This window comes from Micromonospora sp. NPDC047738, assembly GCF_040642675.1.
In the GTDB taxonomy this organism is placed as follows: Bacteria; Actinomycetota; Actinomycetes; order Mycobacteriales; family Micromonosporaceae; genus Micromonospora.
Genome location: NZ_JBEYSO010000021.1, coordinates 57,672 through 114,483, shown reverse-complemented (window position 1 = coordinate 114,483; position 56,812 = coordinate 57,672). Strand labels below are relative to the sequence as shown.

At 73.8% G+C, this 56,812-nt stretch carries 51 protein-coding genes and 1 riboswitch (2 of these 52 only partly in view); of the genes, 9 read left to right on the top strand and 42 right to left on the bottom strand.

What is annotated here, in order from left to right:
* The 8 genes from ABZ783_RS27015 to ABZ783_RS26980 form a co-directional block, all read right to left on the bottom strand.
* Positions 1–768 carry the 5' portion of a thiopeptide-type bacteriocin biosynthesis protein gene (locus ABZ783_RS27015; protein ID WP_357442727.1) on the bottom strand. It extends 282 nt beyond the left edge of the window, so only the first 768 of its 1,050 coding nucleotides appear in the window; the start codon lies at positions 766–768; its stop codon lies beyond the left edge, outside the window.
* Positions 765–3,545, bottom strand: coding sequence for a lantibiotic dehydratase (locus ABZ783_RS27010; RefSeq protein WP_357442725.1), 2,781 nt, complete (start codon positions 3,543–3,545; stop codon positions 765–767). The genes ABZ783_RS27015 and ABZ783_RS27010 overlap by 4 nt, the downstream gene beginning before the upstream one ends.
* A 38-nt stretch (positions 3,546–3,583) precedes the next feature.
* Positions 3,584–5,233: a nitroreductase family protein gene (locus tag ABZ783_RS27005; protein ID WP_357442723.1), complete on the bottom strand. Its 1,650-nt coding sequence runs from the start codon at positions 5,231–5,233 to the stop codon at positions 3,584–3,586.
* 10 nt (positions 5,234–5,243) lie between these two features.
* Entirely contained in the window at positions 5,244–7,208 is a 1,965-nt protein-coding gene (locus ABZ783_RS27000) for a TOMM precursor leader peptide-binding protein (protein ID WP_357442721.1), read from the bottom strand.
* A gap of 101 nt (positions 7,209–7,309) precedes the next feature.
* The gene (locus ABZ783_RS26995) at positions 7,310–7,495 is read right to left on the bottom strand and encodes a thiazolylpeptide-type bacteriocin (protein ID WP_046564718.1); all 186 of its coding nucleotides are present in this window, start codon (positions 7,493–7,495) and stop codon (positions 7,310–7,312) included.
* A gap of 76 nt (positions 7,496–7,571) precedes the next feature.
* Positions 7,572–7,790 (bottom strand): thiazolylpeptide-type bacteriocin, encoded by a 219-nt coding sequence (locus tag ABZ783_RS26990; RefSeq protein ID WP_241825274.1) that lies wholly within the window; start codon positions 7,788–7,790, stop codon positions 7,572–7,574.
* Positions 7,791–7,975: 185 nt separating this feature from the next.
* The gene (locus tag ABZ783_RS26985) at positions 7,976–8,158 is read right to left on the bottom strand and encodes a hypothetical protein (protein WP_046564715.1); all 183 of its coding nucleotides are present in this window, start codon (positions 8,156–8,158) and stop codon (positions 7,976–7,978) included.
* 54 nt (positions 8,159–8,212) lie between these two features.
* The gene (locus ABZ783_RS26980) at positions 8,213–10,312 is read right to left on the bottom strand and encodes a TOMM precursor leader peptide-binding protein (protein ID WP_357442719.1); all 2,100 of its coding nucleotides are present in this window, start codon (positions 10,310–10,312) and stop codon (positions 8,213–8,215) included.
* Positions 10,313–10,836: 524 nt separating this feature from the next.
* Here ABZ783_RS26980 and ABZ783_RS26975 point away from each other — a divergent pair.
* From ABZ783_RS26975 to ABZ783_RS26965, 3 genes are read left to right on the top strand one after another with little or no spacing between them, the layout of a single operon-like run.
* Positions 10,837–11,757, top strand: a complete 921-nt coding sequence (locus ABZ783_RS26975; RefSeq protein WP_357442717.1) for an ABC transporter ATP-binding protein — start codon at positions 10,837–10,839, stop codon at positions 11,755–11,757.
* Entirely contained in the window at positions 11,754–12,596 is an 843-nt protein-coding gene (locus ABZ783_RS26970; protein WP_357442715.1) for an ABC transporter permease subunit, read from the top strand. The genes ABZ783_RS26975 and ABZ783_RS26970 overlap by 4 nt, the downstream gene beginning before the upstream one ends.
* A 22-nt stretch (positions 12,597–12,618) precedes the next feature.
* Complete coding sequence (locus tag ABZ783_RS26965; RefSeq protein ID WP_187413612.1) at positions 12,619–12,852, top strand: hypothetical protein; 234 nt, start codon at positions 12,619–12,621, stop codon at positions 12,850–12,852.
* A gap of 139 nt (positions 12,853–12,991) precedes the next feature.
* Here the strand turns inward: ABZ783_RS26965 and pheT are convergent, their stop codons facing one another.
* The 10 genes from pheT to ABZ783_RS26915 all read right to left on the bottom strand — a co-directional run bounded on the left by pheT (position 12,992) and on the right by ABZ783_RS26915 (position 22,165).
* Complete coding sequence (gene pheT, locus ABZ783_RS26960) at positions 12,992–15,574, bottom strand: phenylalanine--tRNA ligase subunit beta (RefSeq protein WP_357442712.1); 2,583 nt, start codon at positions 15,572–15,574, stop codon at positions 12,992–12,994.
* A gap of 37 nt (positions 15,575–15,611) precedes the next feature.
* Complete coding sequence (gene pheS, locus ABZ783_RS26955; RefSeq protein ID WP_357442710.1) at positions 15,612–16,691, bottom strand: phenylalanine--tRNA ligase subunit alpha; 1,080 nt, start codon at positions 16,689–16,691, stop codon at positions 15,612–15,614.
* Positions 16,692–16,861: 170 nt separating this feature from the next.
* On the bottom strand, positions 16,862–17,746 hold the full coding sequence (locus ABZ783_RS26950; RefSeq protein WP_357442708.1) for an RNA methyltransferase: 885 nt from the start codon (positions 17,744–17,746) through the stop codon (positions 16,862–16,864).
* A gap of 32 nt (positions 17,747–17,778) precedes the next feature.
* Positions 17,779–18,171: a 50S ribosomal protein L20 gene (gene rplT, locus ABZ783_RS26945; RefSeq protein ID WP_030335718.1), complete on the bottom strand. Its 393-nt coding sequence runs from the start codon at positions 18,169–18,171 to the stop codon at positions 17,779–17,781.
* A gap of 32 nt (positions 18,172–18,203) precedes the next feature.
* Complete coding sequence (gene rpmI / locus ABZ783_RS26940; protein WP_073835294.1) at positions 18,204–18,398, bottom strand: 50S ribosomal protein L35; 195 nt, start codon at positions 18,396–18,398, stop codon at positions 18,204–18,206.
* 19 nt (positions 18,399–18,417) lie between these two features.
* Positions 18,418–19,053, bottom strand: a complete 636-nt coding sequence (gene infC, locus ABZ783_RS26935; RefSeq protein ID WP_073835293.1) for a translation initiation factor IF-3 — start codon at positions 19,051–19,053, stop codon at positions 18,418–18,420.
* A gap of 449 nt (positions 19,054–19,502) precedes the next feature.
* On the bottom strand, positions 19,503–19,967 hold the full coding sequence (locus tag ABZ783_RS26930) for a PH domain-containing protein (protein WP_357442705.1): 465 nt from the start codon (positions 19,965–19,967) through the stop codon (positions 19,503–19,505).
* Between the two features lie 64 nt (positions 19,968–20,031).
* A complete protein-coding gene (locus ABZ783_RS26925; protein ID WP_357442703.1) occupies positions 20,032–21,003 on the bottom strand; it encodes a DMT family transporter in 972 nt (323 codons plus the stop codon).
* Entirely contained in the window at positions 20,991–21,836 is an 846-nt protein-coding gene (hisG, locus tag ABZ783_RS26920) for an ATP phosphoribosyltransferase (protein WP_357442701.1), read from the bottom strand. Before hisG ends, ABZ783_RS26925 begins: the two co-directional genes overlap by 13 nt.
* 47 nt (positions 21,837–21,883) lie before the next feature.
* Complete coding sequence (locus ABZ783_RS26915) at positions 21,884–22,165, bottom strand: phosphoribosyl-ATP diphosphatase (protein ID WP_357442788.1); 282 nt, start codon at positions 22,163–22,165, stop codon at positions 21,884–21,886.
* A 139-nt stretch (positions 22,166–22,304) separates the two neighbouring features.
* Between ABZ783_RS26915 and ABZ783_RS26910 the strand changes: the two genes are divergently transcribed.
* From ABZ783_RS26910 to ABZ783_RS26890, 5 genes are all read left to right on the top strand, one after another.
* Entirely contained in the window at positions 22,305–23,183 is an 879-nt protein-coding gene (locus ABZ783_RS26910; protein WP_357442699.1) for an ABC transporter substrate-binding protein, read from the top strand.
* Positions 23,180–24,025: an ABC transporter permease subunit gene (locus tag ABZ783_RS26905; protein ID WP_073835288.1), complete on the top strand. Its 846-nt coding sequence runs from the start codon at positions 23,180–23,182 to the stop codon at positions 24,023–24,025. Before ABZ783_RS26910 ends, ABZ783_RS26905 begins: the two co-directional genes overlap by 4 nt.
* A gap of 1 nt (position 24,026) precedes the next feature.
* On the top strand, positions 24,027–24,770 hold the full coding sequence (locus ABZ783_RS26900; RefSeq protein WP_357442697.1) for an amino acid ABC transporter ATP-binding protein: 744 nt from the start codon (positions 24,027–24,029) through the stop codon (positions 24,768–24,770).
* 99 nt (positions 24,771–24,869) lie between these two features.
* The gene (locus ABZ783_RS26895; RefSeq protein ID WP_357442695.1) at positions 24,870–25,529 is read left to right on the top strand and encodes a helix-turn-helix domain-containing protein; all 660 of its coding nucleotides are present in this window, start codon (positions 24,870–24,872) and stop codon (positions 25,527–25,529) included.
* Positions 25,526–26,851 (top strand): MFS transporter, encoded by a 1,326-nt coding sequence (locus tag ABZ783_RS26890; protein WP_357442693.1) that lies wholly within the window; start codon positions 25,526–25,528, stop codon positions 26,849–26,851. The genes ABZ783_RS26895 and ABZ783_RS26890 overlap by 4 nt, the downstream gene beginning before the upstream one ends.
* 101 nt (positions 26,852–26,952) lie before the next feature.
* Here the strand turns inward: ABZ783_RS26890 and ribH are convergent, their stop codons facing one another.
* The 7 genes from ribH to rpe form a co-directional block, all read right to left on the bottom strand.
* Entirely contained in the window at positions 26,953–27,453 is a 501-nt protein-coding gene (ribH, locus tag ABZ783_RS26885) for a 6,7-dimethyl-8-ribityllumazine synthase (RefSeq protein WP_357442691.1), read from the bottom strand.
* Positions 27,454–27,455: 2 nt separating this feature from the next.
* Entirely contained in the window at positions 27,456–28,721 is a 1,266-nt protein-coding gene (locus tag ABZ783_RS26880; protein WP_357442689.1) for a bifunctional 3,4-dihydroxy-2-butanone-4-phosphate synthase/GTP cyclohydrolase II, read from the bottom strand.
* Complete coding sequence (pnuC, locus tag ABZ783_RS26875) at positions 28,718–29,413, bottom strand: nicotinamide riboside transporter PnuC (protein ID WP_357442687.1); 696 nt, start codon at positions 29,411–29,413, stop codon at positions 28,718–28,720. The genes ABZ783_RS26880 and pnuC overlap by 4 nt, the downstream gene beginning before the upstream one ends.
* Entirely contained in the window at positions 29,413–30,030 is a 618-nt protein-coding gene (locus ABZ783_RS26870) for a riboflavin synthase (RefSeq protein ID WP_357442685.1), read from the bottom strand. The genes pnuC and ABZ783_RS26870 overlap by 1 nt, the downstream gene beginning before the upstream one ends.
* Positions 30,031–31,092, bottom strand: coding sequence for a bifunctional diaminohydroxyphosphoribosylaminopyrimidine deaminase/5-amino-6-(5-phosphoribosylamino)uracil reductase RibD (ribD, locus tag ABZ783_RS26865; protein WP_357442683.1), 1,062 nt, complete (start codon positions 31,090–31,092; stop codon positions 30,031–30,033). It abuts the gene before it with no gap.
* A gap of 164 nt (positions 31,093–31,256) precedes the next feature.
* Positions 31,257–31,428: riboswitch (FMN riboswitch) on the bottom strand.
* Positions 31,429–31,509: 81 nt separating this feature from the next.
* A complete protein-coding gene (locus ABZ783_RS26860) occupies positions 31,510–32,574 on the bottom strand; it encodes a response regulator (protein WP_357442681.1) in 1,065 nt (354 codons plus the stop codon).
* Positions 32,468–33,148, bottom strand: a complete 681-nt coding sequence (gene rpe / locus ABZ783_RS26855; RefSeq protein WP_357442679.1) for a ribulose-phosphate 3-epimerase — start codon at positions 33,146–33,148, stop codon at positions 32,468–32,470. Before rpe ends, ABZ783_RS26860 begins: the two co-directional genes overlap by 107 nt.
* A 336-nt stretch (positions 33,149–33,484) precedes the next feature.
* Here rpe and ABZ783_RS26850 point away from each other — a divergent pair, with 336 nt between their 5' ends.
* The gene (locus ABZ783_RS26850; protein ID WP_357442677.1) at positions 33,485–34,375 is read left to right on the top strand and encodes a septum formation family protein; all 891 of its coding nucleotides are present in this window, start codon (positions 33,485–33,487) and stop codon (positions 34,373–34,375) included.
* A gap of 49 nt (positions 34,376–34,424) precedes the next feature.
* Here the strand turns inward: ABZ783_RS26850 and ABZ783_RS26845 are convergent, their stop codons facing one another.
* From ABZ783_RS26845 to ABZ783_RS26765, 17 genes are all read right to left on the bottom strand, one after another.
* The gene (locus tag ABZ783_RS26845) at positions 34,425–36,176 is read right to left on the bottom strand and encodes a M28 family metallopeptidase (RefSeq protein WP_357442675.1); all 1,752 of its coding nucleotides are present in this window, start codon (positions 36,174–36,176) and stop codon (positions 34,425–34,427) included.
* 551 nt (positions 36,177–36,727) lie between these two features.
* Complete coding sequence (locus ABZ783_RS26840) at positions 36,728–38,074, bottom strand: transcription antitermination factor NusB (protein WP_357442786.1); 1,347 nt, start codon at positions 38,072–38,074, stop codon at positions 36,728–36,730.
* A 329-nt stretch (positions 38,075–38,403) separates the two neighbouring features.
* Entirely contained in the window at positions 38,404–39,330 is a 927-nt protein-coding gene (gene fmt / locus ABZ783_RS26835) for a methionyl-tRNA formyltransferase (protein ID WP_357442673.1), read from the bottom strand.
* Positions 39,331–39,334: 4 nt separating this feature from the next.
* Positions 39,335–39,895 (bottom strand): peptide deformylase, encoded by a 561-nt coding sequence (gene def / locus ABZ783_RS26830; RefSeq protein WP_073835274.1) that lies wholly within the window; start codon positions 39,893–39,895, stop codon positions 39,335–39,337.
* Between the two features lie 188 nt (positions 39,896–40,083).
* Positions 40,084–41,067, bottom strand: a complete 984-nt coding sequence (locus tag ABZ783_RS26825; RefSeq protein WP_357442671.1) for an AAA family ATPase — start codon at positions 41,065–41,067, stop codon at positions 40,084–40,086.
* Positions 41,068–41,415: 348 nt separating this feature from the next.
* Positions 41,416–43,548 (bottom strand): primosomal protein N', encoded by a 2,133-nt coding sequence (locus ABZ783_RS26820; RefSeq protein ID WP_357442669.1) that lies wholly within the window; start codon positions 43,546–43,548, stop codon positions 41,416–41,418.
* Between the two features lie 59 nt (positions 43,549–43,607).
* A complete protein-coding gene (gene metK / locus ABZ783_RS26815; protein WP_357442667.1) occupies positions 43,608–44,813 on the bottom strand; it encodes a methionine adenosyltransferase in 1,206 nt (401 codons plus the stop codon).
* 85 nt (positions 44,814–44,898) lie between these two features.
* Positions 44,899–46,107: a bifunctional phosphopantothenoylcysteine decarboxylase/phosphopantothenate--cysteine ligase CoaBC gene (coaBC, locus tag ABZ783_RS26810; protein WP_357442665.1), complete on the bottom strand. Its 1,209-nt coding sequence runs from the start codon at positions 46,105–46,107 to the stop codon at positions 44,899–44,901.
* A gap of 15 nt (positions 46,108–46,122) precedes the next feature.
* Positions 46,123–46,389 (bottom strand): DNA-directed RNA polymerase subunit omega, encoded by a 267-nt coding sequence (gene rpoZ, locus ABZ783_RS26805; protein ID WP_013285517.1) that lies wholly within the window; start codon positions 46,387–46,389, stop codon positions 46,123–46,125.
* A gap of 46 nt (positions 46,390–46,435) precedes the next feature.
* On the bottom strand, positions 46,436–46,969 hold the full coding sequence (locus tag ABZ783_RS26800) for a guanylate kinase (RefSeq protein WP_357442663.1): 534 nt from the start codon (positions 46,967–46,969) through the stop codon (positions 46,436–46,438).
* Between the two features lie 26 nt (positions 46,970–46,995).
* Positions 46,996–47,313, bottom strand: coding sequence for an integration host factor, actinobacterial type (gene mihF / locus ABZ783_RS26795; RefSeq protein ID WP_357442661.1), 318 nt, complete (start codon positions 47,311–47,313; stop codon positions 46,996–46,998).
* 179 nt (positions 47,314–47,492) lie between these two features.
* Positions 47,493–48,329, bottom strand: a complete 837-nt coding sequence (pyrF, locus tag ABZ783_RS26790) for an orotidine-5'-phosphate decarboxylase (protein WP_357442659.1) — start codon at positions 48,327–48,329, stop codon at positions 47,493–47,495.
* Between the two features lie 192 nt (positions 48,330–48,521).
* Positions 48,522–49,796: an adenosylmethionine--8-amino-7-oxononanoate transaminase gene (locus ABZ783_RS26785; protein ID WP_357442657.1), complete on the bottom strand. Its 1,275-nt coding sequence runs from the start codon at positions 49,794–49,796 to the stop codon at positions 48,522–48,524.
* A 73-nt stretch (positions 49,797–49,869) separates the two neighbouring features.
* On the bottom strand, positions 49,870–50,907 hold the full coding sequence (locus tag ABZ783_RS26780) for a quinone-dependent dihydroorotate dehydrogenase (RefSeq protein WP_357442655.1): 1,038 nt from the start codon (positions 50,905–50,907) through the stop codon (positions 49,870–49,872).
* 103 nt (positions 50,908–51,010) lie between these two features.
* Entirely contained in the window at positions 51,011–54,430 is a 3,420-nt protein-coding gene (carB, locus tag ABZ783_RS26775; RefSeq protein WP_357442653.1) for a carbamoyl-phosphate synthase large subunit, read from the bottom strand.
* Positions 54,423–55,631 carry a glutamine-hydrolyzing carbamoyl-phosphate synthase small subunit gene (gene carA / locus ABZ783_RS26770; RefSeq protein WP_357442651.1) on the bottom strand — a complete coding sequence of 403 codons (1,209 nt, stop codon included), beginning with the start codon at positions 55,629–55,631 and terminating at the stop codon, positions 54,423–54,425. Before carA ends, carB begins: the two co-directional genes overlap by 8 nt.
* A 55-nt stretch (positions 55,632–55,686) precedes the next feature.
* A protein-coding gene (locus ABZ783_RS26765) for a dihydroorotase (protein WP_357442649.1) crosses the window boundary here: on the bottom strand, positions 55,687–56,812 show its 3' portion. It continues 206 nt past the right edge of the window; 1,126 of the gene's 1,332 nt are visible here — the last part of the coding sequence; the start codon falls outside the window, past its right edge; its stop codon occupies positions 55,687–55,689.

Here is a 56,812-nt window from a genome sequence, read left to right as displayed (position 1 = left end):
GGCCCCGTCCCGGGCGGCCGCGCGGATCTGCGCCAGGCGCCCGCGCAACGCGACGTCCATCCGCTGGTAGCTGGTGTCGAAGCTGGCGTGGTACTCGTCGCTCGGCTCGGAGTAGGAGACCTCCCAGAACCGGCGGTACTCGTCGAGGAAGTCGGCGATGCGCCGGTCGTCGGCGAGGAACACCGCGCACATCATCATGCTCAGCTGGGCGGAGAGCCCGAGCAGCACCGGACGGACGTGCACGTTGGTGGTGGCCAGCAGGTCCAGCACCACGTCGCTGGAGTGTTCGAAGTGCCACTCGGCGAGTTCGATCCCGGCCGGTCCGCCGTAGCGGCCGTACTCCCGCTCGTACGCGATGTGGTGGTAGCTGTTGTTCGCCCGCATCGGCATCACGCCGTCCGGCCCGTACTCCTCGTCCCACCGTTGCCGGCCGTACTCGGCGAGGAACATCTGCTTGTACAGGTCGCCAAGCCCCTCGCTGTCCACCTCGTAGAGGGCGGGACGGCGGCGTAGGAACGCCTCGATCGCCTCGTCCACCCGCGCCCGGACCACCGCCGGGTCGACGCCCGGCGCCGGCAGCACCCGCAGCCGCACGTGCGGCCCCTCCATCCAGTACTTGATGAAGAAGTACCGGCTGATCAGCCCCTCGGCCCGTAGCTCGTCCACCAGCGGGCGGACGCCCTCGACGAGCATCGGGTTGGCGTTGCTGGCGTAGAAGACGTGGACGCTGAGCCAGCCGTGCTCCACCGGGGAGGGGAAGTGGGTCATCGGTCCACCTTTCCGGCGCGGACGCCGTTGAGTTCCACCGTCAGTTCGGTGACGTGGCTGCCACCGGGGCCGCGGAGCACCTGCTCGTCGCGGTCCGGCAACATCTCGGTGAGCACCAGGCGGCTGCCCGCCCCCCGTCCGGTCGCCTCCAGCAACTGCAGGCAGAAGTGGCTGTCGAAGTCGACGTAGAGCGGCTTGTGGTCCGGCCGGCCGCCCGGCTGCGCCCCGGGCTGGCCGTCGTCACCGGCGGCCGGGGTGAGCCGGGTGCCCTCCGGCGTGGCGAAGACCCGCCGGGGCAGGCCGTTGTCGCGCCGCCACCGCTGCCAGCGCAGGAACCAGTCGGCGTCGCTCTGCTCCGGGGTACGCGCCGGCGGCAGGTGGTCCGGGTGCAGCTTCCACATCCGCCGTTGCAGCACCAGGTCGCCGTGCACGATGCGCGGGTACCCGGCGATGCCGCGACCGGGCAGCGGCACGGTGGTGCCGGCCCACAGGTCCGGCTGGGCCATGCCCAGGTAGGCGAAGGTGAGCAGCACCTGCTGCACCTCGGGCAGCGCCATCGGCAGCAGGAAGCCCAGGTAGACCGGGATGACCTCGGCGTCGAGCCGGCGCGAGCGCAGCAGCAGCCGGTCGGCGACCGGGTCGTGTTCGACGCTGAGGTCGTCCATGTGGATCTGCTCGCCGGCCGGCCGGAAGCTGATCTCCCCGGGGCAGACCAGCTCGTACGGGGTGACCGCCGGGTGCAGGTTCAGGTTGGTGGCGTCGTACCCGCCCTTCAGCTCGGCGAGCACCGCGCCCGGCGGCTGCAGCCGGGCCAGCTCGGCGCGGAGCGTGCCGGCGAGGTCCTGGTCGGCGAAGAGGTGGGCGAACCGGGAGAACAGCAGCGTCATGCCGGAGTAGATCCGGTTGACCACCACCCGGTGCCGGTCGCCCTGGTCGGCGAGCTGGAGGAAGAACGACCGGGGGTCGAGCGTGCCGAGCGTCTCCGGCACCATGGCGGCGACGTCCGCCATGAAGTCGTCGTCCAGCCGCAGCTCCTCGGCGCCGGCCGGCAACCGGTCGTACGCCTCGTTCACCCGCCGGGCCACCTCGATCCGGGCGTCGTCCAGCGCGGTGATCTCCTCCTGCCGGAACCAGTTCTCCTGCCGCACGTACGCGTTGTCGGCGTCGAACGCCCGGCGGCGCATCATCCGGCCGGAGTAGTGCTCGAAGAAGTCCTGCTGGAACTCGTGGGCGAAGGTGAGCAGGTCGTCGCAGCGGCCACCGGCCCCGTAGCGGGCCCGGAAGAAGCCCTTCGTGGCCAGCCGACGCGGCAGGTTGATGTCGAACACCGGCATGATCCGGGCCAGCGCCCGCAGGCCGGGCAGGACGTCCCGCTCCCAGCGGCCCCGGTCGGCCGTGACCGGCACCCGGGTGCGCAGGGTCGCATCCTCGTACACCAGGGTCCGGGGGGCCGGGACGTCGGCGCGGCCGAGATCCGCGTGGGCCGCGACCAGCTCCCGCCGGATGTCGGCGAGCACCCGGCGGCGGCCGGCCACGTCCTGGTCGGGATAGCCGGCGGCGAGCCGGTTGACGGTGCCGACCCGCTCGGCGAGCCGGTCCGCCCAGTCGCGGCCGATCTCCCGCAGTGCCCGCCGGTAGCCCTCGACCGGGTCGTCGGCGTGGATGTCCAGGTGCAGGTTCGGCACCACCAGCAGGCCCACCCGCAGCAGGTGGTGCAGGTACTGCGCGATCTCCGCGGCGGGGCGGTCGGCGGTGGCCAGTTCGGCGACCAGGTCGGCCATCCGCCGGGCCCGGCCGCCGTCGAGCGCGGCCAGGATGTCGTGCAGCACCCGGCCGGTGGGCAGCACGAACAGCGACTCGTGGATCGACTCCAGGGTGATCGCGGCCTCGCCGTCCTCCGAACTGGTCCGCCGCCGGCGCAGGTAACGCAGCCGGCCACGCTCGATGCGCCAGCCGGTGGTGAGGGCGACCGGCAGGTCCGCTCGCAGCCCCTCGTCGGCGAGCACGATGGCCGACAACCGGCCCAGCGCGGCCAGGTTCAGCCGGGCCACGCCCCGCTTCGTCTCCTCGCTCCGCTCGATCATCGGCACGGCGTCGAGCAGCGCGCCGGCGCCCGAGCCGAAGGTGCCGACGTTGACCGTGGTCAGCCGGCTGAACGGGCTGGTCTTGGCGGTGGTGCGCAGCGCGTACTCCAGCAGCGACCGTTCCACCCGCCGGGCCCGCTTGCCGAGCCGGCCCGGTCCGGCGAGGTACGCGGGCAGGTACTGGTCCAGCGAGGGGGACGCGAGCAGGATGCCGCCGCGCAGGTCGGGATCCTCGGCCAGCTCGTGCAGCACGGCCCGGCGTTCCGCCAGCTCACCGTCCAGCAGCGCCGCGCCGTCGGCCAACTCCCGCCGGTACGCGGCGAAGGTCTCCAGCCAGCCGACCAGCATCCGGTGCGTGTCCCCGCCGAGCGGACCGGCCGGCCAGGCCCCGGGGTCGGCGGGAGCGGGCCGGCGGAGGTTCCAGACGTCCCGGCGCAGCCGGATCAGCCGCCGCCGCAGCTGGTCGTCGTCCAGGTTGCGGGCCACCGCCTCCTGCAGCGCGTCGGCCAGCGGCGGCCCGGTCGCCCGCAGCCGGTCCTCCAGGTCCAGGACGCGGCGGGCCCAGGCGGCGCTGCGGTCGAAGGCGAGCCGGTCGGCGACCTCCAGCGGCAGGCCGGCGGTGCGGAGCATGAACACCTCCGGCATCCGCCAGGACAGCTCGGTGACCGCTGGCGCGGGCAGGGAAACGGTCACGGGTCTCTCCTTCGTCGACGTCTTCGCGAGGCGGGTGGTCACAGCCGGTACATCAGGTCGGCGGTGGCGTCCGGATGCCGCCCGAGCAGCAGGAACAACACGGTCCGTTCGTCGGTCCCGGTCAGGCCGAGGGCCTCGTCCATGGCGACGTTGTCGAAGCCCAGCACCGCGCCGCAGCCCAGGCGCTGGGCCGTGGCCGCGCAGTACGCCCGCTGGGCGACGGCGCCGATCTCGGCGTTGAGGATGCGGTAGCCGCGCGGGCCGACGGCGTCGAGCACCGCGTCCAGCCGGCCGGCGATCGCCAGCACCGCCCCGACCTGCCCCATCGTGTAGTTGGTGAGGAAGTACTGCTGCTGCAGGAAGGCGGACATCCCACCGTCGGGCTCGGGCGCGGCGGGCAGCAGCACGTGCCGCCGGGAGCAGTAGGCGTAGGTACCGGCGTCGAGGCCATCGACGTGGTTCGCGAAGACCCAGAGGCGGGTGAGGGCCGGCGCGTCCGCGGGCAGCCCGGCGTCGGCCGGGTGGTGCCGGCCCGCGGTGGCGAAGGCGAGGGTGGTGCCGAGTTCGGCAGCGGTCAGCTCGGGCGGCCGGCGGAACCGGCCGAAGCTGCTGGACCGGGTAGCCAGCACCGTCGACAGGGGACGCGCCAGCCGGGCCAGCTCCGGCGCGGGCAGGGCCCGCGGTTCGCCGGGCAGTTCGCGGGGCGCGGCGTCCGCCAGGGCGTCCGGGGCCGGGGTGGCCGGGGCCGCCGCCGCCCGGTGCACCTCGGTCACGGCCGGGAACTCCCGCAACCGGCGGGACCGCTCGAACGCCGGGTACCGGACCCGGGGCTGCGCCGGCCGCTCCCCGGTGGGTCCGCTTCCGCCCTCACGACCGCCGTCGGGGGCGGTGTCGGCGCCGGCGTCCGGGGCAGCGCCGGCCCAGTTCAGGGGTACGACCGCGAAGGCGCTCTCCCGGTCGCTGTCGAAGCCGAGCAGCCGGTCCACCGGCGCCGGATCGAAGCCGAGCAGCCGGGGCAGCGGCACGCCGAGCCCGCGCGCGAGCAGGTCCCAGGAGCCCAGCAGGGCACCGAGGTCCTGGGTGACCACGTGGTAGCAGAAGCTGTTGTACTTGAATGAGTTCTTCCAGAACCGGATGCTCGCCACCAGGAAGCTGTCCACACCGCCCGCCGGATCGCCGACGGCGGCGCGGACCGTGCCGCTGACGTCGCCGAGCAGCAGCCGCTCCAGCACGTGCTGGCCGGTGCCGTAGTGGTAGACCCCCGGCAGCAGCGGCGCGGAGGGCCCGGCGACCAGGAAGAGCTCCACCGGGTACATGCCCCCGCCGGAGGCGGTGCCCCGCCCCCAGACGGCGTGCTCGAAGTGCGCCCGCTTGGCCAGGTCCTGGTTCCAGTTCACGGTCAGCCGCCGGTCGAGCACCCCGTACGACAGGCGCAGCAGCGTGGCCAGGCGGTCCAGCGTCCAGCCCCCGGGCGGCGGCAGGTGCTCCCCGGTGAACAGGTCGCGCAGGGTGGGCAGGTCGGGCAGCGCCACCGGCAGCGGCACCCGGGGGGCGTCGGGGTAGCTGGTGTGCCGGGAGGGCTGGTCGGCCCAGTCCACCTCGTAGTTGAGCGGTTCCATCGGGACCCGGGCCCGGCGGAACACCGCCTGCGCGTACTCCCGGACGACCTCGAGGGCCTCCTGCTGCATGTCGGTGCTCCTACGGGAAGGGGTGCGGGTGGGGGTTGCGGCCGGTGGCACCGAGCCGGTCGGGTCCGTGCGTGCCCCGGGCCAGGTGGCGCTCCAGCCGGTCGCTCCAGAGCACCCGCTGCCGCTGCCAACCGAAGTCGATGGGGACCAGGGCGGGCGCCACCACGGCCATCGTGTGCACCCCGGCGACCTCCTGCTCCGGGCAGGTCTGGTCGACCGCGACGACGTCGCCGCCGAGCCCGGCGATCAGCCCGGTGAGGTACTCCATGTCGGCCCGCAGGTCGTCGTGGTTCGGCCGGGCCGCCAGCCAGTCGCCGTACAGCTCGCTCATCGACCGCAGTGGCGGGTCGTCGAAGAGGAACGCGGCGTGGCGGGTCATCTCCGGCAGCCCGTAGAGCAGGGCGTGGTGGCTCAGCTCGGTGACCTTGGTGTAGTCCCGGGTCATCTCGCGCAGCTCCGGCTCGCTGGCGGCGACCCGTTCGTCGAAGCCGGGCACGTAGGAGGCGGTCTCGCAGACCGCGGCGCGGACCGCGTCGTCCGGGTCGAGGCTGGCGCCGGCGGCGAAGCAGAGCTGACCGAGCCCGTCGCCGCGCTTGACCGCGACCGCGGTGACCACCGGGACGGGCAGGTCCGCGCGGGTGTCGAAGAGCCGGATGTCGTAGCCGAGCAGGTCCACCCGGTCGAGCATGAAGTGCACCCGCTCGTCCCGGCAGGTGCTCGGGTCGATCTCGGCCAGCCGGGCCGAGCCGTACCAGGCGAGCAGGAAGGCGTCCCGTTCGATGAGTTCGAGCATGCCGTGCAGCAGCGCCTCCTCGGGGCAGCTGCCGCTGGCGCAGCCGTTGGAGCACTCCTGGACGAACTTGCGGTGGTCGGTGCGGCGGTCCAGGTAGTAGACGAGCTGCTCGGGCACGAGCCGGGGGGTGCGGTCGCGCAGCGAGTAACCCCAGACCCAGGGCATCGGCGCATCCGGCGAGTACGGGGCGTAGTAGAGCCCATGCCCGTGGTAGAACGCCGGGTGATAGCCCAGACCGCCCGGGTCGAGGGCGTCCGGGGCCAGGTTGGCGTAGCTGTCGACGACCGTGGTCCGCCGCGCCCGGGGGAACTGGCCGGCATACCGCTCCAGCCCCTCCAGCAGGGCGTACGTCTCGCTGCTGCCGTAGCTGTTGGCGTGCCCGCTCCACCACATCTCGTGCAGGTCGTAGCGGCTGCGGATCCGGAAGTAGCCGGTCACCGGCGCGGTGGCGGTGGCGTTGTACGCGCGCAGGGCGCTGCCGCCCAGCGCCCCGGCGACCGGGTTCGCCAGCGCGGCGACCGGGAGGTCCAGCTCGCCGGCCGACCGCAGCCGGTACGCGGACGGGTCCGGCTTGGGCCGGCTGGTGAGCGGGATGACCGCGGCTTCCGCGGTGTCCGGGCGGACGGTCGCGCAGGCCGGGCACTCGGAGTCGGCCAGCACCTCGACGACGGTGGTCTCCAGGGTGTCCATCCGCAGCTGCCGCAGGCGTCCGACGCCGGGCCGGTCGCCCTGGGGGCGGCAGGCGTCCAGCAGGAGCTGCCACAGCGCGTCGACCGCGAACGGCGTCAGGTGGGGCAGCGGGGCCACGGTGCCGACCCGGGCCTGGTGCTCCAGGGCGTGCCGTTCGTCGCGAACCCGGATGGCCTGCCAGCGCCGCTGCACGCAGAGCGGGCACGGGCCGGGCTGGGCGCCCGCCGCGTCGTCGGTGTCCGTCCAGCGTGGCCCGACCAGCGCGGTCGCGCCGTGCAGCCAGATCGGCACCACGTCGCCGGTCAGGCCCTCGCCGCCGTCGGCGTAGGCGTCGGTCAGGCCGAGGGCGGCGATCCGCACGGTGATCCCGTCGAGTGCGGCGGGGCGGGCGGGCTGCCGCGCCTGGTCCTGGCGTCGCTCGTGGAACGCCTCGCCGAGCTGCTTGAGGCTGCTGTCCCACCCGGTGGAGGTGGTCCGGACATCGACGATCATGCGGTTCACCTGTCTACGGTCGCGACCTGTGCTGATGAGATTGGGACCGGCGCCCCGCCGACGTGGCCCGCCGGCGGGGGCGGTTACGGCGCTGGGCTGGGTCAGCCGCCGCCGCATCCGGTGCTGGTGCTGCTGCTGCAGCAGCTGGACGTGCTGCAACTGCAGCAGCTGGAGCAGGAACAGCTGGAGCTGGACCAGTCCATGACCATCGCGTCGATGGCGTCGACGTCCTCGATCTCGAACGTCTCCGTCTCCAGCGCGCGTAGTTCCTCAGTCAGTTCCGGCATTTTCCTTCCACCTCCCCTCGGTCGATCAGGGCCGCGGTGCCGGCCGGACGTCCGGAGCGACCGGCGGCGCCGTGGCTCAGCTGGTGCTGCTGCAACTCGACGAGGTGCAGCTGCAACAACTGGACGTGCTGCAGCTGGAGCAGCTGGACGTGCTCGTGCTGCTGCTGCAGATGTCCATCAGGTCGGCGGACAGCTCAGCGATGTCCTCGACCTCGAACGTCTCGGTCTGCAGGTCGCGCAGCTCGCTGCGGACCGAGTCGGGCAGTAGGCCGGATGTCGGGGGTTGTGTCGGCACGGGCCTCTCCTTGAGCCGCGGTGGCGCCAGTCGTCGGTGGGTCCGCGTCGCACCACCACGGTGGATCCAGCGGAGGCACGCAGGGCTACTCGCCGGCCGGGCCGGCGGCGGATGGTGCGTCGTTCGTGCGGCGTCCCACCGGGGACTGGAAGTCGTCAGCGTCGGGGGCAACCCCGTTCACCCGGTCAGCCGCAGCTGCTGGTGCTGGTGCTGGTGCTGCAGCAGCTCGAGGTGCTGCAGCTGCAGCAGCTGGAGCAGGAGCAGCTGGAGCTGGTCGCAGCGAGCGCCTCGCCGCCGTCCTCGACCTCCTCGATCTCGAAGGTCTCGGTCTCCAGCTCGCGGAGCTCGTCGTTCAGGGTGATCGGCATCTTTTCCACCTCCTTCCATGGTGCGTGCCTCGCCGAAACCACTGACGTGGTGGTTCAGTCGGCCGCCGGGGCGGACCGGCGCAGCAGGACGACCCCACTGCGGAAGGCCCCGGTGGCCCGGACGTCCCGGGTGGTCGTCTCGACCAGCAGGGCGCTCATTCCCTGCTCGTCCAGCGCGGCCAGCACGGCCGCCCGGTCGGTCGCCGGTCCGGCCGGGCCGGCGGGGGTGGCGCCGGCCGTGAGCGCGGCCGGGTCGAAGTCACGCAGCACCGGGTCGCCGAGGTCGGCGACGGCGTCCTCGAAGTGCCGCACCTGAACACGCCCGACCGCGTCCCGGACGGCGGCCAGCCGGGTGGCGACCGGGTCGAACCCGCCGGCCAGCGCCCAGTCCCGGTCACCGCCGCCCGGCGGCTCGGCGACGGCGAGCACGGCGTACGCCGGGTCGGCCCCGGCCAGCGCCAACACCGACAGCCGGCGGCCGAACCGGTGGGCGGCCTTGACCACGAAGGCGGTGTCGTCGTCGCCGACCAGGTCCTCCTCGTTCACCACGCGCGGCCCGCCCCGGCCGCGCAGCGCGGCGGTCAGCGCCCGGTAGGCCAGCGCGTCGGCCAGCCCCTGGTCGATGACCTCGTCGAGGGTCCCGGCGGCGGCCGCGCCGGCCACCGTCGGCTCGGCCCAGCCCTCGGCGTTGAACGCGGAGGTGGGCAGCGCCAGCGCGGCGGGCACCCACACGGACTCCGCCCGGCCCAGCACGACGGCCGGCAGCCAGCGGACCGGCCGGTCTTCGGGCGGCACGGCGGTCGCCGTCGCCAGGTCCGTCCAGGGCACCGGGTGCTCGCCCCGCTCGCGCAGCTCGGCCGCGGAGGCGGTGACCGCCGCGGCCGGGTCCGCGTACCGGGCGGCGTGGTCGCGGACCGCTGCCCGGTAGGCGGCCAGCCGGGCGCCCATCACGGTGTGCACGTCGAAGGCGCTCACCTCGCGCGAGCCACGCCGGCCGGGCAGCCGCAGGCGGGCCGTCTTCAGCGGGGCCTGCTCCAGCGGGTCGTCGACGAACCGGGTGAAGACCCCGGCGTTCGGCGAGACCAGCGCCTCGGCCCGCTGGTAGGTCTCGTCGTCGGAGCCGGCCGGCGGCTCCGGCGCGGTCACCTCGACGTCCCGGCAGACCGGGCACCCGGGGTGCGGCAGCACCCGCTCCCGGCTGGACTCCAGGGTGGCCGCGTCGAGCAGCAGCACTCCGCCGGCGGTGTCCGGGGCGACCGCGCCGGTGAGGGCCCGGAACAGTTCGAAGGCGGCGGCGTTGCCGAGCATCCGCGCGGTCACCTCGGGCAGCGCCGCCGCTGCGGCCGGGTCGCCGACGGCGAGCTGTCGCCAGAACTCCGCGGCGGCCGCCGGGTCGTCGCCGGCCGCGAGCCGGAGCTGAGCGCAGTGCCAGCAGGGGGCCTGTCCCGCCCCGACAGTCGGCCCGACCACCGCCCGCCGGTCGTCCCAGATCACCGGTACGAGCAGCGGACCGTCCCGGTGAGCGGCGCGGGCCAGCTCGGCCAGGCGGGCCAGGCCGGCGGGACCGGTGCAGCAGAGCACCGCGTCGACCGCCCGCGGGTCGGGGCCCCCGGTGGGGAACCTGACCTCCGCCGGCAGGCCGTCGGCGCGCAGCTCGGCCAGCTCGGGGCGTAGCGCCTCGGCGTACCGGGCCGGGTCGTCGTCCGGGTGGAGGTCCAGCCGCACGCACCCGTTGCGGAGCAGGCCACTCGCCGCGGCGAACAACGTCTCTCCCTCGCCGCACAACGCCACCCGGGCGGCGTGGAAACGCTGGAACCGGCCGGTGGGGTCGTCCGCGAAGTGGTCGATGAACTCGATCTGGGCGGCGAAGCGGCGGGCGACCGGCTCGGACAGCTCGCTGCGGTCCCCCGCGTCCTTGGCGAACCCTCGCGAGATCAGGGCGCGGACCAGGGTGAGCACGGTCTGCCGCTGCCCCTGGTCGAGGGCGGCGGTGAGCTGCCCGAGCGTGTGTTCGCCGGTCAGGTAGGGACTCAGCGACGTCAACCACCGGAAGGCCGACTTGCCCTTGATCAGGAATGCGCTGTCCGGCCCGCGCAGGTAGGCGCCGGCCGGAGCGTCCAGGAAGACCACGTCGTGCCGCAGCTTGGGACGCATTTCCAGGCTTGTTCCACCGTCCGACGGCTGGTTCATGCGCCCCCCATGACAACTCCTGTGGCGGTCTCGAAAGTGCCTTCATGCTGCCCAAGATCAAGTATTAAGTCAACAGAATGTTTCGGGCCAGGCAGTGGCGGAAGTAAATTGAGGGGCAGTGAGCTGCGGCTAAGACAAAAACGCCGCACCGCCGCCCCGGGCGACCTTCCGGAGCGGATCAACCTCCGCTAGTCTGTGGGCGCCGCCTACGCCGCCGCAGGTCAGAGGGCCTTTCATGACGGCATGCTGACCGCTGGCGACGGCGGGTTACGACGGCGCGACCGCGGGCCAAATCGGTCGCCACCGACCCAGTCCGCCCGAAACGAACAGTTAATTGATGTCACCCAATTAACCCTGTGGTGCGGTAGGGAATTCGAGGGACTGCGGATGAACGCAAAGGAAATTCAGGTCGAGCGGCGCTTTGCTCGGCATCGTGCGATTGCGGTGCCACGTTGAGGAATGACCGTTTTGCCATTGAACTTCATGAGGTGACCAAGCGTTATCCCGGCGGGGTCACCGCAGTCGACGGCCTTGACCTGCGGGTGCGCGAGGGCGAGGTCCTCGGCTTCCTGGGCCCCAACGGGGCCGGCAAGACCACCACGATGCGCATGCTGGTCGGGCTCGTCCGGCCGACCAGCGGCGCGATCCGGGTCCTCGGCCGATCGCCCGGCACGCCGCAGCAGCTGGCCAAGGTGGGTGCGCTCATCGAGTCGCCGGCCTTCTACCCCCACCTGTCCGGCCGGGACAACCTACGGCTGGCCGCCCGGTACGCGGGCGTCCCGGACACCGCCGCCGACCGGGTGCTGGCCGAGGTCGGGCTGACCGAGCGGGCGGGCTCGAAGTTCCGGACCTACTCCCTCGGCATGAAGCAGCGCCTCGGCGTGGCCGCCGCCCTGCTCAAGGAACCGAGCCTGCTGATCCTCGACGAGCCCACCAACGGCCTCGACCCGGGCGGGGTGACCGACATCCGCGAGCTGCTCCGGGCACTCGGCCGGGGCGGGCGCACCGTGCTGCTGTCCAGCCACGTCCTCGGCGAGGTGGAGCAGATCTGCGACCGCATCGTGGTCATCGACCGCGGCCGGCTGATCGCCGACGGCACGCCCGACGAGCTGCGCGGGACGCTGGGCCAGGCGGTGCTGCTGATCGACGCCGACCCGATCGACGAGGCGGTGGCGTGCCTGCGCGCACACGACCGGGTCCGGGCGGTGGACCCGGTCGACGGGCAACTTCGGGTCACCACGGACCCGGCGCTCGCCGCGGCCCTCAACCGGCGGCTGGTCGAGGCCGGCATCGACGTGCGGGAACTGCGCCCGCTGCGCCACTCGCTGGAGGAGGCCTTCCTGGAACTGACCGCGCCTGAGCGGCACGCCCGCCAGGAGCAGACGATCTCGACGGGAGGCACCCGATGATGGCCTCGGTGCGGGCGGCCTGGTTCGCCGACCGGAAGCGGCCGGCGGTCTGGACGGTCACCGCGACCTGGGCGGCCCTCGCGCTCGCCTTCGGCATCGGTGTGCCGTACCTCGTGCACCTGGCGCTGGCCGGTGATCCGAAGGAGACCGACGCCGCCGAGTCCCTGCTGGCCACCGTCCTGCCGGGGCAGCTCGTGCCCACCGGGATCGGGCTGTTCCCGCTCTTCGGCGGCGCCATCGTGGTCATCCTCGGCGCGCTCGTGGTGGGCAACGAATACCGCTGGGGGACGTGGAACCTCCTCTTCACCCAGCGACCCCGGCGCGCGCAGGTGATGGCCGGGCACGCCGTCGTCCTGTGCGGCCTGACCCTGCTGATCGCCGTGCTCACCTTCGGCCTGCTGGCGGTGACCACCGGGTCGCTGGCGGCCGCCGAGGGGCGGGCCGCCGACTGGCCGACCGGCGCCGATCTCGCCGGCGCGGTGGCAGCCGCCTGGTTGATCTGCACCGCCCACGCCAGCGTGGGCTGGTTCCTGGCGATCGCGTTCCGCAGCGCCACCACCGCCATCGCGGTCGGTCTGATCTGGACGCTGGTCCTGGAGAACGCGATCAGCGGACTCGCCCTCGTGCTGAGCCCGCTGACGGCGGTGCAGAAGGTGCTGCTGGCACCGAGTTCCGGCGCGCTGGCCGGCGCGCTCGGCGCGCGGTCGCAGTTCGACGGGGGCACTCCCGGCGTGATCGAGTCCGCCGGCGCGCTGGTGCCGACCGTGGTGTTGCTGGGTTACGTGCTGGTGATGTTCGGCCTGGGCAGCTGGCTGGCGGCGCGCCGGGACGTCGGTTGACCGGGCGGAGGAGGATGCTGAGATGGACTTCCTGCTCGCCTTCGCGGTGACCGGCCTGGCGGCCTCCGGCGGCTGGATCGCCTGGGCCGCCGTCCGGAGCTGGTCCCGCATCCGCGACCGCCGGCACGAGTTGCGGCTGGCCCGCGCCCGGGCGGCGGCCGACATCCGCCGGGCCGAGCTGGCCGCGCAGGTTCGCGAGATCGAACTCGCCAACGAGACCTACCAGGACTTCGTCCGCCGCCATCCCGAGCGCTGAGCGACCGCACGCCCCGGGCCCAGGGCCGGTGTCGAAGCCCCTGGCCGTCCGGCGGCTCGACCGGGACTTTGACCAGGCCGTAGGTGGTGGCCGACGCGAACGCGTCGGCCACCACCGGTGATCGGACGAGCGGCCCCGGTCAGGCGCCGCGGAGCGTGGCGCCGAAGCGGCGCGCCGCCTCGGCCACCGCCGCGTCCCGGGTGGCCACCGCCTCCTCGACGGTGAGCGTCCGGTCCGGGGCCCGGAACGTCAGCTTGTACGCCAGCGACTTGCGGCCCGCGCCGAGCTGCTCGGAGGCGTACACGTCGAACAGCCGGACGCCCTCCAGCAGCTCGCCGGCCCCCTCGACGAGGGCCCGCTCGACCTCGGCCGCCGGCACCGAGTCGTCCACCACCAGCGCCACGTCGATCAGCGCGGGCGGGAAGGTGGAGATGGCCGGGCCGGCCACCATCGGCGCCGGAGGCAGCGCGTCCAGGTCCAGCTCCATGGCGCAGGTGCGGCGGGGCAGCTCCAGCGCCGCCACCACGGCCGGGTGCAGCTCACCGGCGTGCCCGACGACGGTGTCGTCCACCAGCAGCTCGGCGCAGCGGCCGGGGTGCCAGGGGGCGTACTCGGCGGACCGGACGGTGACCCGGTCGGCCGGGATGCCGGCGGCGTCGAGGACGGCCCGGCCGGCCGCCACGGCGTCCGCCCAGCCGGCCGCCCGGCCCGGGCCCCACCAGCCGGCCGGCTCGAGCTCGCCGGTGAGCGCCACGGCGACGTGCTGCGGCTGGTCCGGGACCACCGCGTCGGCGGCGGCGAACTCCTCGTCGGTGGGGCGCCGGTCCACGCCCATGGCCGGCGGGGTGCCGGCGCCGGGGCGCGGGTGGAATACGGTGCCGATCTCGTAGATCGCCAGGTCGCGCAGGCCCCGGCTCACGTTGCGCTTGAGGATGCCGAGCAGCGGGCCGAGCAGCGTGGTACGCAGCAGCGGCTGCTCCTCGGACAGCGGGTTCGCCACCCGTACCGCCCGGCGGCGCGGGTCGTCGGCGGGCAGGCCGAGCTGGTCGGCGAGTTCCCCGGCGACGAACGGATGGGCGAGCACCTCCACGTACCCGCGCTCGGCGAGCGACCGGGCGACCGCCCGGCGGCGCTGCTGGGGCCAGGTGAGGCCCCGGCCGGGCGGCGCGGTGGGCAGCACCGACGGCACCCGGTCGTACCCGTCGAGGCGGACCACCTCCTCGACCAGGTCGGCCGGGTCGGTGAGGTCGGGCCGCCAGCTCGGCGGGGTAACCGTGAGCACCTCGGCCCGCCCGGCGGCGGCCACCCCGACCTCGCCCGGGTCCTCGCCGAGCCGGTCGCCGCCCCGGGCGACCGTGCAGCCGACCTGCTCCAGCAGCTCGACCACCCGCTCCGCAGGGTAGGTCACACCGACCCGCCGCGACGCCAGGTCCGCCGGCAGGGTGACCGGGGTACGCGGCCGGACGTGGTCGATGTCCAGGATCTCCGCACCGACCGTGCCGCCCGCGTGCTCGGTGAGCAGCCGGACCGCCTTCTCCAGCGCGACCAGCGGCAGGGCCGGGTCAACGCCCCGCTCCCAGCGCTTCGCCGCCTCGCTGAACAGCTTGTGCCGGCGGGCGGTGCGGCCGACCATCGCCGGGTCCCAGTGCGCCGCCTCGAACAGCACGTCGGTGGTGGCGGCGACCACCTCGCTGGTCTCGCCACCCATCACGGCGGCGAGCGAGATCGGGACGCCGGCGCCCTCGGCCGCGTGGGCGTTGGGCAGCCCAGCGTCGCAGATCACCATGTCCTCGGCGGACAGGGTGCGGTCGACCCCGTCCAGGGTGGTCAGCTTCTCCCCCGGCTCGGCCCGGCGGACCACCAGCGGGCCGCGGATCCGGTCGGCGTCGAAGGCGTGCATCGGCTGGCCGAGTTCGAGCATCAGGTAGTTGGTGATGTCGACCGGCAGCGAGATGCTGCGGATGCCGGCGACGGTGAGCCGCTGCTGCATCCAGCCGGGTGTCTGCGCGGTCGGGTCGACGCCGCGGACCATCCGGGCGGCGAACCGGTCACAGCCGACGGTGTCCCGCACCTCGACCGGGTACGCCGGCTCGGCGGTGGCGCCGGGCGCCGGGACGTCGGCCGGGTCGCGGAACGGCACCCCGAGGGCGTGCGACAGCTCCCGGGCGATTCCCCGCACGCTCAGCGCGTATCCGCGGTCGGGGGTGATCTCCATCTCGACCACGACGTCGTCGAGGCCGACCACCGGGCGGGCGTCGTCGCCGGGCTTGGCCGGGGTGTCCTCGGGCAGCACGATGATGCCCGAGTGGTCATCGCCCAGGCCCAACTCCTTCGCGGAGCAGATCATGCCGTTGGAGTTGCGCCCGTACGTCTTGCGCGCGCCGATGGCGAAGTTGCCGGGCAGCACGCCGCCGGGGAGGATCACCACCACCCGGTCGCCGGGGGCGAAGTTACGCGCCCCGCAGACGATCTCCTGCGGCTCGCCGGTGCCGTTGGCGGCGCCGACGTCCACCTTGCAGAACCGGATCGGCTTCTTGAAGCCGGTCAGCTCCTCGATCTCCAGGACCTCACCGACCACCAGCGGGCCGGTGACGGTCTCCCGCAGGTCCACGACGGACTCGACCTCGATGCCCAGGTCGACCAGCGCCTGCTCCAGGTCGCCGGCGGGCAGGTCGGCGGGGAGATCGACGTACTCCCGCAGCCAACTGACAGAAACTCGCATGACTGTTAACCACCGTCTCCGTAGCTCGTGGCGCCGATCAGGCCCCGAACGCGCGGGTGAACCGCACGTCGCCCTCGGCCATGTCCCGCATGTCGCTGACCCCGTGCCGGACCATCACGGTCCGGTCGATGCCCATGCCGAAGGCGAATCCGGAGTAGACCTCCGGGTCGATGCCGCAGGCGCGCAGCACCCGCGGGTTGACCATGCCGCAGCCGCCCCACTCGACCCACTGCGGCCCGTCCCGGTGCTCCGGGAACCAGACGTCGAACTCGGCCGACGGCTCGGTGAACGGGAAGTAGTGCGGCCGCCAGCGGGTCTTCGCGCCCTCGCCGAACATCGCCCGGGCGAAGTGGTCCAGCGTGCCGCGCAGGTGCGCCATGGTGATGCCCTTGTCCACCACCAGGCCCTCGACCTGGTGGAAGACCGGCGCGTGGGTGGCGTCCAACTCGTCGGTGCGGTAGACCCGGCCGGGCACGACCACGTAGATCGGCGGCTTGCGGGTGAGCATGGTGCGCGCCTGCACCGGCGAGGTGTGGGTACGCAGCACCAGGCCGGACGCCGCGCCGGCTGACCCGTCCTGCGGGGCGATGTGGAAGGTGTCCATCAGGCCGCGGGCCGGGTGGTCGGCGGGGATGTTGAGCGCGTCGAAGTTGGTCCACTCCAGCTCAACCTCGGGGCCCTCGGCGATCTCGTAGCCCATCCCGATGAACAGGTCGCTGATCTGCTCCATCAGCACGGTCAGCGGGTGGCGGGCGCCGCGCGGCCGGCGGTCGTAGGGCAGGGTCACGTCGACCCGCTCCTCGACCAGCACCCGCTCGGCCTGCTCGCGCTCCAGCGTCTCCTGCCGGGCCGCGTACGCGGTCTCGATGGCGCGGCGGGCCTCGTTGACCCGCTTGCCGGCGTCGGACTTGGCGGCCGGCGGCAGCGCGCCGATCTCCCGGCGGGCAAGCGAGACCGGAGCCCGGTCGCCGAGGTGCGCGGGGCGCAGCGCGTGCAGCGCGTCCGGGTCGGTGGCGGTGGCGAACGCCTTCTCGGCCTCGGCCACGGCCTCGGCCAGGGCGTCCGGGTCGAGCAGGGCGACCTGCTTCGGGTCGTACGGATCGTTGCGGTAGCTCATGGCGTACGGGCACTCCCTCACGGCGGCGCCGGCCCTCACGGGCGGCTAGGCGAGTCTACGGACGCGCGGCTTCGCCGCAGCCCGCCGGTGGGAGGTATGCAGGAGGAAGGGTCACGCCCGCCGCCCGCCGACACCGGCGGGCTGGCTAAACGAACGCCGTGGCGCGTTCATCATCCGGACGACTCCCCTGCTGTGTGACCGCGCGGACCCGACGGTCGGCGCAGTGCTCTCGCTGAAGCGTACAGGCAGATTGCCGCGGCCGCAGCCAGGTTCAGGCTCTCGGCACGCCCGTGCAGCGGCACCCGGACCCGGGCGTCGGCCGCCTCGGTCAGCTCCCGGGGCAGGCCATGGGCCTCGGATCCGAAGAGCCAGGCGGTGGGCGTGGCCAGCCGGCCGGCGTCGGCCAGGTCGTCGAGGTCGGTGTCGCCGTACCCGGTGGTGGCCAGCACGGTGCGGCCCGCGGCGCGCAGCGCGTCGACCACCGCGACCGGGTCGGGGGCGCGCACCACGTCGACGTGGAAGAGGCTGCCGGCGGAGGCCCGCACGCACTTGCCGTTGTACGGGTCGACCGCGTCCCCGGCGAAGACCACCGCGCCCGCACCGGCGGCGTCGGCGGTGCGCAGCACGGTGCCGGCGTTGCCCGGGTCGCGGATCTCGGCGAGCACCGCGACCAGGCGCGGCCCGCGTGCCAGGGCCTTCTCGAGCGGTACGTCGAGGTGCCGGCAGACGGCGACCAGCCCCTGCGGGGCGACGGTCTCCGCGAGCGCCGCGAGGGCCTCCTCGGTGACCTCGGACACGGGCACGTCGGCCCGGGCGGCCTCGGCGGCGAGGTCGGCGTACCGGTCGAGGGCGGCCGGCGTGCCGAACAGCTCGACGACGGTGCCGGCGCGGCCCAGAGCCTCCCGGACGGCCTGCGGACCCTCGGCCAGGAACCGGCCGGTGGCCTCGCGGTCCCGGCGGCGCTGGAGCCGGCGGGCGGCGACGACCCGGGGGGTACGCGGGGTGAACGGGCCGGGAACAGCGTCGAGGCGCCTCCCGCGCGACGGTGACTGCATGGGAGACGCCTCGATCTGCTGGTGCGGGTGGGTCAGGCGGCCTGGGCCGCGGCGCCACCGGTGCCCTCGGCCGCCACGGCGGCGCGGGCCAGCTCGACGATCGCGGCGAACGCCGCGGCGTCGTTGACGGCCAGGTCGGCCAGGATCTTGCGGTCGACCTCGATGCCGGCCAGGCGCAGGCCCTGGATCAGCCGGTTGTAGGTCATGCCGTTCGCCCGGGCGCCGGCGTTGATCCGCTGGATCCAGAGCTGCCGGAAGTCGCCCTTACGGTCGCGGCGGTCCCGGTAGGCGTACTGCATCGAGTGCAGCACCTGCTCCTTGGCCTTGCGGTAGAGGCGGGAGCGCTGACCGCGGTAGCCGCTCGCGGTCTCCAGCAGGGTACGACGCTTCTTCTGGGCGTTCACAGCCCGCTTGACGCGTGCCATCTCAACTCCTTCTTCGGTTCAGGTGGCGCGCGTCAGCGGCCGAGCAGCTTCTTGATTCGCTTGACGTCGGCCTTGGCCAGCTCGACGGTGCCGGTCAGCCGGCGGGTCTGGGTGGAGGCCTTCTTCTCCAGGTTGTGGCGGAGGCCGGCCTGCTGGGCAACGATCTTGCCCTTGCCGGTCACCTTGACCCGCTTGCCCATACCCGTGTGGCTCTTCATCTTCGGCATGTGGAACGTCTCTCCCCTGTTACTGGCCGCTGGTGTCAGCGGTCGTGCCGGTCTCACCGGCTGCTGCGGTCTCGCCGGCCTCCGGAGCGACGGATTCCTCCGCGGCCCGCTCCCGGGGCGCCCCGCCTCGGGAGGCCGTCGCGGCGACCGCGGCGGCCTTGGTGGCGCGGTGCGGCGCGAGCACCATGATCATGTTGCGGCCGTCCTGCTTCGGCGCGGCCTCGACGTACCCCAGCTCCGAGATCTCGGACTCGAGCCGGCGCAGGAGCCGGTAACCCAGCTCCGGGCGGCTCTGTTCGCGACCGCGGAACATGATCGTCACCTTGACCTTGTCGCCGGCCTTGAGGAACCGCACCACGTGACCCTTCTTGGTCTCGTAGTCGTGCGGGTCGATCTTCGGCCGGAGCTTCATCTCCTTGATGACGGTCTGCTGCTGGTTACGCCGCGCTTCGCGCGCCTTCAGTGCGCTCTCGTACTTGAACTTGCCGAAGTCCATGAGCTTGCACACCGGCGGGCGCGCCATCGGCGCAACCTCGACCAGGTCCAGGTCGACGTCCGCGGCCAGTTGAAGGGCGCGCTCCAGCGGGACGATGCCCACCTGCTCACCCTCAGGACCGACCAGTCGGACCTCACGTGCCCGGATCTGCTCGTTCACGCGTGGTTCGACGCTGATGGGGCCTCCTCGAGTCGAGTCTTTCTTTCTGCATGTGTGCCGACTCCGCGGGCTCCCGGACGGGAGCCGACCCGGAAAGCAGAAGGCCCTGGCGCATGCCAGGGCCCGCTCGACCGGTCGGCACGATCACATGATCGCGCATCCGGTGCCGGAACGTGCCCGGAACCGGTGACCGGACCCGGCCGCCGCATGGCGACTCGGGTGGGAGCAGGCGCTCCGCTTCGGGACCACCCACGCGTCAGGGACGGGGGCAGTCTGGTCGACTCAGCAACACTACACCCCCGGCCCACCCGTCCCCAAACCAGCCCCACCCGCGCCTCGCCGGGTGACCAGGCCACTCATTCCTGAAAGGGCGCCCACTCCGGGGCGGATGGCTACTCTTTCCGCGACTCCGCCGTCTTCGACCGGGCGGGGCGGGTGCGGTGGCGGGGTCAGCGGGAGGCGTTGGCGAGGGTGGCCAGGTGGGCCTGGTGCAGGCGGCGCAGGGCCCGCACCCCCTCGACCGCGCGCTCCTTGTCGGCGGCCTGCAGGGCCACCATCGGCAGCAGGTCGTCGTCGTGCAGCTCCAGACTGGCCCAGGGGGCGCCTCGGTCGAAGCGGACCCCGCGGACGACCTCCCAGGGCAGCTCGTACGAGCCGATCACGTTGCGCACCCGGATGCCCTTGGCGTCGGCCACCACCCGGGGGCGGGTGAACAGCAGGACGCCCAGAGCGCCGAGGACGCCCAGCCCGATCATGGCGAACTGGTCGCCCCGCTGGAAGGTGCCGTAACCCTCGCCGGTGGCGCCGGTCAGGGAGGTGGCCACCAGGCTGAACACCACCACCAGGGTGGCCGCCGAGGCCCAGCAGACCAGCCGGATCCGACGCGGCCGCACGGTCACCACTGAATCGCTCATGCCGCCTCGCTTCGCTCCGCGGCGGCGCGGGGCGCCACGCTGCTGAGCCTGATGGTCCGCTCGCTCACCCGACCAGTCTGCCATCCGGCTCGGACGCGGGGTCCGCTGCCACACGGGTCGGTGTCCGCCGGCGTACGCCGGCCAGCAGCACCGCCGCGGCGGTGAGCCCCGCGCCGGCCAGCACCGGCAGCCGCGCGCCCGCCCCGCCGGGCAGCGCCACGTCCAGCAGCAGGGCACCGCCGAGCTGCCCGGCGACCAGCGCCAGGCCGGTCCGCAGCACCCCGGCCGCCCGGACGCCGACCAGCAGCGCGAGCACGATGCCGACCCCGAGCAGGCCGCCGATGTAGAGCCACCACTGCCCCGGCCAGGCGGGTCGGCTGGCGAACGCCCCGACCGCGGCCGCGACCGCCAGGATCACCGGGGTGCTCACGGCGAAGTTGACCGCCAGCCCGGCGGCGGTGCTGCTGGCGGCGGAGACCCGACCGTTGAGCGCGGACTGCAGGGCGACCGCCAGACCGCCGGCGACCGCGAGCAGGACCAGCCCGACCGCCAGGTCGCCGACCGGGCGACCGAGCTGGGCCAGGGCCACCGCACCGACGCCGAGCAGCGCCCCGGCGACCCGGGGCGCGGTGAGCGGCAGCCGCCCCGCCGGGGACACCCCGGCCCGGTCCACGGCCAGCCCGCCCAGGCTGCCGCCGGCGACCTGGGCGATCGTGAACACGGCCACCCCGAGCACCGGCACCACGTACGTGCCGATCACCACGATCGCCGCGCCGCCGAGCCCGCCCAGGTAGGCCCACCAGGGCAGGCCGCCGCGCCGCAGCACGGCCAGCCCGGCCCGCATCGACGGAACGGCGAACAGCCCGACCAGGATCAGCAGGCAGCCGCCGAGGTTGTTGACCACCGCGCCGAGCACCGGGTTGCCGGCCCGCTCCCCCAGCTCGGAGTTGACCACGCCCTGCGCCGCCGAGGCCATCCCGCCGAGGACGACCACGCCCAGGGCGGCCGGCGCGGGCAGGGCCCTCACAGCCGGCACGCGTGGATGTTGGTGACCAGGATGGCCCGCGCGCCCAACTCGTACAGCTCGTCCATGATCCGGTGCACGTCGTCGCGCTGGACCATCGCCTGCACGGCCACCCAGCCCTCGCGGTGCAGCGGGGAGACGGTCGGCGACTCGATGCCGGGGGTCAGCGTGCTGGCCCGGTCGAGCAGGCCGGCCGGCACGTCGTAGGCGAGCATCACGTAGCGCCGGGCGACCAGCACGCCGTGCAGCCGGCGCAGCAGCTGGTCGGCCTGGGCGCAGCCGGGGGCGCCGGCCCGGCGGACCAGCACCGCCGAGGAGCGCAGCAGCGGCTCGCCGAAGACCACGAGGCCCGCCTGGCGCAGGGTGGCGCCGGTCTCCACCACGTCGGCGACCACGTCGGCGACGCCGAGGCGGATGGCGTTCTCCACCGCGCCGTCCAGGCGGATCACCTCGGCCTTGACGCCCAGCTCGGCCAGGTGCCGCTCGACCAGCCCGGGGTACGCGGTGGCGATCCGGTGCCCACCGAGCTGCTGGACGGAGTCCACGTCGTCGGGGCGGGCGGCGAAGCGGAAGGTGGCCCGGCCGAAGTTCAGGTCGACGACCTCCTCGGCCGGCGCGCCGGAGTCGACCAGCAGGTCCCGCCCGGTGATGCCGACGTCCAGATCACCGGAGCCGACGTAGGTGGCGATGTCCTTGGGGCGGAGGTAGAAGAACTCGAGGTCGTTGGACTCGTCCCGGCAGACCAGGTCCTTCGGGTCGGTGCGCTGGCGGTAGCCCGCCTCGCGCAGCATCTGGGCGGCCGACTCGGCCAGGGCGCCCTTGTTCGGTACGGCGACACGCAGCATGACGGAGTGCTCCTTCGATCGATCAGATGATCAGCGGATGGGGGCACTCACAGATGTCGGTAGACGTCCTTGAGCTCGAGACCGGTGGCGAGCATCAGCACCTGGGCCTGGTAGAGCAGCTGGGAGATCTCCTCGGCGGCCCGCTCCGGCCCCTCGTGCTCGGCGGCCATCCACGACTCGGCCGCCTCCTCGACCACCTTCTTGCCGATGAAGTGCACCCCCTGCTCGAGCGCGGCGACCGTGCCCGAGCCCGGGGTGCCGGCGGCGGCCTTGGCCTGCAGCTCGGCGAACAACTCCTCGAACGTCTTCACGGAAGGCGATTCTTCCAGTTCACCGGCCGGGCCGCGTGCGGCGGGTCGGGCCGGGCCCACCGGCCGGGACGGCGCGCGGAGCGGTGTGACGGAATTCCCTACCACCACGGTGGGACACGCTTCGGCCCCGAACGCGCCTGGCTCTACGCTGTCCGCCATGGCCAGCAGCTCACGGATCGTCGCGCTCACCCTCGCCGCCGCCACCGCCGTCGCGGTGGCCGGCTGCGCCCCGCAGGACGACGGGAAGACCACCACCACCGCCAGCCCCACCGGCGCGGCCGCGGCGTCCTGCGCGAAGGACAGCCTGCCGACGCGGACCCCGGGCAAACTCACCATCGCCACTGACGAGCCGGCGTACGAGCCGTGGTTCCGCGAGAACAAGCCGGAGAACGGCGAGGGCTTCGAGGCCGCCGTCGCGTACGCGGTGGCGGAGCAGCTCGGGTACGCCCGCGAGGACGTCACCTGGACACGGGTCAAGTTCGACACCGCCATCGCTCCCGGCCCGAAGAGCTTCGACTTCGACGTCAACCAGTTCTCCATCACCGAGGAGCGCAAGCGGGCGGTCGACTTCTCCGCGCCCTACTATCGGGTGCGGCAGACCGTGATCGCGCTCAAGTCCTCGAAGATCGCCGGAGCGAAGACCCTGGCCGACCTCAAGGACGCCACCCTCGGCGCCCAGGTCGGCACCACCAGCTACCAGGCGATCACCGACGTGATCAAGCCGACCCCGAAGCCGCAGGTCTACAACAGCAACGACGACGCCAAGAAGGCGCTGCAGAACGGCCAGCTCGACGGCCTCGTGGTGGACCTCCCGACCGCCTTCTACATCACCGGGGCGGAACTCACCGACGCCACCATCGTCGGCCAGCTACCGCAGGTCGGCGCACCCGAGGCGTTCGGGCTGCTCCTGGACAAGAACTCCCGGCTCACCCCGTGCCTCGACGCGGCCGTCGGCAAGCTCGAGGAGGCGGGCACGCTGAAGCAGCTGGAGCAGAAGTGGCTCGCCCAGGTGGCCGGAGCGACCGAGCTGACGTGAGCCTGCTTGAACACACCCCCTCCGCCGCCCAGCTGAGGCGGACCGCGTACCGGCGGCGGCAGACCGTGCGCAGCGTGCTGGTCGCCGCCTCCTCGACGGCGGCGCTCGGCACACTGCTGGTCCTCGCGGTCACCGGCGCGCCCGGGTGGGACCGGGTCCGCGAGTCGTTCCTGGACCCCTCGATCGCCCGGGACGCCCTGCCGGCGGTGCTCGCCGGGTTGTGGCTCAACGTCCGGCTGCTGGTCTGCTGCGCCGCCGGCGCGCTGCTGCTCGGGCTGCTGATCGCGCTCCTGCGGACGCTGCGCGGCCCGGTCTTCTTCCCGGTGCGGGCGCTCGCGGCCGGCTACACCTACACCTTCCGCGGCCTGCCGCTGATCATCGTGTTGTACGTGCTTACTCTCGGCGTGCCCGGGCTGCGCCTGCAGGGCATGCCGCCGGTGCTGGTGCTCGGCGGCCTCGCGCTGGTGCTCACCTACGGCGGCTACCTGGCGGAGGTGTTCCGGGCCGGCATCGAGTCGATCCACCCCAGCCAGCTCGCCGCCGCCCGGTCGCTCGGGCTGACCTACCGACAGACCATGCGGCACGTGGTGCTGCCACAGGCCGTCCGCCGGGTCGCCCCGCCACTGCTCAACGACGTGGTGGCGTTGCAGAAGGATGTGGGCCTGGTCTCCCTGGCCGGGCCGATCGACGCGGTCCGCGCGGCCCAGATCGCCACCGCGGAGACCTTCAACTACACCCCCTACATCCTGGCCGGGGTGTTGTTCGTGCTGCTCGCCATCCCGCTGATCGCGGTCACCGACTGGGTGACGCTGCGCTCGGCCCGACGCCAGTCCGGAGGCTGAGATGCCGGTGCTGACCTGCCGTGGGCTGCGCAAGGAGTTCGGCGGCCACGTAGTGCTCGACGGGCTCGACCTGACCGTCGACGAGCATCAGGTGGTGGCGCTGATCGGGGCGTCGGGGTCGGGCAAGTCGACCCTGCTGCGCTGCGTCAACCTGCTGGAGGAGCTGGACGACGGGTGCATCGAGCTGGACGGGGAGGAGATCTCCGACCCCCGTGTCGACCCGGACCTGGTCCGCCGCCGGATCGGGATGGTCTTCCAGTCGTACAACCTCTTCCCGCACCTCACCGTGCTGGAGAACATCACCCTGGCGCCCCGGCGGGTGCACCGGCGGGCGCGGGCCGAGGCCGACGCCCAGGCCCGGGAGCTGCTCGACCGGGTGGGGTTGGGCGCGAAGGCGGACGCCTACCCGGACCGGCTCTCCGGCGGGCAGCAGCAGCGGGTGGCGATCGTCCGGGCCCTGGCCAACTCGCCCAGGCTGATGCTGCTGGACGAGGTCACGTCCGCGCTGGACCCGGAACTGGTAGGCGAGGTGCTGACGATGATCCGCGACCTCAAGGCCGATGGGATGACTATGGTGCTGGCCACCCACGAGATGGGGTTCGCCCGGGAGGTCGCCGACCAGGTCTGCTTCCTCGACGGGGGCCGGGTGGTGGAGGCCGGGCCACCGGGGCAGGTGCTCGGCGAGCCGACGCAGCCGCGTACCCGGCAGTTCCTCAGCCGAATCATCGAGGCCGGCCGGCTCTGACGGCCGGGGCCGGCCGGGGCCGGCCTGTCGGAAGTCAATCACGAACATCATGGAAACAGAACTTTCGAAGGTTGCCTTTCGAAAGGTATGCTTCGACGCATGCCCGAGCAGCAGCCCCGCGAGATCACCGACGTCGACACCCTCCGCGCCCTGACGCACCCGTTGCGACTGCGCATCCTCGACGCCGTCGGCCTGTACGGCCCACTGACCGCGACCGAGGTGGCCGAACGGGTCGGCGAGAGCCCGGCGAACTGCTCCTGGCACCTGCGTCAGCTCGCCCGGTACGGCTTCGTCGCCGAGGCCGGCGGCGGCACCGGCCGGCAGCGACCGTGGCGGCTGGTCACCGACGGGCACCGGTGGGGCGAGGGCGAGGAGAGCCCGGAGCTGGCGCGGGCCGGTGACGCGGCCGCCCAGGTCCTGCTCGACCTGGAATACCGCAAGCTCCGGGACTGGATGGCCATCCGCCGGCAGCAGTCCCCCGCCTGGCGGGACGCCGGCTTCTTCAACCAGTTCATCGGCTGGTACACCGCCGACGAGCTCGGCGATCTGAAGGAGGAGCTCCGGTCGCTGTTCGGGCGCCATCTGGACCGGCTCTCCGACCCGGCGGCCCGACCGCCGGGTTCCCGGCCGGTGCGGCTGATGGCCTGGGGCGTACCCGAGGTCGACGGGCCGGTCGTCGGTGGCACCGACGCCGGGAAGGACATGGAACACGGACCGGTCGTCGGCGACACCGACGCGGAGCGGAACGGGGAACGATGAGACACCTGCTGCGCCGGCCGGACTTCCGGCTGTTCTTCCTCGCGTTGACCGTCAGCATGATCGCCGAGTCGGTCCTCCTCCTGGCCCTGGCCGTGTGGGTGAAGGAGCTGACCGGCTCCGACGGGCTGGCCGGCGCCACCTTCGTCGCGCTGACCGCGCCGATGGTGCTGGCCCCGCTCGTCGGCTGGGTGGTCGACCGGGTGCCCCGCCGAACGCTCTTCGTGGCGCTCAACGTGGCCACTGCCGTGCTGCTGCTGCCGCTGCTGGCGGTCCGCGACGACGGCCGGCTTTGGATCGTGTACGCGGTCGCCGCCGGCTACGGGCTTTCCTACATCGCGCTCGGCGCGACGATCACCGCGCTCGTGCAGGAGCTGGTCCCGGCCGATCTGCTGCCTGACGCCAACGGCGCGTCCCAGACCGTCAAGCAGGGGCTGCGGCTGGCCGGTCCGCTGCTCGGTGCCGGCCTCTACGTGCTGCTCGGCGGACCTGCGCTGGCCGCCACCTGCGCGCTCGGCTTCCTGGTGGCCGGCGCGGTCGGGCTGGGGCTGGGCCGCGCTCCGGCTCCGGTTGCGGGTGACGGGTTCGGGTCGGCGGCCGGCGGCGACCCCGGCGCCGCGCCGACCGGGGCGGTGCCCTCGGGCGGAGCCGACGTCCTTGCCGCCGGCGGGCGCGGTGCCCTGGTCGCCGGGGCCCGGCACCTGATGGCCGAGCCCGCGCTGCGCCGGGCACTGCTGGCGGCGGTGGTCGCCACCATCGGGCTCGGGTTCGGGGAGACGCTGTGGTTCGCGTACGTCGACCAGGGGCTCGGCCGGGAGCCGGCCTTCCTGGGGGTGCTGGTCTCGCTCCAGGGGATCGGCGGGCTGGTCGGCGGCCTCGCCTCGGCGGCGCTGGTGCGCCGGCTCGGGGAACTGGGCACCATGGCGCTCGGCATGGCCGCTCTGGCCGCCGGCAGCCTGGCCCTGGTCCGGCCGGCCCTGGGGCTCGCCGTCACCGCCAGCGTGCTGATCGGGCTCGGGCTGCCGGCCGCGATGGTGGGCATCATGACGCTGATCCAGCGGCGTACCCCCGGGGACCTGGTCGGCCGGGTCTCGGCCGCGCTGGACGCGCTGGCCAGCGGCCCGCAGGCGGTGGCGATCGGGGCGGGCGCGCTCCTGGTCGGCCTGGTCGACTACCGGCTGCTGTACGGGGTGATCGGCGCGCTGCTGGTGGCCGCGACCGGCTACCTGCTCACCGGCCGCCGCCTCACCCCGCCCGCCGCCACGCCGCAAGGGGCGACGCCCACGCCGGTCACCGTCGGCTCGCCGTCGGCGACCGCGGGCTAGGCCCGCTGCAGGTCGGCGAGGTGGCGGTGTCCGGACGTCCTGGACACCGCCATCTCGGCGATTCCGCGCCGGCTACCTCGGCGGCCTGCGGGGCGGCGGCGTCAGCCGCCGAAGCCGACCCGGTGGCCGTTGGTGGCGTCGAGGCCGCGGATGGCCAGGGCGGCGTCCAGCGCCGCGACCGTGGCCGCCCAGCCCTTGTCCTCCGCCGAGCCGGGCAGCCCAGCCCGGTCCCGGGCCTGCTCGACGGTCTCCACGGTGAGCACCCCGTGCGCCACCGGCTTGCCCTCGTCGAGCGCGACCCGGGTCAGCCCCTCCGTCACCGACTTGCAGACGTAGTCGAAGTGCGCCGTGGCGCCCCGGACCACCACGCCGAGGGCGACCACCACGTCGTACCGGCGGGCCATCGCCTGGGCCACCACGGGCAGCTCCACCGATCCGGCCACCCGGGCCACCACGGCCCGCGCGCCGCACGCCTCGGCGGCGGCGACCGCCCGGTCGACCATGTGGTCGGTGAGGTCGCCGTGCCAGCGCGCGGCCACGATGCCGACGGTGAGCCCGGCCGCGTCCACCGAGGTGACGCCCGGTTCCCCGAAACCCGCCATGCCTACGCTCCGATCTCGTCACCGGCGACCGGGCGGCCCATCGGCGCCTCCGTCACCTCGTCCAGCCCCTCCAGGAGGTGGCCCATCCGGTCCCGCTTGGTCCGCAGGTAACGCACGTTCTCCGGGTTGGACCGCACGGGCAGCCCCTCGCGGCCGCTCACCGTGAGGCCGTACCCCTCCAGGCCGGCCCGCTTGGCCGGGTTGTTGGTCAACAGCCGCATCGAGCGGACGCCGAGGTCGTAGAGGATCTGCGCGCCGGTCCCGTAGTCCCGGGCGTCGGCGGGCAACCCCAGCTCGAGGTTCGCGTCCACGGTGTCCCGGCCCTGGTCCTGGAGCTGGTACGCGCGCAGCTTGTGCAGCAGGCCGATGCCGCGCCCCTCGTGCCCGCGCACGTAGAGCACCACCCCGCGGCCCTCCTGGGCCACCCGGGCCAGGGCGGCCTGCAACTGCGGGCCGCAGTCGCAGCGCAGCGAGCCGAAGACGTCCCCGGTGAGGCACTCGGAGTGCACCCGGACCAGCACGTCCCGCCCGTCGCCGAGGTCGCCCATGACCAGCGCGACATGCTCGGCCGGGTCGTGCTCGCTGCGGTAGCCGTACGCCCGGAACACCCCGTACGGGGTGGGCATCCGCGCCACGGCGATCTGCTCCACCTGCTTCTCGGTACGCCGCCGGTGGGCGATCAGGTCGGCGATGGTGACCAGGGTCAGCCCGTGCTCGGCGCAGAACTTCTCCAGGTCGGGCAGGCGCATCATGGTGCCGTCGTCGTTGACCAGCTCGCACAGCACCCCGGCCGGACGCAGCCCGGCCAGCCGGGTCAGATCGACCGCCGCCTCGGTGTGCCCGGCCCGGCGCAGCACCCCGCCCTCTCGGGCCCGCAGCGGCACCACGTGCCCGGGACGGGCCAGGTCGGTCGGGTCGGTCGCCGCGTCGGCGAGCAGCCGGATGGTGTGCGACCGGTCGGCCGCGGAGATCCCCGTGCTGACCCCCTCCCGGGCGTCCACGGTCACCGTGTACGCGGTGCCCCGCCGGTCCTGGTTGGTGTGGTGCATGGGCGGCAGGTCCAGCCGGTCGCACTCGCTCTCGGTCAGCGGAACGCAGATGTAGCCGGACGTGTAGCGGACCATGAACGCGACCAGCTCCGGCGTGGCCAGCTCGGCCGCGAAGATCAGGTCGCCCTCGTTCTCCCGGTCCTCGTCGTCGACCACGACGACCGGCCGGCCGGCGGCGATGTCCGCCACCGCCTGCTCGATACTCCCAAAGCTGGTCATGCCACGGCCTCCGAGTACGTCGGCGGGATCGGGGTGCGGGCGGGCGGGGCGGCCCGGGAGGCACGCCACCAGGCGGCCAGGCCGGCCACGCAGAACCCGCCGTAGACCAGGTACATGGCGGCCGACGGGTAGAAGCCGCCGCGCAGCAGCAGCGGTACGCCGACCGCGTCGACGGCGATCCAGACCAGCCAGAACTCCACCCAGCCGCGGGCCATGCCGTACGTGGCGAGCAGGCTGCCGACCAGGATCCAGGCGTCCGGCAGCGGCCCCCACGAGCCGAGCGCGGCCAGCACCGGGTACGCGGCGGCCGTGCCGACCAGCGCGGCGGCGAGCAGACCGAGCCGCTCCCGGCCGGTGGCCCAACGCGGGACGACCGCCGGCTGCTCCCCGCCGCCGGCCCGCCGGCTGCGCGACCAGCGCCACCAGCCGTACAGGCTCACCGCGAAGAAGAAGACCTGCCGGCCGGCCTGGCCGTAGAGGTCGTGCGCCTGCGGCGTGGCGAAGACCCCGCCGAGGAAGACGGTGAACAGCAGGGCGTTGCCGATCATGCCGATCGGCCAGGCCCATACCAGCCGGCGCAGCCCGAGCAGCGCCGAGGCGAGGCCGAAGACGTTGCCGACGATCTCCCGGACCAGCACCGGCGAACCGGCGACCTGGAGCTGCGCGTCGAGCAGCCAGCCGAGCGGGCCCATCAGCGGTCACCGCCCGGGCCGGGCGCGCCACCGGCGAGCAGCCGCTCGACGTACTTGGCCAGCACGTCCACCTCGAGGTTCACCGGGTCGCCGGGCCGCTTGGCGCCGAGCGTGGTGAGTTTGAGGGTGGTGGGGATCAGCCCGACCGCAAACCAGTCGTCACCGACGTCGGCGACGGTCAGCGAGACGCCGTCGACGGTGATCGAGCCCTTCTCCACCACGTACCGGGAGAGCGCGGCGGGGAGCCGGAAACGGACCGTCTCCCACTGGGCGGCCGGCTCCCGGGAGACGATCTCGCCCACCCCGTCGACGTGCCCCTGCACCAGGTGCCCGCCGAGCCGGCTGCCGAGCGCGGCGGCCCGCTCCAGGTTGACCGGGTCGCCCGGGCGCAACGCGCCGAGCGCGGTGCGTCGCAGGGTCTCCCCCATCACGTCGGCGGTGAAGACGCCGCCGTCGACGTCGACCACGGTCAGACAGACCCCGTTGACGGCGATGGAGTCGCCGTGCCGGGCGTCCGAGGTGACCAGCGGGCCACGGATGGCGACCAGCGCGGAGTCGCCTCCGGTCTCGGTGGTCCGGACCACCTCACCCAGCTCCTCGACGATGCCGGTGAACATTCAGCCCTCCCTCTTCCGGGGCAGCGCGGTAATCCGCAGGTCGGGGCCGACCTGCGTAACGTCGGTGATCTCCAGATCGATGGCGTCGGCGATGGTCGTCACGCCCGCGTCGAGCAGCGCGGTCGGGCCGGCGCCGAGCAGCTTCGGCGCGACGTACCCGACGACCTTGTCGACCAGGCCGGCGGCGAGGAACGCGCCGGCCAGCCGTGGACCGCCCTCCAGCAGGGCGGCCCGCACGCCGCGGTGGTGCAGCTCGGCGAGCAGCGCCGGCAGGTCGACCCGGCCGTCCGGGCCGGCCCCGACCTCCGCGGCGGTGGCGATCCAGGTCCGGGCGGCGCCGTCGCGGACCCGGGCGTCGGCCGGGGTACGCCCGGAGCTGTCCACCACCACGCGCAGCGGCTGCCGGATGGCGAGGGTGCCGTCGCGCAGGTTGCGGGCGGTGAGCCGGGGGTCGTCGGCGAGCACGGTGCCCACTCCGGCGATCACCGCGTCGACGGTGCCGCGCAGCGCGTGCACGTCGATCCGGGCCGCCTCCGAGGTGATCCACATGCTGGTGCCGTCGGCCGCCGCCGAGCGCCCGTCCAACGTGGCCGCGTACTTCCAGATCAGGTACGGCCAGCCGCGGCGCATCGAGGTGAGCCAGGCGACGTTGCCGTCCTCGGCCTCCTCGGCGCGTACCCCCGTCTCGACCTGGATCCCGGCGGCGCGCAGGGTGGCCGCGCCGCCGGAGGCGACCGGGTTGGGGTCCGGGACGGCGACCACCACCCGGGCGACCCCGGCGGCGATGAGCGCGTGGCTGCAGGGGCCGGTGCGGCCGGTGTGGTCGCAGGGTTCCAGGGTGACCACGGCGGTGCCGCCGCGGGCCCGCGTGCCGGCCTGGGCGAGGGCGACGATCTCGGCGTGCGGGCCGCCCGCGTACGCGTGGAATCCCTCGCCGACGATCTCACCGGCCGAGTCGAGGAGCACGCAGCCGACCACCGGGTTGGGGCTGGTGGTGCCGAGACCGCGGGCGGCCAGCACGATCGCACGACGCATCGCCTCGTCGACGGAGACGCTCGCCATCGCCTGCCCCTGCCCTCTCGCTCGCCGGTCGCGCGGGCGGGGCTGGGAGTCGGCACGGATGCCGCGGACACGCGGCGGCGGAGATCCGGGGACGGCAGCGCCGACCCCGAGAAGCCCACGCGGCGGCTGAGGGTGTCAGCGGCCGGCAGGGGCCTCCCCGTCCCGCGCGCTGTCTCCCATCCGGACTGTCTGGGGGCGGACGAGCCGCGCCCCAACCGTCGGCCCCGGATTCTCACCAGGTCCACCGGGCGGCAGAGCCGTCCGGGTCGCGGGCTTACCACGGTCGGACCGTGGATCACCGCCGGTTCGGAATTTCACCGAGCCCCGCCAGCGCGTGGTGGGTACATCGGAAGTCTTACACGCCGGGTGGGGGGCCGCGCCACATAGGCGAGGTACCTCACAGGGAAGACCGCACGATCACGTAACGCCGCGCCTGCGGTCGACCGCGACGTACGACCCGGGTTGGCTCTTGGCGACCGTCTTCATCTCGGAGGCGACGGCGATCGCCTCCAGGGGGTTGGTGAAGCGCTTCCCGGGATCGGAGAGGGAGACCCCGATGGAGAGGGTGACCAGGGCGGCCCGGCGGATGTTGCCCCGCCGGTCCTTCAGCTCGACGAAGCCGCGCTCCCGGTCGATCGGGTCGTAGAGGGCGTCGGCGGCCTTCTCGAAGTCCTCCACCGCCCGGAAGGTCAGCGGGCGGACCTGCTCGGGGGTGCAGACGATGACGAAGTCGTCACCGCCGACGTGGCCGAGGAAGGCCGGCGGCAGGCCGATCGACACCACCGCCCGATGCAGGCTGCGGGCCAGCGCCGAGATGAACTCGTCGCCGCGGACGAAGCCGTACCGGTCGTTGACGCTCTTGAACCGGTCGATGTCGATGTACCCGACGGCGTAGTCGGCGCCGTTGCGCACCCGGTCGCTGATCTCCCGCCGGATCCGGCTGTTGCCGGGCAGCCCGGTCAGCGGGGAGACCTCGCGGAACTCCTTGTTGCGACGCAGCGTGGAGCTCACCCGGGCGACCAGCTCGGCGGTGTCGAAGGGTTTGACCAGGTAGTCGTCGGCGCCCGCGCTGAGGCCGTTGACCTTGTCGGAGGTCATCCCCTTGGCGGTCAGCATGATCACCGGGAGGGCCGAGGTCATCGGGTCGGCGCGTAGTCGCCGGGTCAGCTCCAGGCCGTCGATCCGGGGCATCATGAGATCCACCACGGCCAGGTCCGGCCGCTGCTGCTCGATAACGTCCAGGGCCTCCTGGCCGTCACTGGCGTGCAGCACCTCGAAACCGTGCAGGCGCAGGTTGAACTCGACGAAACGGGCAATGTCCTCGTCGTCGTCGACGACCAGGATGACGTCGGGTCGCTCGCCGGCCGGGTCCACGTCAGGCCCCGTGGGCCGCGCGTTCCGCCAGGGCGCGCAGGCGGCGTACCGCCTCCGCGGGATCGTCGGCGCCGTAGACCGCGGTGCCCGCGACGAAGGCGTCGGCACCCGCCGCGGCGGCCTGCTCGATGGTGTCGGCGGCGATCCCGCCGTCAACCTCGATCCGCAGCTCCAGGTGGCCGCTGTCGACGTGCTCCCGGGCGGTACGCACCTTGTCGAGCAGTTGCGGGATGAACCGCTGGCCGCCGAAGCCGGCCTTGATCGTCATGATCAGCAACGTGTCGAAGCTGGGCAGCAGCTCCAGGTACGGCTCGATCGGGGTGTCCCGGTCGATGGCCAGCCCCGCCTTCGCGCCGGCCGAGCGGAGGTCCTTGGCCAGCGCCACCGGGTCGTCGCACGCCTCGGCGTGGAAGGTGACGTTGTACGCGCCGGCGTCGGCGTACCCGGGGGCCCAGCGACGCGGGTCCTCGATCATCAGGTGCACGTCGAAGGGCAGCTGGGTCACCGCGCGCAGGCTCTGCACCACCGGCAACCCGATGGTCAGGTTCGGCACGAAGTGGTTGTCCATCACGTCCACGTGCAACCAGTCGGCGGCGTGCTCGACGGCGCGGACCTCGTCGGCGAGGCGGGCGAAATCGGCGGCCAGGATGCTGGGCGCGACGATCGGCGGCGGTACGGTCACCGGGCCAGTGTACGAACGCGGTCACCCGCCGTCCGCAGCGCGGCACCGACGGAGACTCGCTGTGATCCAGACGTGACCCCCGGTGCGGCACCAACCCGTCGAATGCGGGAACTCGGCACGAAAGGCCGTCCGCCACCGGCCGAACGACCGGAAGCCGGCGACACTCCAACAGGGACGGTCACGACAGTCGGTGCCGGAGGGACTCCCCGTAATCTGAGCGCCGGTGCCGTATGCTGCACCGCCGTGGCAGTCGACCGTTCCGGGGGTCGCGGCGCGGCGCGCGCCGAGCCGGAAACGGTCGAAGCAGGCGGTCGGCGACGGGGAGGTCGGTGCGCGATGCGGCGATGGGGGACGGCGCTAGCCGTCGGCATGACGGTGGCACTGGCGCTCGCCGGATGCGGCGCGCCGGCGGGGGTGGACCGGGACCTGACCGACGACTGGCCCGTCGTTCCGGCGGCCAAGGCCTTCCTGCCGGAGGCCGGGGTCTGCCATCCCACGATCCAGGACATCGGCTACCTCAGCGGCTACAACCCGGTCGACTGCGCCGCGTCGCACCGCAGCGAGACGCTGCACGTGGGCACGCTGTCCGGCCCGGACGCCGACCGGGGAGCACCCCCGCGCGCCGGGTCCACGGGGATGCGGACCGCGCACGCGGAGTGTGACGGGCGGGTCAGCAAGGCGGTCGGGGCCGACTGGCGGTCGGGACGGCTGCAACTCTCCGTCGTCTTCCCGTCGCCGGCGGCCTGGGCCGGTGGGGCCCGCTGGTTCCGCTGCGACCTCTCCGAGGTGGCCAGCCTGGACGACCGCAGCGTGACCGCCCGCTCCGCCAGCCTGCGCGGCGCCCTGGCGCCGGGATCCCCGCTGACCCTTGGCTGCTACAACCCGAAGCTCAAGAAGGACGACATCGAGCAGATGCAGCCGGTCGCTTGCACGGCCAAGCACCACGCCGAGTTCGTCGGGGTCTACCAGTTCCCCGACATCACGTACGCCGAGTTCAAGCGCACCTCGCTGCGGGCACACAAGGCGTGCCAGGGGCTGATCGCGAAGTACGTCAAGGTGCCGAACAACAGCGACATGCAGTACCGGTCCGGCACGATCATCTACCACCCCTTCGAGGAGGAGTGGACGAACGGCGACCGGGGCGTGCAGTGCTTCCTCTGGGTGTCGGAGCGCACGCTGACGAAATCGCTGAAGGGCGCCGGCAGCAAGGCCCTGCCGGTCCGGTGAGCCGCGCGGGGGCGGGGCCGACCCCGGTCGGTCCCGCCCCGTCGACCGGTCAGCCGACCTGCAGCGTCACGTCGTCCACGACGAAGCTGGTCTGCAGGGAGGCGTCCTCCACGCCGGTCCACTTCAGCGTCACCGTCTGCCCGGCGTACCCGGCCAGGTTGAAGGTCCGCTGCTGGTAGCCGCCGGCGGCGTTCAGGTTCGAGTACGTCGCCAACGTGGTCGTGCCGACCTGCACGGTCAGCTTGTCGTACGCCGTGGTCGTGGTGGTCTCGGCGGTGTCGATGTGCAGCCAGAAGGCCAGCGTGTAGCTGGCGCAGCCGGTCGGGAGGGTCACCGACTGCGAGAGCGTGTCGGTGTGGCTGGTGCCGTACCCGTCCAGCCACGCCTTGTACGACCCGGTGCGGGCCGGCTGGCTCGACGAGCTGGTGATCACGCCCGAGCTGGCGGTCCACGGGGTGGTGCCCGATTCGAAGCTGCTGTTGCCGATGAGCTGCCCGCCGGCGCAGCCGCCCGTGCCGGTCACGGTGAGGGTGTAGCTGGTGCTGTGGGTGACCGAGCCGGTGCCGGTCACCGTGATGGTCCAGGTGCCGGTGGCGGCGGTCGACGAGGCGGAGACGGTCATCGTGGCCGAGCCGCCCGAGGTGACCGAGGACGGGCTGAACGAGACGGTCACCCCGCTCGGCGCGCCGGTGGCGGAGAGGCTGACCGTCTGGGCGCTCCCGCTGGTGGTGGCGGTGCTGACGGTCGCGGTGGTGGTACCGCCCCGGGCCACGCTGCCCGAGGTCGGGCTCACCGCGACGGAGAAGTCGTTGGTCGGGGTGCCGCCTACCGCGAGCTGCCAGATCGCGTACGCGATCCCGTCCGCGGCGCGGTTGAGGATGGTCGCGTTGATGTTGCTCGTGGTGTCGCAGGAGCGGTGGTAGCAGCCGTCGTACGCCGCCCCCGCGGTGCCGCCCCACTTGCTGGCCTGCGCCGCGGTCTTGGTGTAGCTGGCGCCCGCCGCGTAGCCGGAGGTGGGGATGCCGGCGTTGGCGAACGAGTAGTCGTCGGACCGGCCCTGTCCTTCGGTGTTCTCCTCCGGCTGGAGATTGAGCGAGTCCCAGTACGCCTTCAGCGGGGCGGCCGTGGTGGAGGTGACCCGGTTGATGAAGTAGCCGCCGTTGGGCGAGGCGACCATATCGAAGTTGTAGTAGCCCTTGATGTAGCCCCGCTGGGTGGTGGTCAGCTGGTTGACGTAGTGCTTCGAGCCCTGAAGGCCCTGCTCCTCGCCGTTCCACCAGGCGAACCGGACCCGCTTGGTCATGGTCGGGTTCTGCGCGGCGAGCACCAGCGCGTTCTCCAGCAGGGTCGCCGAGCCGGAGCCGTTGTCGTTGATCCCCGGGCCGGCGGAGACGCCGTCCAGGTGGGCGCCGAACATGACCACCTGGTCGGCGGGGCCCTGCGGCCACTCGGCGATCAGGTTGCTGCCGGGGTAGGTGCAGGTGGTGCAGGTCTGCTCGGTGACGGTGTAGCCGGCGGCCTGGAGCTTGCCCTTCACGTAGGCGACCGAGGCGGTGTAGCCGGCCGAGCCCGCCCGCCGGTTGCCCCCGCTGCTGGTGGCGATGGTGTTGAACTGGGTGAGGTGGGCCTGCACGTTGGTCACCGAGATGTCCGGCGCCGCGAGGGCGAGGGCCGGCGCGGCGGCCACCGGCGCAGCGGCCACCGGCGCGGGGACGGCAGAGGCGGGGGCACCGGCCAGGGTCGCCGTCACGGCGGCGAAGAGGGCGAGCGTGAGGCCCGCGGTCGGGGTGCGGTGTCTCATGTGGACTCCTCGTGGGGTCGGCGGGGCGGGGTGGGCGCGACGCGTGGGCTCCGGCGCGGCCCTCGGTGTCGACGGACCGGCGATCGGAACAGTTACATGCGTCGATCGAATAGTCAACGGGGTGTCACATCCCGCATGCCCACTCCCCCAGCCGAGATGCCCCACCCCGCGCGTGTGTGCGCCCGCGCCGACGGACGACAACCGCAGTCCGCCTTTGGAGCTGACATCACAAACGACTCACCGGCCAGGCCCCTTCCCGGGCACACCACCTGACGAACCGGCTGAGCCGTTGACGACATCAACTCCCAAAGCCCGTCAAGGACTGCCGCCCGGCACGGCCAGATGGCTTCGCCGTGCGTACGACCTTGATGGCGCAGATGACTCACGTCAGCCGCCAGCCCGCGTCACACCGCCCTGGATCGTTCACGCCACCAAGTTCGTAGCGCGCAAAAGAGACACGCGACCCGCCGGGCCGCGGAGGCCCGGCGGGTGGCAGGCACGGGGCAAAAGGCCGGTCAGGGTCTGCTCCAGGCGGCACCGGACGTGGCTGCTCAGCCCCGCCGCAGCACCGCCAGGAACATCGCGTCGGTGCCGTGCCGCTGCGGCCACAGCTGCACGGTCGGCCCGTCCCCGAGCCCCGGCATACCCGCTGGCAGCAGCGGCCGGGCGTCGACGAAGTCGACCGGGAACCCCGCCCGGCGGGACGCCTCGGTCACCGTCACGTGCGTCTCCACGATGTGCGGCGAGCAGGTCACGTACGCGACCAGCCCGCCCGGACGGACCGCGCGCAGCGCCGCGGTGAGCAGTTCCCGCTGCAGGCGGGTCAGCGGCGGCAGATCGGACGGCTGCCGGCGCCAGCGGGACTCGGGCCGCCGGCGCAGCGAACCGAGCCCGGTGCACGGGGCGTCGACCAGCACCCGGTCGAAGTGGTCCTCGGGCAGCTTCGGATCCGAGCCGACCGTACGCCCGTCGGTGTTCAGCACGTTCACCGGCAGGCCCCGGGTGGCCTGCGCGACCAGCCGCGCCCGGTGCTCGGCCACCTCGACCGCGGTGAGCCGGGCGCCGCGCTGCGCGGCGAGGGCGCCGAGCAGGCCGGCCTTGCCGCCGGGCCCGGCGCACAGGTCCAGCCAGCGACCGTCCGGGCCGTCCAGCGGCGCGACCGCCAGGGCGTTCGCCACCAGCTGGGAGCCCTCGTCCTGGACGTGGGCGCGTCCCTCGGCCACCGCCGGCAGCTCCCCCGGCGCCCCGCCGGGCAGATAGACGGCGTACGGCGAGAAGGCACCCGGCGCCCCGCCGACCTCGTCGGCCAGCTCGATCGGGTCGACCAGGCCGGGCCGGGCGCACAAATGCACCGGGGGGCGCTCGTTGTCCTCGATGAGCAGCCGCCTCGTCTCACCCAGGTCACCGCCGAGCGCCTCGGCGAAGGCCCGGACGATCCACTGCGGATGGCTGTACGCCAGTGCCAGGTGCCCGATCGGGTCGGTCTGCTCCGACGGGGCGAGCTTCGCCACCCAGCCGTCGAGGTCGCGGGTGGCCACCTCTCGGAGCACCGCGTTGGCGAAGCCGGTGGCGCCCGGGCCGACCGCCCGGACCAGGTCCACGGTCGAGGAGACCGCCGCGTGCGCCGGGACCCGGGTGTGCAGCAGCTGGTATGCCCCGAGCCGCAGCGCGTCCCGCACCGGCGGGTCGATCCGCTGCACGTCCCGGCCGGCGGCGTCGGTGATGATCGCGTCCAGGGTGCCGGTGTGCCGCAGCGTGCCGTAGGTCAACTCGGTGGCGAAGGCGGCGTCCCGTCCGGCCATCCCCTCGTCGCGCAGCATGGCCGGCAGCACCAGGTTGGCGTACGCGTCGTCCCGGTGCACCGCCGCGATCGCCTGGTACGCCACGTGCCGCGGCAGGTCGACGGTCGGCCGGCCGGGCCGGCGGCCGGCGCCGAAGCGCCCCTCGCGAGGCGACCGCTCCCCCGGCCGGGCCGGGCGCTCGGCCCGCTCCCCGCCGACGGGCCGGCGGCCCTCTCGGGAGCGCTCGGGACCGGCGTACCGTCCCGCGCCGCGCCCACCGCCGGAGCGGCCGGCGTCGTCGGACGCGTACCGCGGACCGCGCTCGCCACCACCGGAGCGCTCGCCGTCGCGGGGCCGTCCCGCGCGGTCACCGGCGGGCGGCCGGGCCGACCCGCCGCGCGGCCCGCCGGCGGAGAAGCGCTCGTCCCGGGGCTCGGCCGGCCCCGTCACGCGAACTCCTCGCCGGCGACGACCCGGGCGCCGCGCGCCCAGTCGCTCGCCGACATGGCCTTCTTGCCGGCCGCCCGCACCTCATCGAGCCGCACCGGGACGGTGGCCGTGCCGGCCAGCACGTGGGACTTCTCGACCAGCAGTTCGCCGGGCTTCAGCTCCGGGCCACCGGCCACCGGGGTGACCGGGCCGAGCTTCACCCGGTCGCCGCGGAAGGTCGTCCACGGGCCGGGGGCCGGCGTGCACGCGCGGATCCGCCGGTCCACGGCGAACGCCGGGTCGGTCCAGCGGACCCGGGCGTCCTCGACGGTCAGCTTCGGCGCGAGGGACACCCCGTCGGCGGGCTGCGGCTCGGCCCGGGCGGTCCCGTCCTCGAGCGCGTCGAGGACGGCCACCAGCAGACCCGCGCCCGCGTGGGCGAGCCGCTCCAGCAGATCCCCGGAGGTGTCGGTGGGGCGGATCTCGTCGGTGAGCGTGCCGTACACCGGGCCGGTGTCCAGCCCCGCCTCCAACTGGAAGACGCTGGCGCCGGTCACCTCGTCGCCGTGCAGCACCGCGTGCTGCACGGGAGCCGCGCCCCGCCAGGCGGGGAGCAGCGAGAAGTGCAGGTTGATCCAGCCGTGCCGGGGGATCTCCAGCGCCACCGGCGGCACCAGCGCGCCGTACGCGACCACCGGCACGCAGTCCGGGGCCAGCTCGCGGAGCCGGTCCAGGAACTCGGGCTCGCGCGGCTTCGCCGGGGTGAGCACCTCGACGCCGTGCGCGTCGGCCCAGGCGCCGACCGGCGAGCGGACCAGGCCGCGGCCACGGCCGGCGGGCGCGTCGGGACGGGTCACCACGGCCAGCAGCTCGTGACGGGACGCGGCGACGGCGTCCAGGGCGGGGACGGCGACGGCCGGCGTGCCGGCGAAGATCAGACGCACCCGGTCACCGCCCCAGCCCGAACGGGTTGCCGGCGGCGTGCGGGCTGAGCTTGACGGTCGGCGGGGCACCCGCGTCGTACCACTCGGCCTGGCGGATCGCCTTCATGGCCGCCTTCCGGCCGGCCGGGTCGAGGCGGTCGACGAAGAGCACCCCGTCGAGGTGGTCGGTCTCGTGCTGCACGCACCGGGCCATCAGGCCGGTGCCGACGATCTGCAGCGGATCCCCGTAGCCGTTGAAGCCCTTGGCGATGACGTTCTGCCGGCGCTTGGTGTCGAAGTAGAGCCCGGGGATGGACAGGCAGCCCTCCGGGCCGTCCTGCTCCTCCTCGTCGGGGAACTCCAGCACCGGGTTCACCAGGTGCCCGAGGACGTCGTCGACGTCGAAGGTGAACACCCGCAGGCCCACCCCGAGCTGCGGCGCGGCCAGGCCGGCACCGTTCTGCTCGCGCATCGTGTCGGTCAGGTCGGCGATCAGCTTGCGCAGCTCGGCGTCGAAGTCGACGACCCGGTCGGCCGGCGTGCGCAGCACCGGATCCCCGAACAGACGGATGGGCTGAACGGTCACGCGGAGTGGCTCCTTGTCTGAAACGAGTGGTGCCGTACCAGTCTACGGAGTCATCCCTGCGGCCCCCGCCGGCGTACCGCGATCGGCGCCCGGCGGCCCGTCACCCTCGGTGACGGGCAGGGTGGCGTAGCCACGCAGGTGAGCCGGACCCGGCGCCCGGGCGGCCCGGCCAGGACGCCGCCCCCTGCTCAGGCGCCGGCGCCCGGCTCCCCGGCCAGCACCGCGTCCCCGCCGAGCAGGGCGTGCTCGGGCAGCGGCAGCGCGATCCCGTGGGCGGCCGCCCAGTCGTGGATCAGGCTGGGGTTGACCTGGGCGGCGAAGTAGTCGACCGCGCTCATCCCGCCGACGACCGGCTCGTCGACCTCGGCGACCAGCTTGGCGGGCACCAGCGGAAAGCCGTTCTGCAGGGCGGCGCTGAGCCGGCGGTGTCCGTCGACCACGAAGAAGTACTCCCCGGTGTAGCCGATGGTGAGCGGCTCCAGGGCCTCGTCGCCGGCCTCGGCCACGTCACCGACGAACTCGGAGTCCCAGAGGCCCCGCAGCGTGGCGATGTCCTCGGTCGGGTAGACCCGGGCCGGGTCCAGCAGCAGCAACGGCTGGCCCTCACGCAGCACGTCCTCGCCGAGCCGCCCCTCGAACACGTCGATGACGTGCTGGATCACCTGCTCCGGGGTGGCCCGGGTGGTGTCGCAGATCAGGTCGTAGTTACGCAGCCGCGCCTTGTCGACGCCGTACCGGACCAGGAACCGGCCGCGCTCGCTCTCGCTGCGCTCCCGGAGCTTGGCCCGGGCCTCCTCCAGCGAGGTGTAGCTCTCGGCCGGGCCGGACGGGCGGGCCAGCACCCGCCGGGCCGCCTCGGTCGGCTCGGTGATCATGTGCACCTTGAGCGCGTCGGTGAAGAAGTGCCAGGCCAGCCGGGAGTCCATCACCAGGCGCTCGCCGGAGGCGGCGATGTCCCGCTGGAGCTGGTCGACGTACCCGTCGACGGCCTGGTCCAGCTCGGCGTGCAGGTTGAGCTGGAGGGCGGTCATCTGCCGCTCCTGGGCCATCTGCCGGTAGAGGTCACCGACGCTGACCCGGCGCAGCCCCAGCCGCTTGGCGATCTCGACGGAGACGGTGCTCTTGCCGCTGCCGAGGTCACCGTTGAAGACGATCGATTGACGGACGGTCACGACTGGTCCACCCCTGCTCACCGGCTGATTGACATCATCGATTTGGCGTCGCCCCCGACAACCCCAGCTCGGCGCGCCTGACGCCGCGCCACGACCTGGCGCCGTCGTCACCGCGCTCTCGCCTGCGTCGCACCCCCGGGCATGACGGGCGATGCTATCACGCAGTCTCTACCCATTTGCCGGACGAGGTGTGCGGCACGCCTCTGCGGACCTGCCGAAACACCCGAAGATTCCCGGAAAGCGTGGCCATCCGACGCCGGACGGCCACGCTGCCCGGGCGTACCTCGGTCTGCCCCTCGTGGCGAGCGGCGCGGCCGGCGGAGCGCGGGGCGGTGGGAGGCGGGGTGATCAGAAGAGGCTCAGCGGGTCGACCTGGAGGCGGACCGGGTCGGCGGCCTTACGGGCGCTGCGTTGTCCGGCCGCCTCGTGCAGCGCCTCGGCGAGCGCGGCCGCCCGGGCCCGGGGCACCCGGACCAGCATCCGCTCCCGCCCCTCGTCGGCGGGGACCGGACCGAGCACCTCCGCGCCGTCCGGCAGCCGGGCCCCGGCGAGCAGGTCCGCCACCGCGTCCGCCACACCGGTGACGCTGGCCATCCGTACCGCCGGGGGGAAACCCAGCTCACGGCGCTCGGCCAGTTCCCGGACGGCGAACCAGGCCGCGTCCCAGCGCAGCAGGGCCTGCACCGGGGCGAGGGCGCCGTCGGCGACCACCACCACCCGGCCACCCGTCACGCCCGGGCGGGCCAGCGCGGCCGCGGCCAGCCAGCGGCGCAGCGCCTCCTCGCCGGCCCGCAGGTCGGCCCGGGTGAGCAGCGCCCACGAGTCGAGCAGCAGCACCGCCCCGTAGCCACCCTCGGCGACCGGCTCCGCGCCCGGCGTGGCGACCACCAGGCCCGCCCCGCCCGGCACCGTGCTCAGCACCTCCTCCCGCCCGGAGGTGCGGACCGGCACCCCCGGGAAGGCGCGCCCCAACTCCTCGGCGGTCCGCCGGGCGCCGGTGACCGCGGCGCGCAGCCGCCGTCCACCGCACTCCGGGCAGGCGTACGCGGCGGCGACCCGGCCGCACCAGCGGCAGGCGGGCACCCGGTCGGCGGCCGGCAACGCGAGCGGCCCGGCGCAGTGCGGGCAGCGGGCCGGCGTCCGGCAGTCGGCACAGGCGACCGAGGGCAGGTAGCCCCGGCGGGGCACCTGGACCAGCACCGGCAGGTCGGCGCGGAGCGCGTCCCGGGCGGTGGTCCAGGCCAGGCTGGGCAGCCGGGCGGAGGCCGCGCCGGGGTCCCGGGCCAGCTGCGGGTCGTCCCCGGTCGGCGCGATCGCCGGCACCCGGGCCCGTACGGTCGCCCGGTCGGCGACCACCTCACGGGCCCAGCCGGTCTCCACCAGCAGCTGGGCCTCCGCGGTGCGCGCGTACCCGCCGACCAGTGCCGCCGCCGCGTCGAGCTGGGCCCGGGTGAGCAGCACCTCCCGGGCGTGCGGGTACGGCGCCCGGGGCTCGGCGTGCAGGTCGTCGCCGTCGTCCCAGATCGCCACGAGGCCGAGCCGCCCGGCCGGGGCGAACATCGCCGCCCGGGTGCCGATCACCACGGGCACGTCGCCCCGCAGGGCGGCGAGGAAGGCACGGTAGCGCCGGGCCGGGCCGAGCGCGGCGGAGAGGCAGACGTGCCGGCCCGGCCCGAGGGTGCCGGTCAGGGCGGCGTCGAGGCGGTCCAGGTCCCGGGCGTCGGCCACCACGACCAGCGCGCCCCGGCCACCGGCCACGGTGGCGGCGACCGCGTCCGCGTACCGGGCCGCCCAGTCCTCCCCGGGCAGCGCGGACCAGACCGCGCGCGGCGCCCGCCCGTCGGTGAGCGCCCGCAGGAAGGCCGGCCCGGCCGGGTAGTCCCGCCACCCGCGCGGGTCCACGCTGGTCCGGTCGCCGCCGGCCGGCGCGGACGGTCGGGCGACCGCCTGCGGCGACGGCCCGGCGACCATCTCGGCGGCCGACGGGTCGGCCCCGGCGGTGGCGCCTTCCCCGCCCGGACCGTCGGCGTCGCCGGTCGTCGCCGCGGCGGCCGAGTTGTCGGCGCCGCCGGTCGTCGCCGCTGCGGCCGAGTTGTCGGCGCCGCCGGTCGTCGCAGCCGCGGCGGCCGGGTGTCCGGCGTCGCCGGGCGGCGCGGCTGCGGTGACGTCCTTCTCGACCCGGGCGTGCCGGGGCGGCACGGCGAGCCGGAGCACGTCGGCGAGGCTGCCGGCGTACCGGTCGGCGACCGCGCGGGCCAGCCGGGCGACCTCCGGCGCCAGCACCGGCACCGGCGAGACCACCTTCTCCAGGTACGCCAGCCGGGGGTGGTCGGACTCCGCCACCCGGTCCAGCAGCCAGCCGTCGACGAGCTGGCCGGCGAAGCGCACCTTCACCCGCACCCCGGGCCGCGCCTGGGCGTCCAGCTCGGCGGGGACCAGGTAGTCGAACGGCCGGTCGAGGTGGGCCAGGGGCAGGTCCACGCAGACGCGAGCGACCGGCGACCCGTCGGCGGGTCGCCGGTCGCTGCGCCTGGTCGCGGTCAGGCTCCCGCAGCCGACTTGAGGTCGGCGGCCCGGTCGGTGCTCTCCCAGGTCAGGTCCGGCAGCTCCCGGCCGAAGTGGCCGTACGCGGCGGTCTGCTGGTAGATCGGGCGGAGCAGGTTGAGGTCCCGGATGATCGCGGCCGGGCGCAGGTCGAACACCTCGGCGACGGCCTTCTCGATCGAGGCGACCGGCACGGTCTCGGTGCCGAAGGTCTCGATGAAGAGGCTGACCGGGTGGGCCTTGCCGATCGCGTACGCGACCTGCGCCTCGCAGCGCTCGGCGAGGCCGGCGGCGACCACGTTCTTGGCCACCCAGCGCATCGCGTACGCGGCCGAGCGGTCCACCTTGGACGGGTCCTTGCCGGAGAAGGCGCCGCCACCGTGCCGGGCGTAGCCGCCGTACGTGTCGACAATGATCTTGCGGCCGGTGAGGCCGGCATCACCCATCGGGCCGCCGATCTCGAAGCGTCCGGTCGGGTTGACCAGCAGCCGGTAGCCGTCGATGTCGAGACCGAGGCCCTCCAGCTCGGGAGTGATCACGTGGTCCCGGATGTCCGGGGTGAGCAGCGAGTCGAGCGAGATGTCGGCCGCGTGCTGGCTGGAGACCACGACGGTGTCGAGCCGGACCGGGCGCAGCCCGTCGTACTCGATGGTCACCTGGGTCTTGCCGTCCGGCCGCAGGTACGGGATGGTGCCGTCCTTGCGCACGGCGGCGAGGCGGCGGGCCAGCCGGTGGGCGAGCGCGATCGGCAGCGGCATCAGCTCGGGCGTCTCCGAGCAGGCGAAGCCGAACATCATGCCCTGGTCGCCGGCGCCCTGCGCGTCGAGCGCGCTCTCCGACGAGCCGGTACGCAGCTCGAACGCGTTGTCCACGCCCTGCGCGATGTCCGGCGACTGGGCGCCGATGGAGACGCTGACACCGCAGGAGGCGCCGTCGAAGCCCTTCTTCGACGAGTCGTACCCGATCTCCAGGATGGTGTCCCGGACGATGGTCGGGATGTCCGCGTACGCCTTGGTGGTCACCTCACCGGCGACGTGGACCTGGCCCGTGGTGATCAGGGTCTCGACCGCGACCCGGCTGTGCGGGTCCTGGGCGAGCAGCGCGTCGAGGATGCCGTCACTGATCTGGTCGGCGATCTTGTCCGGGTGGCCTTCCGTGACCGATTCGGACGTGAAGAGACGTGTCACGGCACTCCTAAGCATGTGAAAACTCTTTGAAAAGGTCGCTCGGCGGCAGTTTAGTCACCTGTCTCCCAGGGTGACCCCTGGAATGCGCGGTGACCAACCGTCAGGATTGCTCAATCAGCCGGGCGACCACGAGGTCCCAGACCGCGTCGGCCAGGTCCTCCTTGGGCTGCTCGGGCAGTCGGTGCACCGCACCGTCCGCCCCGATCACCGTGGCGGCGTTGGTCTCGGCGCCGAAGACCTTGTCCACGCCCACCTCGTTGATGACGATCAGGTCGGCCCGCTTACGGGCGAGCTTGGCCCGGCCGTTCGCCTCGGCGTCGCCGGTCTCGGCGGCGAAGACGACCAGCACCTGCTCCGGCCGGCGGCGCCGGCCCAGCTCCGCCGCGATGTCGGGGTTGGTGACCAGCTCGATGGTGGGGGCGCTGCCGTCGTCCGCCTTCTTGATCTTTCCGGGCGCGTAGGCCGCCGGCCGGAAGTCGGCGGGGGCGGCGGCCATCACCACGGCGTCCGCGTCCGCGGCCGCCTCGAGGGTCGCCTTGCGCAGCTCCTCGGTGGTGCCGACCCGGACCAGGTCCACGCCGGCCGGCTCGGCGAGCGTGACGTTGGCGGAGACCAGGGTGACCCGGGCGCCCCGGGCGACGGCGGCGCGGGCGAACGCGTAGCCCTGCTTGCCGGAGGAGCGGTTGCCGAGGAAGCGGACCGGGTCGAGCGGCTCGCGGGTGCCGCCGGCGGTGACCACCACGTGCCGGCCGGCGAGGTCGGCCGGGGCGGCGACGCCCCGGGCGAGCGCCCGCCGGGCGACCGCGAAGATCTCCGCCGGGTCGGGCAGCCGGCCCTTGCCGGTGTCCTTGCCGGTCAGCCGGCCGACCGCCGGCTCGATCACCCGCACGCCCCGCGACCGCAGGGTCGCCACGTTGGCGACGGTGGCCGGGTGCTCCCACATCTCGGTGTGCATGGCCGGGGCGAGCACCACCGGGCAACGGGCGGTCAGCAGGGTGTTGGTGAGCAGGTCGTCGGCGAGCCCGTGGGCGGCCTTGGCGAGCAGGTCGGCGGTGGCGGGAGCCACCACGACCAGATCGGCGTGCTGACCGAGGCGCACGTGCGGCACCTCGTGCACGTCCGACCAGACGTCGTCGGCGACCGGCTGGCCGGAGAGCGCGGCCCAGGTCGGCGCCCCGACGAACCGGAGCGCCGACGCGGTCGGCACGACGCGGACCCGGTGACCCGACTCGGTGAAGAGCCGGAGCAGCTCACACGCCTTGTAGGCGGCGATGCCGCCGCCGACCCCGAGGACGATCTCGGCGGACATCGACGCGGGCGGGTGCTACGGCTGGTCGGTCGGCTCGGCGGTGAGCAGACCCGCGTTGATCTCGCGCATGGCGATGGAGAGCGGCTTCTCCTGGGGGGTGGTCTCCACGAGCGGGCCGACGTACTCCAGCAGGCCCTCACCGAGCTGGCTGTAGTAGGCGTTGACCTGGCGCGCGCGCTTGGCGGCGAAGATCACCAGCGCGTACTTCGAGGTCGTCTTCTCGAGGAGCTCGTCGATCGGCGGGTTGGTGATGCCCTCGGGGTTGGTGGCGATGGATCCCACGAATAAACCTCTGCGTCTTGATGCACCGCCCGGAGGCGGTGGCCTCTCAACCGCTCGGGCGCGGTTGGGCCGGAGCCAGGAAGGAAGAACCGAGCAAGCCTACCAGCTCGTCCGCCGCACGCTCGGTCCGGTCGTGCGCCACGGCGTGTGTGAGGGCGGCGGCCACGGCCGGGTCCGGCCGGTGTCCGGGCGGGGCGAGGAGCACCAGCTGCGGGCCCGGCACGGCGGCCCGGACGGCGAGCGCACCGGGCAGGTCCAGCGGGAGCAGCACCGGCCGGCCCTCGGCGAGCCGGGACCGGACGCCCTCCCGCGGCACGCCCCGCCGGTACGGCCCGATCCGGCTCCACTCCAGCAGCTCGTCCGCGGCGATCATCCGGTCGAAACGGGCGGGGTCGAGGAAGAGCCGGTCGACGCCGTCCACCTCACCGGGGCACGGGGGTCGGGTGGTGGCGACCACCGGCACCCACACCAACGGAAAGCGCGCCCGGACCTGCTCGACGACACTGCACCGCCCGGCCCCCGAAGGTCCGGTCAGGACAGTGAGCCGAGCCGCCGGGCGCGCCTCGTCATCCGTGCTCACCGCTTGTTTCTACACGCCTACGGCGTTCAGTTGGCGGCGAACTCTCCAAGCAGAGCCTTGCGCTGCTGCTCGCCGAGGCCGCGCAGGCGACGGCTGTCGGCGATCTTGAGCTTCTCCATGATCTGGGTGGCCCGGATCTTGCCGATGCCCGGCATCGCCTGGAGGACGGCCGACACCTTCAGCTTGCCGACGACGTCGTCAGCCTCGGCCTGCTCGAGGACGGTGGCGAGGCTGGTCTTGCCCTGCTTGAGGTCCTCCTTCAGCTTCGCACGGGCCTTGCGGATCTCCGCGGCCTTCTCCAGCGCGGCAGCGCGCTGCTCGGGGGTCAGTGACGGGAGCGGCACCAGTTCTCCTCAGGTCCCTAGCGCGACGGGCGGAGCGCACCGTCGCTTCTGTGAAACGTGGTGTCGCTGGCAACCAAAGGGGTCCGTGGTTCCCAGCGCGGGGAAAACTAGCGGGCAACGGAGTTTTCGGCAACGTGGGCGCGCGAAGATCAACGTAAAGTGACCGAGCCGTCAGTCAGTCATGAGGTGGCGAGGGTCCTCCGGCACTCCGCCAGCACCCGCTCGGCGGCGGCCCGCAGGGCGGCCACCTCGGGCCCGGCGTGCAGCACCTCGCGGGAGTACGACGGCAGCACCGACGGCAGGCTGGACCCGAACACGGTGCGCAGGTCGGCCGCCGTGGCACCTTGCGCGCCGAGCCCCGGGGCGAGTAGCGGACCGTGTACGGCGGAGAGGTCGTGACCGGTGTCCCCGATGGTCGCGCCGACCACCAGACCGAGGCTACCGAGCGGCTCGGCACCCCGGTTGAGCTGGGAAATCTCGTCGATCACGGTCTGCGCCACGGTCCGCCCGTCGGCCGCGACGGCCCGCTGCACGGCGGCGCCCTCGGGATTCGAGGTGAGCGCCAGGACGAAGACGCCGCCACCGTGCGCGGCGGCCAGCTCGAACATCGGCGCGAGTGACCCCACCCCCAGGTACGGGCTCGCCGTGACCGCATCGACATACATCGGGCTGGATGGATCGAGGTACGCCGCGGCGTACGCGCTGACCGTGGAACCGATGTCGCCGCGCTTGACGTCGAGGAGAACGAGCGCGCCCGCCTCCCGCAACTGTCGGATAGTTGACTCAAGAACGGCGATCCCGCGGGACCCGAAACGCTCGAAGAAGGCCGACTGCGGCTTAACCACCGCGACCCGGTCACCGATCGCCTCCACCACCGTCCGGCTGAACCGGTCGAGGCCCGCGACGTCGTCAGACAGCCCCCAGCGGGCCAGCAGCCCGGGGTGCGGGTCGATACCCACGCAGAGCGGTCCCCGCTCCGCCACGGCCCGGTACAGGCGGGCGCCGAAGGTCTCCATCGCGTCTCTCCCTCTCCGTCGCGCGGCGTCGCGCCGCGGCGTACGTCGGTGTCACCCTGTCGCCGCCCGTCCCCGGGTCGGCCGTCCGTGCTGTGCGCCGCCGCGGGCCGTCCACGCGTCCCGTCGAGGGCCGCCGCCGAGGTGTGCGACGCGTGTCCCCGGCGGGCCGCCGGGGGCGGCCAGCGGGCCGGCTCAGCCCGCCTTGACCGCCGCCTCGATGCCGGCCACGATCCGCGCCACGTCCGCGTCGTCGGTGACGTACGGCGGCATGGTGTAGACGAGGTCCCGGAACGGCCGCAGCCACACGCCCTGCGCCACCGCGGCGGCGGTCGCCCGGGGAATGTCCACCTCGTGGTCGAGCTGGACCACGCCGATCGCGCCGAGCACCCGGACGTCGGCCACGCCGGGGGCGTCGCGCAGCGGCGCCAGGCCGGCCCGCAGCCCGGCGGAGATCCTCGCCACCTGCCCGGCCCAGTCCCCGGCCGCCAGCAGGCCCAGGGAGGCGTTGGCGACCGCGCAGGCGAGCGGGTTGCCCATGAAGGTCGGACCGTGCGCCAGCACCCCGTCGGCCGAGATGCCGTGGGCCACCTCGGGGGTGCAGAGCGCGGCGGCCAGGGTGAGGTAGCCGCCGGTGAGCGCCTTGCCGACGCAGAGCACGTCCGGAGCGACCCCGGCGTGCTCGGCGGCGAACATCGCCCCGGTCCGGCCGAAGCCGGTGGCGATCTCGTCGAAGACCAGCAGGATGCCGTGCGCCCGGGTCACCTCGCGCAGCACCCGCAGGTAGTGCGGGTGGTGGAACCGCATCCCGCCGGCCCCCTGCACCACCGGCTCCACGATCACCGCGGCCAGCTCGTCGGCGTGCCGTTCCACCGCGTCCACCAGGGCCGCCTCGTACGCCGGGTCGGGCGGGGTGTCGAAGCCGTCCGGCGGCACCGGCGCGAAGACCTGCCGGGGCAGCACGTCCCCCCAGAGGTGGTGCATGCCGCCCTCCGGGTCGCAGACACTCATCGGGTGGAACGTGTCGCCGTGATAGCCGCCCCGCCAGGTGCCCAGCCGGCGGCGCTGCGGCCGCCCGGTGGCCCGCTGCCACTGGAGGCACATCTTCACCGCCACCTCCACGCTGACCGAGCCGGAATCGGCCAGGAAGACGTGCTCCAGGCCGTCCGGGGCCAGCTCGACCAGGGTCCGCGCGAGGCGCACCGCGGGCTCGTGGGTGAGGCCGCCGAACATCACGTGGCTCATCCGGCCGAGCTGGTCGGTGACGGCCGCGTCCAGCACCGGGTGCCGGTAGCCGTGGATCGCCGCCCACCAGGACGACATCCCGTCCACCAGCTCCGGGCCGTCGGCCAGCCGCAGCCGTACGCCCCGGGCGCTCTCCACCACGTAGGGCGGGCTGGCCGGCGGCAGCGCCGCATACGGGTGCCAGACGTGCCGGCGGTCGGTGGCGAGGATCTCCTCGGGCGTCATCAGGCTCTCCTTCGTCTCCTCGCGGCCGGGCCGCGCGTCGGGCCCGGCGCAGCTTCCCCGCCCGGCCCTCGCCTCACCGGTGGCCGGCCGGCACCGTCGCCGGCGCGGCTGCCCGGGCGACCGACCGGACCAGGGCCGGGCCCCGGTAGATGAAACCGGTGTAGAGCTGGACCAGGCTCGCGCCGGCGTCGAACATCCGGGTCGCGTCGTCCGGGTCGAGGATGCCGCCGACCCCGACCACCGGCAGCCGGCCGCCGGTCTCCCGGTGCACGAAGGCGACCACCTCGCGGGCCCGCGCGGCCAGTGGCCGGCCGGACAGGCCGCCGGTCTCCGCACCCCGCGTCCGGTCGGCCGGGGCGAGCCCGTCGCGGGCCAGGGTGGTGTTGGTGGCGATCACCCCGGCCGCGCCCCGGTCGAGACAGACCGCCAGCAACTCGGCGATGGCCGGCTCGGTCAGGTCGGGGGCGATCTTCACCAGCACCGGCTTCTCCCCCACCAGCGCCGCCAGCAGCGCGTCCAGGTGGGACCGGTCCTGCAGGGACCGCAGGCCGGGGGTGTTCGGCGAGGACACGTTGACCGCGAAGTAGTCGCCGTGCTCCCGCAGCGCCCGGTAGGACGCCAGGTAGTCCTCGACCGCCTCGCCCAGCGGGGTCACCTTGGACTTACCGAGCGAGATCCCCAGGGGTACGCCGATCGGGCGCGGCAGCGCCGCCAGCCGGGCCGCGAGGGCCTCCGCGCCGGCGTTGTTGAAGCCCATCCGGTTGACCACGGCCTCGCTGTCCCGCAGCCGGAACAGCCGGGGCCGGGGGTTGCCCGGCTGGGCGTGCGCGGTGACCGTGCCGACCTCGACGAAGCCGAAGCCGAGCGCCGGCCAGGCCGGCAACGCGACCCCGTTCTTGTCCATACCGGCCGCCAGCCCGACCGGGTTCGGGAAGTCCACCCCGAACACGGTGCGCGGCGCGGACCGGAGGTAGCGGGCGCGCAGCGCCGCCAGCACGGCCGGCCGCCGCGACACCGAGGCCAGCCGGTCCAACGTCCACTCGTGCGCCCGCTCGGCGTCCCCGCCCCCGATCCGAAACAACTGCGGCCGCACCACCCGCTCGAAGATCACCCCGCGCCTCCCCGGCCCCGGGCCCCGTCGATCATGAGGTTGACGGCGATGTCGATCTCCTCGACCGCCGCCAACCTCATGATCACCGCGAGGGTGCCGGCGGTCACTGGGCGGCTCGCAGGGTGGCGTGGAGGTCCTGCAGGGGGCGGACGCGCATGTCGCCCCGGATGCGGGCCTCGATGCCCATGACTGCGGCGGCGGCGCCGGGGACCGTGGTGATGCAGGGGATGTCCGCGGTCACCGCGGCGCTGCGGATCTCGTACCCGTCGGAGCGGGCGCTCGCGCCCGAGCCCTGCGGGGTGTTCACCACCAGAGCCACGTCGCCGCCGAGGATCAGCGACACCGCGTCCTCGCCCGCACCGGCCTCGAAATGCTTGCGGATCTGCTCGCAGGCGATCCCGTGCCGGCGCAGCACCTCGGCGGTGCCGGTGGTGGCGACGATCTCGAAGCCCAGGTCGGCCAGGCGCTTGATCGGGAAGACCATCCCGCGCTTGTCCCGGTTCGCCACCGAGACGAAGATCTTGCCGGCGGTCGGCAGCGACCCGTACGCGGCGGACTGCGACTTGGCGAAGGCGTGCCCGAAGTTGGTGTCGATGCCCATCACCTCGCCGGTGGACTTCATCTCCGGGCCGAGCAGCACGTCGATCCCCTTGCCGGCCGGCGTACGGAACCGCTTGAACGGCAGCACCGCCTCCTTGACCGCGATCGGGGCGTCGGCCGGCATGGTGCCGCCGTCCCCAGTCGGCGGGAGCATCCCCTCGGCGCGCAGCTCGGCGATGGTGGCGCCGAGCGCGATCCGGGCCGCCGCCTTGGCCAGCGGCACCGCGGTCGCCTTGGAGACGAACGGGACCGTCCGGGACGCCCGCGGGTTCGCCTCCAGCACGTAGAGCATGTCGCCCTGCAGGGCGTACTGGACGTTCAGCAGGCCGCGCACGCCGACCCCGCGGGCGATCGCCTCGGTGTAGCGGCGTACCTGGGCCAGGTGCGAGCCGGCCAGGGTGATCGGCGGCAGCGCGCAGGACGAGTCGCCGGAGTGGATGCCGGCCTCCTCGATGTGCTCCATCACGCCGCCCAGGTAGACCTCGCCGTCGGCGTCGCAGAGCGCGTCCACGTCGATCTCGATGGCGTCGTCGAGGAAGCGGTCCACCAGCACCGGGTGGTCGGGCGAGATGTCGGTGGCTCGGCCGATGTAGTCGCGCAGGGTGGCGTCGTCGTAGACGATCTCCATGCCCCGCCCGCCGAGCACGTACGACGGGCGGACCAGCACCGGATAGCCGATCTCGTCGGCGATCGCCTTCGCCTCGTCGTAGGAGGTGGCCGTGCCGTGCGCCGGAGCGCGCAGCCCGGCCCGGGCCAGCACCGCGCCGAACGCGCCCCGCTCCTCGGCCAGGTGGATCGACTCCGGCGAGGTGCCGACCACCGGGACCCCGGCGTTCTTGAGCCGCCGGGCCAGGCCGAGCGGGGTCTGCCCGCCGAGCTGCACGATCACGCCGACCACGCCCGGGCCGCCGGCCGCCCGGCCGGAGGAGTCCTCGGCGTGCCAGACCTCCAGGACGTCCTCGAAGGTCAGCGGCTCGAAGTAGAGCCGGTCGGCGGTGTCGTAGTCGGTGGAGACGGTCTCCGGGTTGCAGTTGACCATCACGGTCTCGTAGCCGGCGCCTTCGACGCCGGAACCGAAACCGGCGCCTTCGACGCCGGAACCGGACGCAGCGGCTGAGCCGATGGGCGCGCTGCGCAGCGCCTGGACGGCGTGCACGCACGAGTAGTCGAACTCGATGCCCTGCCCGATCCGGTTCGGCCCGGAGCCCAGGATGATCACCTTGGGCCGGTCCGAGGGCGCGACCTCGGTCTCCTGGTCGTACGTCGAGTAGTGGTAGGGCGTGGTCGCCTCGAACTCGGCGGCGCAGGTGTCGACCGTCTTGTAGACCGGGCGTACCCCCAGCCGGTGGCGCAGGGCCCGGACGCCGTCCTCGCCGGCCAGCTCGGGGCGGAGCGCGGCGAGCTGCCGGTCGGACAGCCCGGCCCGCTTGGCCCGGCGCAGCAGGTCGGCGTCGAGCACCGGGGTGTCGACGATCTCGGCGCGCAGCTCGACCAGCGCCGCGATCTGGTCCAGGAACCAGGGGTCCATCCCGCCGGACGCCTCGGCGACCTCCGCGATCGAGGCGCCGAGCCGCAGCGCCCGCTCCACCGTGTAGAGCCGGCCGTCGTGCGGCATGCGCAGCGCGGCGAGGGTGTTCTCCTTCGTCGCGTCGGCCGGGTCCGGCCGGGTCCAGAACCCGCCGGCCTTGGTCTCCATCGAGCGCATCGCCTTGTTCAGCGCCTCGGTGAAGTTGCGGCCGAGGCTCATCGCCTCGCCGACCGACTTCATGGTGGTGGTCAGCTCCTGGTCCGCGCCGGGGAACTTCTCGAACGCGAACCGGGGGATCTTCACCACCACGTAGTCCAGCGTCGGCTCGAACGCCGCCGGGGTCTTCAGGGTGATGTCGTTGGGGATCTCGTCCAGGGTGTAGCCGATGGCCAGCTTCGCCGCGATCTTGGCGATCGGGAAGCCGGTGGCCTTCGAGGCCAGCGCCGAGGAGCGGGACACCCGGGGATTCATCTCGATCACGACAATCCGGCCGTCGGCCGGGTTCACCGCGAACTGGATGTTGCAGCCGCCGGTGTCCACCCCGACCTCGCGCAGCACCGCGATGCCGAGGTCGCGCAGCCGCTGGTACTCCCGGTCGGTCAGGGTCATCGCCGGGGCCACGGTGACGCTGTCGCCGGTGTGCACACCCATCGGGTCGAGGTTCTCGATCGAGCAGACCACCACCACGTTGTCGTGGCGGTCGCGCATCAGCTCAAGCTCGTACTCCTTCCAGCCGAGCACGCTCTCCTCGATGAGCACCTCGTGCACCGGGCTGGCGGCCAGGCCGGCCCCGGCGATCCGCCGCAGGTCCTCGTCGTTGTGGGCCATGCCGGAGCCGAGGCCGCCCATGGTGAACGACGGCCGGATCACCACCGGCAGGCCCAGCTCGGCGACGGTCTCCTCGACCTCGGCCATCGAGTGGCAGACCCGGGAACGGGGCACCAGCGAGGACGGGTCGTCGAGGCCGATCCGGACGCCGGCCTTGGCGACGATGTCCTTGAACAACTGCCGGTCCTCACCGCGCCGGATCGCCTCGATGTCGGCGCCGATCAGCTCGACGCCGTACTTCTCCAGGATCCCGGCCTCGTGCAGGGCGACCGCGGTGTTCAGCGCGGTCTGGCCGCCCAGGGTGGGCAGCAGCGCGTCGGGACGCTCCTTGGCGATGACCAGCTCGACGAACTCCGGGGTGATCGGCTCGACGTACGTGGCGTCGGCGAACTCGGGGTCCGTCATGATCGTCGCCGGATTGGAGTTGACCAGGCTGACCCGGATCCCCTCGCTGCGCAGCACCCGGCAGGCCTGGGTGCCGGAGTAGTCGAACTCGCAGGCCTGCCCGATCACGATCGGCCCGGAGCCGATCACCAGGACGTGCTTGAGGTCGGTCCGCTTAGGCATTCTTTCCGCCTTCACTGTGATTCAGGTCGAGGCCGCGGCCCTCGCTCTGCTTCCGGTCGAGGGCGACACCGCCCTCGATCAGCTCGGCGAAGCGGTCGAAGAGGTAGTCCGCGTCGTGCGGGCCGGCCGCCGCCTCCGGGTGGTACTGGACGGTGAAGGCGGGCACATCCTTGGCCCGCAGCCCCTCGACCACGTTGTCATTGAGGCAGACGTGCGACACCTGGACGCCGCCGAACGCGGTGTCGATCACCTGGTCGGGGACCACCGCCCCGGCCTGCGCACCGGGCACCTCCACGGCGAAGCCGTGGTTGTGGCTGGTCACCTCGACCTTGCCGGTGGCCCGGTCGAGCACCGGCTGGTTGATGCCGCGGTGCCCGTAGCCCAGCTTGTAGGTGCCGAAGCCGAGTGCCCGACCCAGGATCTGGCTGCCGAAGCAGATGCCGAAGAGCGGGATCCGCCGGGTCAGCACCTCCCGGGCCAGGGCCACCGGACCGTCGGCGGTGGCCGGATCGCCCGGGCCCGGGGAGAAGAACACCGCGTCCGCCCCGGTGGCGAGCAGGTCCTCGATGCTGGCGGTGGCGGGCAGCACGTGGGTGGTCACTCCGCGCGCCGCCAGCCGGCGGGGCACGTTGCGCTTGATGCCCAGGTCCAGCGCCGCGACGGTGAACCGGTGCGGGCCCTGCGCCTCGACCACGTACGGCTCGGCGGTGGTCACCTCGGCGGAGAGGTCCGCGCCGACCATCTGCGGCGACCGGCGTACCCGGTCGAGGAGGGCGGCCGGGTCGTCGTCGACGCTGGAGATGCCCACCCGCATGGCGCCCCGCTCGCGCAGGTGCCGGGTGAGCGCCCGGGTGTCCACCCCGCTGATGCCGACCACGCCCTCGGCGGCGAGCCGGTCCTCCAAGCCGCCGGTGGCCCGCCAGTTGGAGCCGATCCGGGCCGGGTCCCGCACCACGTACCCGGCGACCCAGATCCGGCCGGACTCGTCGTCCTCGTCGTTGACGCCGGTGTTACCGATGTGCGGCGCGGTCTGCACCACCACCTGCCGGTGGTACGAGGGGTCGGTCAGGGTCTCCTGATAGCCGGTCATGCCGGTGTTGAAGACCGCCTCACCGAAGGTCTCCCCGACGCTGCCGTACGCCTCGCCGTGGAAGGTGCGCCCGTCCTCGAGGACGAGGATCGCGGGCCTGCGCTTGGTCACTGTGCCGGCCTTTCGTTCGCGACTGCGGGACTCCGCTTCGCTGCATTCCTCGCGCTCACTTGACTGCCTTTCCGTCCAGGACCGTCGGCTCGCCGCGCAGGAAGGTCGCCACGATGCGACCTGGCAGCGTCATGCGGGCGTACGGGGTGTTGCGACTGCGACTGGCCAGCTCCGCCGGTTCGATGACGCGGCGGACGGCCGGGTCGACCAGGGTCAGGTTGGCCGGCACGCCGGGGGCCGGGTCGAGGCCGTGCCCGTCCAGCCCGGCGATCCGGGCCGGGGCGCGGGACATCCGCTCGGCGATCAGGTCCCACTGCGGGCCGACCACGTCGAGGGCGATCGACAGCGCCGTCTCCAGGCCGAGCATGCCCGGCCGGGCGTACGCCCACTCGCACTCCTTGTCCTCCACCGCGTGCGGGGCGTGGTCGGTGGCGATGATGTCGATCACGCCCTCGGCCAGCGCGGCCCGCAGCGCGGCGACGTCGGCCGCGGTCCGCAGCGGCGGGTTGACCTTGTAGACCGGGTCGTAGGGAGCCACCGGGCTCCAGTTGTTCGCGAGTGCGGGGCTCGCCAGCTCACTCCGCCCGCTCACGACCTCGTCGGTGAGCAGCAGGTGGTGCGGGGTCACCTCGGCGGTCACCTTCACCCCGCGCGCCTTGGCGTGCCGCAGCACCTCCACGCTGCCGGCCGTGGAGACGTGGCAGACGTGCAGCCGGCTGCCGACGTGCTCGGCCAGCAGCACGTCCCGGGCGATGATCGCCTCCTCGGCGACCGCCGGCCAGCCGGTCAGCCCGAGCCGGGTGGAGACCTCGCCCTCGTGCATCTGCGCGCCCTCGGTGAGCCGCGGCTCCTCGGCGTGCTGGGCGATCACCCCGTCGAACGCCTTAACGTACTCCAGGGCCCGGCGCATCAGCTTCGGGTCGGCGACGCAGTGCCCGTCGTCGGAGAAGATCCGCACCCGGGCCGCCGAGTCGGCCATCGCGCCCAGCTCGGCCAGGCGCTCGCCGGCCAGGCCGACGGTGACCGCGCCGATCGGCTGCACGTCGACCAGCCCGGCCTCCCGGCCGAGCCGCCAGACCTGCTCGACCACGCCGGCCGTGTCGGCGACCGGCGAGGTGTTGGCCATCGCGCAGACCGCGGTGTAGCCGCCGAGGGCCGCGGCCCGGGAGCCGGACTCGACG

Excerpts from the sequence above, each read along its gene's own strand:
- ABZ783_RS27005 (WP_357442723.1), bottom strand. The coding sequence starts at position 5,233 with ATGCAGCAGGAGGCCCTCGAGGTCGTCCGGGAGTACGCGCAGGCGGTG.
- ABZ783_RS27000 (WP_357442721.1), bottom strand. The coding sequence starts at position 7,208 with ATGATCGTCGATGTCCGGACCACCTCCACCGGGTGGGACAGCAGCCTC.
- ABZ783_RS26995 (WP_046564718.1), bottom strand. The coding sequence starts at position 7,495 with ATGCCGGAACTGACTGAGGAACTACGCGCGCTGGAGACGGAGACGTTC.
- ABZ783_RS26985 (WP_046564715.1), bottom strand. The coding sequence starts at position 8,158 with ATGCCGATCACCCTGAACGACGAGCTCCGCGAGCTGGAGACCGAGACC.
- ABZ783_RS26980 (WP_357442719.1), bottom strand. The coding sequence starts at position 10,312 with ATGCGTCCCAAGCTGCGGCACGACGTGGTCTTCCTGGACGCTCCGGCC.
- ABZ783_RS26970 (WP_357442715.1), top strand. The coding sequence starts at position 11,754 with ATGATGGCCTCGGTGCGGGCGGCCTGGTTCGCCGACCGGAAGCGGCCG.
- ABZ783_RS26965 (WP_187413612.1), top strand. The coding sequence starts at position 12,619 with ATGGACTTCCTGCTCGCCTTCGCGGTGACCGGCCTGGCGGCCTCCGGC.
- pheT (WP_357442712.1), bottom strand. The coding sequence starts at position 15,574 with ATGCGAGTTTCTGTCAGTTGGCTGCGGGAGTACGTCGATCTCCCCGCC.
- pheS (WP_357442710.1), bottom strand. The coding sequence starts at position 16,691 with ATGAGCTACCGCAACGATCCGTACGACCCGAAGCAGGTCGCCCTGCTC.
- ABZ783_RS26950 (WP_357442708.1), bottom strand. The coding sequence starts at position 17,746 with ATGCAGTCACCGTCGCGCGGGAGGCGCCTCGACGCTGTTCCCGGCCCG.
- rplT (WP_030335718.1), bottom strand. The coding sequence starts at position 18,171 with ATGGCACGCGTCAAGCGGGCTGTGAACGCCCAGAAGAAGCGTCGTACC.
- rpmI (WP_073835294.1), bottom strand. The coding sequence starts at position 18,398 with ATGCCGAAGATGAAGAGCCACACGGGTATGGGCAAGCGGGTCAAGGTG.
- ABZ783_RS26930 (WP_357442705.1), bottom strand. The coding sequence starts at position 19,967 with ATGAGCGATTCAGTGGTGACCGTGCGGCCGCGTCGGATCCGGCTGGTC.
- hisG (WP_357442701.1), bottom strand. The coding sequence starts at position 21,836 with ATGCTGCGTGTCGCCGTACCGAACAAGGGCGCCCTGGCCGAGTCGGCC.
- ABZ783_RS26910 (WP_357442699.1), top strand. The coding sequence starts at position 22,305 with ATGGCCAGCAGCTCACGGATCGTCGCGCTCACCCTCGCCGCCGCCACC.
- ABZ783_RS26900 (WP_357442697.1), top strand. The coding sequence starts at position 24,027 with ATGCCGGTGCTGACCTGCCGTGGGCTGCGCAAGGAGTTCGGCGGCCAC.
- ABZ783_RS26895 (WP_357442695.1), top strand. The coding sequence starts at position 24,870 with ATGCCCGAGCAGCAGCCCCGCGAGATCACCGACGTCGACACCCTCCGC.
- ABZ783_RS26890 (WP_357442693.1), top strand. The coding sequence starts at position 25,526 with ATGAGACACCTGCTGCGCCGGCCGGACTTCCGGCTGTTCTTCCTCGCG.
- ribH (WP_357442691.1), bottom strand. The coding sequence starts at position 27,453 with ATGGCGGGTTTCGGGGAACCGGGCGTCACCTCGGTGGACGCGGCCGGG.
- ABZ783_RS26880 (WP_357442689.1), bottom strand. The coding sequence starts at position 28,721 with ATGACCAGCTTTGGGAGTATCGAGCAGGCGGTGGCGGACATCGCCGCC.
- pnuC (WP_357442687.1), bottom strand. The coding sequence starts at position 29,413 with ATGGGCCCGCTCGGCTGGCTGCTCGACGCGCAGCTCCAGGTCGCCGGT.
- ABZ783_RS26870 (WP_357442685.1), bottom strand. The coding sequence starts at position 30,030 with ATGTTCACCGGCATCGTCGAGGAGCTGGGTGAGGTGGTCCGGACCACC.
- ribD (WP_357442683.1), bottom strand. The coding sequence starts at position 31,092 with ATGGCGAGCGTCTCCGTCGACGAGGCGATGCGTCGTGCGATCGTGCTG.
- ABZ783_RS26850 (WP_357442677.1), top strand. The coding sequence starts at position 33,485 with ATGCGGCGATGGGGGACGGCGCTAGCCGTCGGCATGACGGTGGCACTG.
- ABZ783_RS26845 (WP_357442675.1), bottom strand. The coding sequence starts at position 36,176 with ATGAGACACCGCACCCCGACCGCGGGCCTCACGCTCGCCCTCTTCGCC.
- metK (WP_357442667.1), bottom strand. The coding sequence starts at position 44,813 with ATGCTTAGGAGTGCCGTGACACGTCTCTTCACGTCCGAATCGGTCACG.
- coaBC (WP_357442665.1), bottom strand. The coding sequence starts at position 46,107 with ATGTCCGCCGAGATCGTCCTCGGGGTCGGCGGCGGCATCGCCGCCTAC.
- pyrF (WP_357442659.1), bottom strand. The coding sequence starts at position 48,329 with ATGGAGACCTTCGGCGCCCGCCTGTACCGGGCCGTGGCGGAGCGGGGA.
- ABZ783_RS26785 (WP_357442657.1), bottom strand. The coding sequence starts at position 49,796 with ATGACGCCCGAGGAGATCCTCGCCACCGACCGCCGGCACGTCTGGCAC.
- carB (WP_357442653.1), bottom strand. The coding sequence starts at position 54,430 with ATGCCTAAGCGGACCGACCTCAAGCACGTCCTGGTGATCGGCTCCGGG.